Raw genomic sequence first — 56,899 nt, 5'->3', positions numbered from 1 at the left:
CCACATGCCGCCGACCGACAAACCGACGAGGTTTACCTGAGCAATGTCCAACTGATCCAGCAGGGCCAGGTGCTGGCGCGCCAGGTCGTCCAGCGAAGCGGTGTTCGCAGGCAATGCGCCGGACTCGCCGTGGCCCCATAACTCGGGGACGATCACCCGGTACTGTTGCGAAAGGGCTTCGATCTGCGGCGCCCACATCTGGCTGTCCCACAGGTAGCTGGAACCGAGGAGAACGGCCGGGCCGGTGCCCTGGTCGAGGTAGTGCAGCGGTTGTCCATCGATAAGCGCGACAGGCATGCAGGAGCCCTTTTCGTTAACGGAGAGAGGGAGCCTTTTTTACGCTATTCGGCGGGAGGGGGATAGGTACAGAGTGATGGCATGTGGCGAGCGGGTTGACCGCCCACCACAATGGCAGGGGATCAGTCGTAGATAGCTTTCTTCTTCCAGTCTGCATCTGCATCCACCACTTTCAAGCCTTCGGTCAATTCATTGACCTCGTCTTCGGCCGGCTGGATGTTGGTCAGCACCATGGAGTTGGCACGCGCCAGTTGTTTTTCGAGCAATTGCAGCTGCTGGCTATACACCACCGGCTCCGGCTGTTTGCGCAGGTACTGCACGCCGCGCTCGAACGCCAGGCGTGCCTGGCCCGGCTGGCCTTGTTGCAGCGCGTGCTGGCCGAGGTTGTTGAAGAACTCGATGTGCAGCAGCACCAGGATGTGGCGGATTTCCTTGATCCAGTGCTTGGCTTCATTGGTCGGCAGGAAACCGTCCTGGGCCGCACGGGTCACTTGGCCATGCAACGCTTCCAGAAGGAACCGCACGTCCTTGGCCTTGGCTTCGGTCTGGATCGGGCCGGGCGGGTTGTTCACCGGAATTGATTCGCCCTGCGCCACGAGCGCGTTGAGCTCAACAATACGTGCCTTGAGCGACGCATTGGACTTGTCCAGGTTCAACAGGCGCTGATTGACGTTGAGCTCCAGGCGGGTCAGCAGCAACTTGAGTCGCGGCGTCATCAACTGGCCTGGGAAGGTCTCGGTGATTTCGCCGCAGCGACGCAGCCGGTCATTGAGTTCGATCCGGGTCCGGTTTTTTTCCAGCTTATTGTTTTCCACCACGTGGTTCATGTAGCCAATGGCGATCAGTATTACGATCCCGGCTATTACCAGCAGGGTGATCATGAGTGGTGTCACCGGTGTGACCTCTTTATGGGGTTTGCGTTGAAGTGTAGTGACTGGGGCACTGGCCGGATAGGACTGAGCGACCAGTAGCGCCAGTTGTTTCTTCTATATAGGTAGGCAGTCCCTGCGTAGATGCACATTGCCATCATTTGCCACTGCGAACTATAGCGCCTTGTGGAACGCCAGAATATAGGCGTCAAAGCCTGGACGGCGAGAAACCCTTGCAAGTCCCGTAAACCACGGCGAAGTCATTGATTTAAATAAATTTATCCTTGGGGGTTGACGACCTCCCAATCCATCCATAGAATGCGCGCCACTTACAGCGTAAAGCACACAGCGAAACGCGGTAGGGAGTGAATGTTGTACGTGTGTCCCCTTCGTCTAGTGGCCTAGGACACCGCCCTTTCACGGCGGTAACAGGGGTTCGAGTCCCCTAGGGGACGCCATATGCGGGAATAGCTCAGTTGGTAGAGCACGACCTTGCCAAGGTCGGGGTCGCGAGTTCGAGTCTCGTTTCCCGCTCCAATTTTTAAGCAGTGTTGCTCTCGGGCGGCACTGAGTGAAACCAGGACCAAGTCTTCGGACGAGGCCTCTGGGCACTGAAGCACACACCATGTGTTTCAGTAGCGTGTCCCCTTCGTCTAGTGGCCTAGGACACCGCCCTTTCACGGCGGTAACAGGGGTTCGAGTCCCCTAGGGGACGCCATTTGCGGGAATAGCTCAGTTGGTAGAGCACGACCTTGCCAAGGTCGGGGTCGCGAGTTCGAGTCTCGTTTCCCGCTCCATATTCAACAAAAACGCCGATCAGCAATGATCGGCGTTTTTGTTTGTGCGGTTTTTGTGGGCCGTGGCGCAACGCCTCTACCCACGTTGCGCCTGGACCGCTAGAAGTTATCCATCGCGTTGCACATCGACAGTCTTCCCGACGGCGTCGGTTCAATCGGGTTCCACCGTTCAGCGCCCTTCGGCAGTTCCGCCAGCTCGAACGCACAACTGCGGGACGAGGACACGCGCACCATGTAGTCCATGCCGGGCTGGGGGATAAAAGTCATGGTGTTGAAACATTGCCTGCCACCTTGCGGCAGCCCAAGGTAGTGAAAGGCAATGGGCGTGTTCGCCGGAATCACCAGTTCGGACGACACCGCACCGTCCCACGTATAAATCGGCCCTGGCATACCCAGGGTTGCGCCATTGCGGTCGGCGAAACCGGATTTGGCGGACACCATCACCCCCGCGCCCGGGACATTCCAGTCCAGGCAATCACGCCCTGGCACCGCGCGCACCATGCCGTCGCTGATAATGCGCAAGCGCGCCGTCTCGGCGGACTGCGGCGCCGTATAGGCAGTGTTGAGGGAGCGCACGTTATACACCTGGCCACAGCCAGTGAGCAGTACCAGAAACAGGGCAGGAATTACTCGTAAAGTACTCATGGCTGGCGGCAGTTCTGGCTGACCGACAGATGCGGCGCGGGCTCATGGCTGACCATCTGCAAGCCGTCGGCGCCCTGGAAGATAAAATAGGTGCTGCGACAATCCCTGAACGTCTGCGAGTAACCCTCAGCCCGCAATCCCTGCCCGTCGATCTTCCTGGTCACCGTATTGTCGCGGCTGACCACGGCAAGTACATGCTCATAGCTGTCGCCCATCTTCACCCCCGGTACACCGGTGGAGGTCATGGAATTGGCACAACCTGTGAGCCCGATGACAGCCCAAAGCAGCGCGGCTCCGTACAGTCCATTGCGTGTGTTGTTCATCCCTGCTCTCCATCCCTGAGTATTGATCGGCGACTACGCAGGGTTGGTCAACGCAAAGGCGAAAAAGTGCAGCGTGGATATCTGGCAATGTGACATTGCCCGCAAAGTCATACCGTTTGCGGGCAACGGTTCAAGGCTTGCCCGGGTGTGGCTGTGGGTACTCGCTCGTCACTTCCAGCGCTTTGGCATAGGGCCCATCCCACAGTTGCTCGTGCAAATCTCCCACGCGCTTGGCCATCGCCTCACTGCGCATCACCACTTCCAGATTGCGCGAGTTATCCAGGTAGCCGCCCAGCCAGTTACTCGTCCCCACCCACGCCACTTGCCCGTCAATCTCCAGGGTCTTGCTGTGAATCACCCGCGCATAAGGAATAAATCCTTGCCTGGCCTCGGGCAGCGTGACGATCTTGACCTCGACATTCGGCAGTACGGCCAGGCTTTTCAGGTACGGCAATTCCAGCGCTTCGGTGTTCCAGTTGGACACCATCAACTTGATCGACACCCCACGCGCGGCCGCCGCACGCACTGCGTTGTCGATTACTGCGTAATAAGGCCGGGTTCTGTCAGGTCCATAGGACAGCGGCGCGTAGTCCAGCAGTTGTACGCGCACTTCCTTTTTCGCCTCGCCCAGCAGGCGTGGCAGTTCCAATTGTGAATCACCCACACCCGGCGGGTTGTAGCGTTGGGGGCTGGCTACCAGGTAGTTGCCGGTGCGCGGCGGTGTAGCGCCTGTGGCGGGCAGGGCGACAGGCTTGTTGCCGGCCAACGCTGCCTGGGCCTGCCAGTCTTGTTCAAAAATGGCCTGGGTCTGGGCGACGACGGTTGCATCACTGATCAACAGCCCGGTTTCGTGGATATGCTCCAGCGAACGCCAGTCGAAGTTCTGGCTGCCGATAAACGCCTGCTTGCCGTCCACCACCATGTATTTGGCGTGGATGATCCCGCCACTCAGCTTGCCGTACGGCAGGATGCGAAAGGTCAGGTTGGGGATCGCCCGCAGCCGGTCCAGCGTGGAAGCTTCCGACAGCCGCACGCCTTTTTCTTCCAGCAGGAAGCGAATTTTCACCCCACGTTTGCCGGCGGCTTCCAGGTGTTCAATCACCTTGTCCATCACCGAGCCAGGATGGTCGGCCGCGTAGAACTGGCCGATGTCGATGCGGCTTTTCGCGCCGTCGAACAGCTGGATCCACACGGGGCCGGGCTGGCGCAAATCGGCGGTGCCAAGTTGGGTGTCCACTGGCACGGTGTGTACCAACTCAAACCCCGGAATTGAAAAGTCCGCCTGGGCAAGCGGACTGAGGAGCAGGCCTGCAAGGCCGGCGATACGTAATTTCAGCGATATGGACATAGGCGTCTCATCGGGCAGAAAAAGGGCGGGCGCATGATGCGCCCGCCCCGGGAAGGTCACGCAGTGCGGCTTTGCAGCGGTGTCGGTACCAGGTGCGGCACTTCACCCTGCACGCGGGCACCGGTTGCGGCGCGGATCAGCAGGATCTTCAGTTGGTCGTTGATGCGCTCCAGGCTGTCCTGGAAGAAGTTGTGGAACACCACGCAGAACAGCGCGATGGCGATACCCAAACCCGTGGCGAACAAGGCCGTACCGATGCCACCGGAAATCTGCCCCGGGTCGGACACGCCCGCGGTTGCCAGGGCCTTGAAGGTGTCGATGATGCCGAGGATGGTGCCCAGCAAGCCCAGCAATGGGGCGGCCGTAGTGATGGTTTCGATGATCCACAGGCTGCGGGACAGCGGCGCACGGGTCTTGAGGTACTGGGTTTCGATTTCGTCGTCCAGGTCCTTGCGCGAACCATGGGAAGCCTTCTGCGCCAGGATCGGCAACACCATGCCAAGCGGCAGGCTGTCACGGCGGGTCAGGCTTTGCGGCAGGTCGCGCTCGCTGTGCACGTGGGCGCCGAGCACTTCAGTCAGTGCGCGGGCCTGGCGACGCACGTAGGCGAAGTAAATGCCGCGTTCGATGGTGATGAAGATCGCAATCGCCAGCGCGGCGTACATCACATAAAAGGTAATTTGGTGAAGCAGGTCCATGTCCATGATCGTAAGCCTCGCAGTTAGAAATTCGCTTCCAGGGAAACCGTGACGGTACGGTCCAGGCCAACGATGTAAGCCGGGTCGCCGTCGCGGAAACCGCTGTAGCTCGCCGAGTTGGTCTTGGTGGTGTACACGCCGTCCAGGTACTTCTTGTCAAACAGGTTGTCGACGTTCAGGCGCAGGGTTGCGTCCTTGACCACCTTCTTGTCCACCGGCAGGTAGATACCGGCGCCGAGGTTGAAAATGGTGCGCGCCGAGATGGCCTCATCGTTGGTCAGGTCGCCATAGAGTTTGCTGGTGAACTTGCCGCCGAAGGTGCCGTAGAAGCGTCCGTCGTCATACCCGATGTTGGCTGCCAGCATGTTCTTCGGCACGTTGGCGAACTGCTTGCCGCTGGTGGGCAATACGATCGGCTTGCCGGCGCTGTACACCGTCAGGTCGTCCTGCTGTTCGGAACTGGTGTAGGTGTAGGAGGTGTAGTAGTTGAAGTTGTGCGCCAGCTTGCCGCTCCACTCCAGCTCCAGGCCTTTGTTGATGACGGTGCCGGCGTTGATGTCGGCCGAATCACCGTTGCTGTCCAGAGAGGTGAGCTGGCGATTTTTGAACTGCATGTAGAACAGGGTGGCGGCGAGGGTGCTGTCTTCGCCGGTGTAGCGCCAACCCAGTTCCTGGTTCCAGCTGAGTTCCGGCTTGGAGTCGAGGGAGCCGACGCCTTTGTCGTACAGCACGTAGTTTTGCGGTATGCGCATGTTGCGCGACAGGCTGTAGAACAACTGGTCACGCTCGTCGATCTGGTATTTCAGGCCGGCGTTGGGCAGCAATTTGTTGTAGGTCTGGCTGGCCTTGCCCGGTTGCTCGGTGAGGCTGCCGTGGTTGGTGCCCTCACGCTCGACATTCATGAAGGCCAGGCCGCCTATCAGCGTCCAGTCCGAGTTGATATACCAGGTGTCCTGGGCCCAGACTTTTTGCGCCGGGGTCACGGTGTATCGGTCGCGGCCCTGTACCGTGTTGCCGTTGGCGTCGACCACGGAATTGCCGTCCGGCCAGGTGTCGCTTGGCTTGCCGGTGTTCTTGAGGGCAATGAACGGTTGGGTCTGGCTTTGGCGGGCGCGTTCGTACCAGTAGCCGAACTGCAGGCTGTGGTCGCCCAGGTCCCAGTTCAGCTTGGTGGTGATGCCTGGGCGCCAGGTCTGGGTGCGCGAAGGGCGGTAGTAGACGCCGGTGGTGGAGGAGCCGTCGGCGTTGTATTGGGCCTGCGTCGGCAGGTTGCCAAGGTCGAAAACGCCGCCCTTGTTCGAACCGCTGTTCAGCGCGTACGCGGAGGAGCCCACGCCGCTGCCGTTGCCGTAGTAGTAATACGGGATCACCGAGAGGGACAGGTTGTCGCTCAACTTGTACTGGGTGTTGAGCACGGCTGTGAAGGTCTGGAACGGGTTCTGCGCCAGGTCGTAGTAGCTGCTGACCTTGCCATTGGCGCCCACGGCCGGTGTTGCCGGGTATGGGTCGTACTTACGGCCGTATTGCTGGAATTGCGACTTGGTCAGTTGGCTATAACTGTTGTTGTCCTGCTCGTGGTATTTGAGGATCAGGTTGGCGGTGTTACCGTTGCCGGCGTCGAAGAAGCTGTTCCACTCCACCTTGTCCGCCCGCACGGCACCCGAGCCGCGCCACATCTGGCCTTCGGTGTGGGAGGCCGACAGCCAGTTGCTCAAGCCGTTGACTTCGCCGGTGTTCAGGCGTGCGAAGGTCTTGAAGGTGCCGTTGCTGCCCGCTACCTGTTTGACGAAGGCACCGGTTTCCTTGGTGGGGCGAATGGTCACGATACCAATATTGCCGCCGCTGGAACCGATGTGCGGGCCGTCGGCTTCCGACGAGCCTTGGGTGACGAAAATCTGGTCGATGTTTTCCGGGTCGCCCAACAGGTTGGAATACAGCGCGTAGTTGCCGGAGTCGTTGATCGGCATGCCGTCCACCGACATGCCCACCTGGTCGGAGTTCATGCCGCGCATGGTGAAGCGGAAACCCGAGAGGCCGGTGTTGTCTTCGCTGGAGATGTTCAGCCCCGGGGTGTACTTGAGCTTGTCGATCGCGTTGCCGGTGGCCGTCTGTTTATCCAGCGCTTCCTTGGTGATGGTCGAGCGGCCCTTGGCGCTCTCTTCCTGCACCATGTAACCGCCACCTGCCGTGGCCTTCCCCTGTACCCCAATGGTGCCGACGTCACTGTCGTTCGTGTCGGCCATGACCATCCCATGGCCCATACTCGCGGCAACAAGTGCCAGATGAATGCGCGTGAACCTCATCAGTGTCGTCCCGGTGTTAGGTGCTTATTGCACGCTGTAGTTGAAGGTGGCGGTGAAGCGCTGCTCGTTACGTCCGCCGAAGGCTTGTTCGGGGAACGGTTTCACCTGCTTGATACGGCGCAGGCTGTTGGTGGCGGCCCGGTTGAGCAGCATGCTCGGCCCCGGGGTCTGGATCCCGGAGTCGAGGACGCGGCCTTGGCGGTCCACCATTAACCAGACCACCACCTCGCCACTGGGACGTTCGAGAGACGCCTGGCGCCCGGTGGGGTATTGCTTGTACGTGTCCAACTCGTTGCGCAAACCCTTGAGGTAGCCGCCTTCCAGGGCCTGGCCGTCGACTTTCGGCGGCGCGGGCGGGGCGGCGGGTGCCGGCGTGGGTGCGGCAACGGCCTGCATCGGCTTGGCGGCGACCGGGGCTGGCGCAGGCGTTGGCGTTGGCTTAGTGGCCACCGGCTTGGGCACGGGTTTTGGCTTGGGCTCAGGTTTTGGCAATGGCTTGGGCACGGGCTTGGGTGGAGGCGGTGGTGGGGCCGGCTCGGCCTCTTCGTCCTCGATCACCGGCGGTGGCGGCTCTTGCTCCACCGCCGGTTCTGGCACCACTTCCGGCTCGGGCTCGACCAACGCGAGTTCAACCGCCGACTCGTCGTACGTAGGCTGGATCTTCAAGGGTTGGGACTGGATACCCAGTGCAATCAGCACCAGGGCGATCAGGGCCGGGACACTGCCCAGCAGCCGACGCGCACGAAACAAGGCATACATGATCAGGACTTTTTCGTGGCGATGGAGACGGAGGTAAAGCCACCCATGCGCAGGGTGTCCATCACCTCGACCAGGCGCGATACTTCCACGCCTTTGTCGCTGTTGACGATGATCGTCGACTTGGTGTCGGGCTTCTCGGCGGCCTTGAGTGCAGGCACCAACGCGTCGACGGCCAGGTCCTTGCCATCGAGTTGCAACTGGCCTTCCAGGCCCAGGGTCAGGATGAATTTATTCTGCGGCTTGAGCTGCTGTGAACTGCTGGCGCTCGGCAGTTGAGTCTTCATGCCCAGGGCCGGAATCACGTTCAAACTCACCAGTACAAAAAACACCAACAGGAACATCATCACGTCGATCATCGGGATCAGTTCGATGTGTGCCTTGCGCTTTTTGGGTTCATCCCAAGTTCTCATTCCGCTACCCCGCAGTTGATTAGGGGCGACACGCTAGCAACCAAAAATGACCGAATGGTTAACTTTAATTTAAGGTTTTAAGGCTCTAGGACGGGTCTTACAGACGACTGCCCGGTCTCTTTTGCTACGTAATGAAACTGACACGGTGTGCGTACATTCTTGGAGAATTTATTTCGCGAGTCTCCCCGCATGAGCACTGCACTGCCGAATTTATCTACCCCGCGCTTGCTGTTGAGGGCGCTGCAAAAGGATCAGGCCGAGACGCTTTGCACGCTCGCCAACGGGCCGCTGATTGCCGATAACACCGCAGCGATTCCGTCGCCTTACACGTTGGAAACGGCACTGACGTTTATTGAGGGCTTGGAAGAAAAATACCGCACTGGTCTGTTGAACCTCGGCATGCATCTGCGTGACACGGATGAGCTGATCGGCATTGTCAGCCTCAGAGTTTCTTCGGCCCATCACTACGGGCATCTGGGCGGTTGGGTGGCGGCGCACTGTCGCAATCTGGGGTATGCAGCCGAAGCGGCCACCGCAGTGATGGACTTTGGTTTTGCACAACTGGAACTGCATCGTGTCGGTAGTCAGTGCTTCAGCCGCAACAAGGAGTCGGCGCGGGTCATGCAGAAAATCGGCCTGCGTTACGAAGGCTGCATGCGCGGCGCGTTTCTGAAGAACGGGGTGCATGAAGACATGCTGGTGTTCGGGCAGGTGCGGGAAGACTGGAAGGAGCGCGGTTGATGAGCGTGAATCACGACCGCCGTCGAATACTGAGCGGGTTGGCGGTTGCCACCGCGTTTTCGATCCTGAGCCCGTTCGCCCGCAGTGCCGGTGTCGACTATCCCTTTACCCTGGGCGTGGCTTCAGGTGACCCCTTGCCGGATGGGTTCGTGATCTGGACGCGCCTTGCGCCGTTGTTCAATGCCGCCGACGGTAGCGGCGGCTTGAGCCGGGCGGTGCCGGTACGTTGGAAGGTGGCCAGCGATGCGGCGATGACACGCGTGGTACGCCAGGGCGAGGTAATCGCCAACGAGCGTTTTGCCCATTCAGTGCATGTGGAAGTCGCCGGGCTGGAAGCGGGTCGACCGTACTGGTATCAGTTTGAAGGGCTTGGTGCACAAAGCCCGGTGGGGCAGTCGCGCACCGCACCGGCGGCACATGCCATGGCGTCAGCCAGGCTGGGGTTTGTCTCCTGTTCCCATTGGGAGCAAGGCTACTTCAGCGCCTACCGCCATTTGGCCGCAGAGCAACCGGATATGGTGTTTTTCCTCGGCGATTACATTTATGAATATTCCTACGCCGAGGGCTCGAGCAAGATTATTCGCCCCCACGGCAGTGGCGAGGCCTCGGACCTTGCCGGGTATCGCAACCGCTATGCCCTGTACAAGACCGATCCGGATTTGCAGGCGTTACACGCGGCCGCGCCCAGTGTGGCGACTTGGGATGATCATGAAGTGCAAAACGACTACGCCAACCAGTGGTCCCAGGATGCCCATGTTCCGGTAGCGGCGTTTCTCAAGCGTCGCGCGGCGGCGTACCAGGCGTTTTATGAGCATATGCCGTTACGGGCCAGTAGCTTGCCCCGTGGGCCCGACATGCGTATCTATCGGCAGCTGGACTACGGCCGGTTGGCGCGTTTTCACGTGTTGGACGGTCGACAGTATCGCTCCGAGCAGCCGTGTATTACGGCCAACGGCAGTCATAAGGGACATGTTGCCGATGACAGCTGCGTTGATCTGCGCAATCCCCAGCGCACCATGCTTGGCTGGGAGCAGGAAGCGTGGCTGGACAAGAGCTTTGCGCACTCTACGGCACAGTGGAACGTGATCGCCCAGGATTTGCTGGTGGCGCCGCTTACCCAGCGCAACCCGCAAAGTCAGGCGTTGGGTCGTTGGACCGATGGTTGGGACGGCTACATGGCGACGCGTGAGCGGGTACTGGCGTCTATCGAGCGCAGGCGCTTGAGCAACCCGGTGTTCTGGGGCGGTGATATTCATTCGTTCTGGACCACCGACCTGCATGCCGACGCCAATGACCCGCAGTCCAGGGTGATTGCTACCGAGTTTGTCGGCACCTCGGTGACCTCCGACGGGCCACCGTTTGACGCCTTCAACTCGATACTGCCGCTCAACCCCCATGTGAAGTTTTTCGACAGCCGCCAGCGCGGCTATGTCTCAGTGGCGCTTGAGGAGAAGAGCATGCTGACAAACTTCAGGGTGATTTCCGATCCACGGGACCCGAATGCCAGCGTCTCGACCCTCAAGTCGTTTGTGGTGGAGCCGGGCAGGGCGGGGGCGATTGCGGTTTAGTCAGTCCAGGCTGTAGCGCACCGACAAGGCGCCTTTTTTCTCTGAGAGGGCCAGGATCTTCACTTGGCCCACCTCTGCCAACGCCTGCACATGCGTCCCGCCGCAGGCATACGCCGGCAGGTCGCCAAAGCCTACTTCCCGCGTGCCGTCCTGCAGTGCCATATGGCGTGGCAGATTGGCCGCGATCCATTGGTCGACTTGCTGCTGAATCGCCTCGGCATCCATGGTTTGGGCCGAAGTACCGCGAATAAAGGTGATCTTGCCTTCGCCCGGCCAGTGATGGGCTTTGATCGGCATCCAGCCCAGGGTTTCGCCGGCATTGCCGATCAGGTGTCCGGCCGAATGCAGGCGCGTGTGCAGGCTGCGGCGCTCGTCATCGACGCGTGCCTGTATCGCGCCGGGCGCCACGGGGTGGTCGACGTAATGCACGACGTGATCGCCTTCCTGTACCACCTTCAGCACGTGGCTTTCGCCCAGCCAGCCGGTGTCGGATGGCTGGCCGCCGCCTTGGGGATGGAAGATGGTTGACTGCAGGATCACTGCAAATTGGTTCTCATGAGGCGTGCATCCCAGCACTTCAAGTTCGGCATTCAGGTGGTCATGGGTAAAAAACAGGCGCTGGGTCATCATTTACATCCGCATCAGGGTTTCTATCGGGCAGTATAAGAAGTGCGCCAATGGGTGATAATCCATTCAAATCTCAATGGACTTGTGCGTCATGAGCATCAATCTTCCTTTGCCGTTGCTGGGCGAAATGGCGATTTTCGTCAAGGTGGTGGAAACCGGCAGCTTCTCTGAAGCCGCACGGCAGCTGGGCGCATCGCCGTCATCCGTGAGCCGCAGCATCTCGCGCCTTGAAAAAGCCCTGGCCACTCGCCTGCTGCAACGCACCACGCGCAAGCTGCGCCTGAGCGAAGGCGGCGAAGAGGTGTTCAAGCGTTGCCAGGAAATGGTCAGCGCGGCGCGTTCGGTGATGGAAATCAGCGGGCAGTACACCCACGAGGCCGAAGGGCTGGTGCGGGTCAGCGTGCCCAAGGCAGTGGGGCGTTTTGTGGTGCATCCGCATATGCCGGAGTTTCTGCGGCGTTACCCCAAGGTCGATGTGCAGTTGATCCTGGAGGACCGGCACGTGGACCTGATTGATGACAATGTCGACCTGAGCATCCGCATCACCGACAGCCCGCCGCCGGGGTTGGTGGGGCGCCAATTGTTGCCCATCGAACACTTGATCTGCGCCACGCCGCAATACCTGGCGCAGCACGGTACACCGCAGCACCCCCATGATTTGCTGGAGCACAGTTGCATCTACCTGGGCGAGACGCCGGGGGATGCGCGCTGGAAGTTTCGCCAGGGCAGCAAGGCGGTGACGGTCGGCGTGCGTGGACGGTACGCGGCCAATCACACCGGGGTGCGGCTGGATGCGGTGTTGCAGCATGTGGGGGTTGGCAGCTTGCCGTATTTCACGGCGCGCCATGCGCTGGAAGCGGGGGAGGTGGTGCAGGTGTTGCCGGGGTGGGATTTTATTGCGTCGTACCACGGGGATGCGTGGTTGCTGCATTCACCCACCCGGTATCTGCCGCCGAAGCTGCGGGTGTTTATTGATTACCTGGTGGAGTGCATGGCTAAAGAGCCGACGCTGCATAAACGATAGGTGCCGAGGAGGCTTTTTGTGATGAGGCGGTTTTTGTGGTGAGCGGGCTTGCCCCGCGCTGGGCTGCGAAGCGGCCCTAAAGCCTGCCGCCTCGATCTGTCTGAAAGAATGATGTGATCTTGATGGGGGGGCTGCTTCGCAGCCCAGCGCGGGGCAAGCCCGCTCACCACAGTAAGTCCCTCAGCACATTACAGATCAGTGCTTTGGCTGGTCGTTGGACATGGCCAGCAACTGCTTTTCCTGGTTCCAGTCGAACGGTTCGTCGTTCTGTTCAGCTTCGAAGCGACGTTCTTCCAAGGCCTGATACAGGTCCAGTTCGTCATCGGGCATGAAATGCAGGCAGTCGCCACCGAAGAACCACAGCAGGTCGCGCGGTACCAGGTGAGCAATCTGCGGGTAGCGCAGGATGACCTGGCTCATCATGTCCTGGCCCAGGTACTGGCTTTCGATCGGGTCGATCGGCAGCAGGGCGCGCAGTTCATCGAAGCGCTCCAGGAACAGAAGGTGGCTTTCCTCGGGAACCTGTTCGGCTTCGCCGACGGCTACCAGGATGCTGCGCAGGTGGTCGAGCAAGACGAGATGATCGGCAACGACATTGGACACGAGATAAGTCCTCAAGAGCAAAACGGGCGCGAGAGTATATAGCTCAAGCGCCCGTTTTTATATGACCGCTGGGATCAGCGGACTTTCCCCTCGGCCTGGCTCAGTTCTTCCTTGCTGAAATCATCCACGTCGATCACCTTGCGCCGCGCCGCTTCGGCGTCACGCAGGGTCTGCGCCTCGGCCGGTTGCAGCACCCCGGCATGCAGCGCGGCGTCGATGGCGTGTTCGCCTGCGGTAGGTTTGACCTGGCCGCTCTTGAGGCCTTCGTGGAGTTTTTTCTGCAACGGATGGCTGGCGGCCAACAGATCGTAGGCATGTTGCAGCGCGCCCACCGGGTCATCGGCCGATTGCGGGCGGTAGCAGCCAGCCAGCACTGCTTCCAGGGCCAGATCACCCTTGGCACGACCGAGTACGGCCGCGACTTCAGCATCCAGCTGATCGGACGGGCCCTTATGGCGACGGCCGAAGGGGAACACGATCACTCGCAACAAGCAGCCCAGCACCTTGCTCGGGAAGTTGGTCAGCAGTTCATCCAGTGCACGCTCGGAATGGCCGAGGCTTTCTTCCATGGCCCAGGCGAACAGCGGTTCCAGATGGTCGGGCGAATCCAGGTCGTGATAACGCTTGAGCGCTGCCGATGCCAGGTACATGTGGCTCAACACATCACCGAGGCGCGCCGACAGGCGTTCGCGACGCTTCAACTCGCCGCCCAGCAGCATCATGCTCAGGTCTGCCAGCATCGCAAATGCCGCGGCCTGACGGTTGAGTGCGCGGAAATAGCCCTGGCTCAAGCGGTTACCCGGAGCCTTTTCGAAATGACCAAAACCGAGGTTCAACACCAGGGTGCTGGCGGCATTGCTCACGGCAAAACCGATGTGTTGCAACAGCAGGCCGTCGAATTCCTTCAGCGCCTGGTCGTGGTCTTCACGGCCAGCCAGGGCCATCTCCTTGAGTACAAACGGATGGCAGCGAATCGCACCCTGGCCGAAGATCATCAGGTTGCGCGAGAGGATATTCGCGCCTTCCACGGTGATGAAGATAGGCGCGCCTTGCCAGCTACGGCCCAAATAGTTGTTGGGGCCCATGATGATGCCCTTGCCGCCGTGCACGTCCATGGCATGGCTGATGCACTCGCGGCCGCGTTCGGTCAGGTGGTACTTGAGGATCGCCGACAGCACCGAAGGCTTTTCCCCCAGGTCGACGGCGTTGGCGGTGAGCATCCGCGCGCTGTCCATCAGCCACGCGTTGCCGCCGATGCGCGCCAGGGCTTCCTGGATACCTTCAAACGCCGCCAGCGGTACGTTGAACTGCTCGCGCACCTGGGCATATTGGCCAGTTACCAGGCTGGTGAACTTGGCCGCACCGGTGCCGACCGCTGGCAGGGAAATCGAACGGCCTACCGACAGGCAGTTCATCAGCATCATCCAGCCTTTGCCGAGCATTTCCGGGCCACCGATCAGGAACTCCAGGGGAATGAACACGTCCTTGCCGGAGTTGGGCCCGTTCATGAACGCGGCGCCCAGTGGCAGGTGACGACGGCCAATGTCAACGCCCGGGGTGTCGGTGGGAATAAGCGCGAGGCTGATGCCCAGGTCTTCCACGTCACCCAGCAGGTGGTCCGGGTCATGGGCCTTGAAGGCCAGGCCGAGCAAGGTCGCCACGGGGCCGAGGGTGATGTAGCGCTTTTCCCAGTTCAGGCGCAGGCCCAGAGTTTCCTTGCCTTCCCATTCGCCTTTGCAGATCACCCCGGTGTCGGGCATGGAACCGGCATCGGAGCCGGCCAGCGGGCCGGTCAGGGCAAAACACGGGATGTCGTCGCCACGGGCCAGGCGTGGCAGGTAATGGTTGCGTTGTTCGTCGGTGCCGTAGTGCAGCAGCAATTCGGCGGGGCCCAATGAGTTGGGCACCATGACCGTGGAGGCGAGGTCGCCGCTGCGGGTTGCCAGTTTCATCGCGACCTGGGAGTGGGCGTAGGCGGAGAAACCCTTGCCGCCGAATTCCTTGGGTATGATCAGGGCAAAAAAGCCATGCTGCTTGATGTGTTCCCAGGCGGCAGGCGGCAGGTCCATGGCTTGGCCGATTTCCCAGTCGGTGACCATGGCGCACAGTTCTTCGGTGGGGCCGTCGATGAAGGCTTGTTCTTCTTCGGTCAGTTGCGCCTTGGGGTAGGCCAGCAACTTGTCCCAATCGGGGCGGCCGCTGAACAGCTCGCCGTCCCACCACACGGTGCCGGCATCGATGGCGTCGCGCTCGGTCTCGGACATCGGCGGCAGGACTTTCTGGAACCAGTTGAACAGCGGCGCGGTGAAGTACTTGCGGCGCAGGTCCGGCAGCAGCAGCGGGGCGGCCACCACGGCGACCAGCACCCAGAAGATCAGCAGTAACCAGCCGGGTGCGTGGCTGAAGGCACCCATCGCCAGCAGGTACACGGCGACCACGCCGATGGCGGGCAAGGGCGCGATGCGCCGGTGGGCCAGGTAGGCAATGCCCACCACCAGAACCAGTATCCACAACAACAGCATATTCAATCCTCCGTGAAACCAGGTGCGAAATCACCTCTGAGCTTAGTCGGCATCCGAAAAAGCGCGGTGACGAGGGTGTTACGTGGTGTGCCGGTGAACATCACCGCAAAGCGCCGACATTTGGCCGAATCGTCGTTATCGCCGGTAGCAGGCCTGTGGTTAGATTCAAGGCTTGCTACCTGAGATCTGCCTCATGAATGCGTACTTGAATCCCGGCCGCTTCATCGATAGTGACCACCCTGCGGTGGTGGAGTTCGCCGAAAAACATCGCGGTTCGAGTGCCGCCCCCCGTGACCAGGCAGTCAGTCTTTACTACGCCGTGCGCGAGGCGGTGCGCTACAACCCCTATACGTTCAGCCGCGACCCGCAAACCCTCAACGCCAGCTTCGCCCTGGCCGCTGGCGAGAGTTATTGCGTGCCCAAGGCGACGTTGTTGGCGGCGTGCGCAAGGCACTGTGGCATCCCGGCACGCATCGGCCTGGCCGACGTGCGCAACCACCTGTCGACGCCACGTTTGATCGAGCTGCTCAGAAGCGACGTATTCGCCATGCATGGCTACACCGAGTTGTATCTGGATGGGCGCTGGGTCAAAGCCACGCCGGCGTTCAACCAGCAACTATGCGAACTGTTCGACGTGCCGCCGCTGGATTTCGACGGCATCCACGACAGCGTTTTCCATGCCTTCAACCGCAAGGGCCAGCGCTCCATGGAGTACGTGGTCGACCATGGGCAATTTGCTGAAGTGCCCGAGGAATTCTTCTTCGCCCACATTCAGAAATGTTACCCGCACCTGTTTGGCGAGCAGATGCCGATCCTGTTGGGCGACATGCAGAGTGATTTAAGCCGGACGTGATCCGGCGTATGCTGCCCCGGCATTCATCCAACCATCTTTTTCAAAATCGGGGCGGTCATGCTGAAAATCTGGGGTCGTAAAAATTCGTCAAATGTCAGGAAGGCACTGTGGTGCGCCGAGGAGCTCGGCCTGGACTATGAGGCAATTGATGCGGGCGGGGCTTTTGGTGTGGTCGACACGCCGCAGTACCGCGCGCTGAACCCCAATGGCCGGGTGCCGATGATTGAAGACGGCGACTTTGTGCTGTGGGAATCCAACACCATCGTGCGTTACCTGGCCGCCAAGCATGCGCCGGATTCGAGCTGGTACCCAAGTGACCTGCAAGCCCGGGCCAACGCCGAAAAGTGGATGGACTGGACCACCTCGACCCTGGCCGAACCGTTCAAGACTGTATTCTGGGGCGTGCTTCGCACCCCGGCCGAAAAGCAGAACTGGGACGCTATCAACGCCGGGCGCCAAGCCTGCATCGACGTCTTGCAGACCGCGGATCAGGCCTTGGCCACCCAACCCTACCTGTCCGGCAGCGAGATCGGCATGGGTGATATCCCCTTGGGCAGCTTCATTTACGCCTGGTTCGAAATGCCCATCGAACGCCCGTCGATGCCGAACCTGGAGGCCTGGTACCAGCGCCTGCGCGAGCGCCCGGCCTATCAGAAATCGGTCATGACCGCGTTGACCTGATACCCACTATTAATACAGGTGACTGTACTTGTGCGGCGCGGACAAGCACCATGCTTGTCACGCGCAGCCGTTGTATTCCGTGCGGTCTGCCCTCATGTAACAATTCTATTCCTCTTCTTTGGTGCGTAATCCGATATGAGTTCCGCTCTGTCCATCCGGCAGCTAACCAAAACCTACGGCAACGGTTTCCAGGCCCTGAGTGGTATCGATCTGGACGTTGCCGAAGGTGATTTCTTCGCCTTGCTCGGCCCCAATGGCGCTGGCAAATCCACCACCATCGGGATTCTCTCGACCCTGGTCAACAAGACCAGCGGCACCGTGAATATCTTTGGCCACGACCTGGACAAATCCCCGGCGGCGCTCAAGCGCAGCATTGGCGTGGTGCCCCAGGAGTTCAACTTCAACCAGTTTGAAAAGACCTTCGACATCGTCGTGACCCAGGCCGGTTACTACGGCATCCCGCCGAAGATCGCCAAGGAGCGTGCCGAGCAGTACCTCACGCAACTGGGCCTGTGGGACAAGCGCGACGTGCCCTCACGCTCCCTGTCCGGCGGCATGAAGCGCCGCCTGATGATCGCCCGCGCCCTGGTTCACGAACCGCGCCTGCTGATCCTCGATGAACCGACAGCGGGCGTGGACATCGAGCTGCGTCGCTCGATGTGGACGTTCCTCACTGAGCTGAACCAGAAGGGCATCACGATCATCCTTACCACGCACTACCTGGAAGAGGCTGAACAACTGTGCCGCAACATCGGCATCATCGATCACGGCACCATCGTCGAAAACACCAGCATGCGCTCGCTGTTGAGCCAGTTGCACGTCGAGACCTTCCTGCTCGACCTGAAAAACGACATGACGGTGGCGCCCCAGTTGATTGGCTACCCGAACCGCCTGGTAGACAGCCACACCCTGGAAGTCCAGGTGGACAAAGCCGTGGGCATCACTGCGTTGTTCGGCCAACTGGCCACGCAGAACATCGAAGTGTTGAGCCTGCGTAATAAAACCAATCGCCTTGAGGAGTTGTTCGTGTCCCTGGTGGAGAAAAATCTGGCGAAGGTGGCGGTATGAGTTCGGAACTGCAACCCAACCTGGTCGCGCTGCAGACCATCGTCTACCGCGAAGTGAAGCGCTTTACCCGGATCTGGCCGCAAACCTTGCTGCCGCCTGCGATCACCATGGTTTTGTACTTTGTGATTTTCGGCAACCTGATCGGTCGGCAGATTGGTGACATGGGTGGTTTCACCTATATGGAATACATCGTGCCGGGGCTGATCATGATGTCGGTGATCACCAACTCCTATGGCAACGTGGTGTCGAGTTTCTTTGGCAGCAAGTTCCAGCGGTCCATCGAGGAATTGATGGTGTCGCCGGTGTCGCCGCATACGATCCTGATCGGCTACACGCTGGGCGGCGTGCTGCGTGGGTTGATGGTCGGGGTGATCGTGACGTTGCTGTCGCTGTTCTTTACCCATTTGCAGGTGCATCACCTTGGGATAACCCTGCTGGTGGTGGTGCTGACGGCGACGATCTTTTCGTTGCTGGGGTTCATTAACGCGGTGTTTGCGCGAAACTTTGATGACATCTCGATTATTCCGACGTTTGTGCTGACGCCGTTGACGTACCTGGGGGGGGTGTTTTATTCGATCACCTTGCTGCCGCCGTTTTGGCAGACGGTTTCGCTGGCTAACCCGGTGTTGCATATGGTTAACGCGTTCCGCTACGGGATTCTTGGGGTTTCGGATATCAAGATCAGCGTGGCGATCACGTTTATGCTGGTGGCGACTGTGGTGCTGTATGTCGGTTGTGCGCGGTTGCTGGTGAGTGGGCGTGGGATGCGTACCTAAGCGTTGAGATGTGATGAAAGACGGCCTCCAGATGAGGTCGTTTTTTTTGGCGATTGGTTTGAGTACATATCCGTTTCTTCGGTAACGGCTGATATGGGTTCCGCTCTTACAGCGGGTCACTTTTGAAAAGCGCAAAAGTAACCAAAACGCTCTGCCCCGCCTGTCGGCACCTCGCTTAGGCTCGGTGTGCCCTCACTCCGGCATTGCTCCGCGGGCCGCCGCGACGGCCCGTCCCTGGCCCGTCGCGGCTAAACCGGCGTCCTGCCGGTTTACCCGCTCCTCAATCCCTGCGTTCGGCCTCGGGCTGAATGGGGCAGTCAGATCAAGATCAAGAGCAAGAGCACGGCGGCCTGAAAGCCGACCTGAGTGTTAAAAGCCAAGGCAAAAGCTGTAGGAGCTGGCTTGCCGGCGATGCAGGCGACTCGGTCTTTCAGATACACAGAGGCGATGCCATCGCAGGCAAGCCAGCTCCTACATTTGAACCGTGCCCGCTTTAGCTTTTGATCTGGCTTTTAACACTCAAGCCGGCCTGTAGGCCGCTGTGTTCTTGATCTGCTTGTGATCTTGATCTTAGGCGCCCCGTCAACCACGCTGGCCGAACGCAGGCTTTGGAGCGTGGGTAACCCGGCAGGACGCCGGGTTAGCCGTCCTGGGCCAAGGATGGCCCATGACGGCGGCCCACGCTCCAAAGCCGGAGTGAGGGCACACCGAGCCTAAGCGAGGTGCCGAGTGGTGGGGCAAGAGCCCTTTTGGTTACTTTTGGGGCTCTTTTCCAAAAGTGACCCGCCGTAAGGGCGGAACCCATCTAAGCCATCACCCAAATAACGGATATACACCCAACCCCCAACCCCCATCCCCCACTCACCCCCGCAACGCCAACTCAATCAACTCATGCAGCTCTTCAACCTGCAGCGGCGCGGTAGAAAAAAGACTGCGAAACACAGTAGGCGCGACGATCAGGTTAATCAGCCGATCCACACTAGGGCCAGTTTCCGCATCACCGGGGTAGCGATCCAGAATCGTCTCCAATTGCCCGGTAAGGATCCCCACGCAATACCCCGGCGCCTGGCTGCATTGCACGTCGCGCATCATCTCGCGGCCAAGGTCCGAACTCATCTCATCGCGGTATTGCTCGCCCCAGGCGCGCAGGTCGCCGCGCAGGCTGCCGGTATTGGCCGGCTCACTGTCCGGGCGCAGGCGGGCCATGGCGACATCAGCCAGCAGCGCGGCCAGATCACCCCAGCGGCGGTAGATAGTCGAGGGCGTAACACCGGCGCGTGTGGCTATCTGCGGCACCGTCACGCTGGCCCGGTCCTGCTCTTCGAGCAATTGGCGCACAGCCGAATGCACTGATTGCTGAACCCGGGCACTTCGGCCCCCCGGGCGGAGGCCTTCTTTTATCGCCATGCGTAAAACCTTAACACAAAGAATTTGCTTTAAGCGCCATCCAGTAGCACACTCCGCAAAAGCAAAATATTAGCTTTAGTGGAGCGTGCCCATGTCCAGCGTTACTTCCCATCGTTCCAGCCTGGTGTTCCTGGCGATCACCTTGCTGACGTTCCTCGCCGCCTCCAGCGCGCCGACGCCGTTGTACCACCTCTATCAGGAAGGCCTGCACTTTTCGGCCGCGATGTTGACCCTGGTGTTCGGCATCTACGCCTTGAGCTTGCTGGCTGCCTTGATGACCGTGGGTTCGTTGTCGGACCACCTGGGGCGCAAGCCGGTGATTTTTGCCGCGCTGCTCCTCGATATGCTGGCGATGCTGCTGTTTATCAATGCCGACAGCGTCGGCTGGTTGATTGCAGCGCGCACTGTACAAGGCTTTGCTACCGGCATGGCCACCGCCGTACTGGGCGCCGCGCTGCTCGACACCGACCGCCGGCAAGGCCCGTTGATCAATAGCGTAGCGCCTTTGCTCGGGATGGCCTGTGGCGCCATGGGGTGCAGCCTGCTGGTGGAGTTCGCGCCGATGCCGACCACACTGATCTACTGGACCTTACTCGGCTTGATGATTGCGCAGGCACTCTACGTCTGGCGCCTGCCGGAAACAGTGAGCCGGATTCCGGGCGCGCTGGCCTCGTTATGGCCCACCTTGCATGTACCGCCCCAGGCGCGTCGCGCGTTGTGGATCTCGTTGCCGGTGGATGTGGCCGTGTGGGCGATGGGCGGTTTCTATTTGTCCCTGGCACCCTCGCTGGTTCGGGCGGCGACCGGGTCTACCTCGAACCTGATCGGCGGCGGGCTGGTGGCAGTGTTGACCCTGAGCGGTGCCGTGATGATTTTCAGCCTGCGTAACCGTCCGGCAGACAAGGTCCTGCGTTTGGGCGCCATGCTGTTGGCGGTGGGTGTTGCGCTGATCCTGACCGCTGTCCACAGCGCCAGCCTGCCGCTGTTCTTCATCGCTACACTGATCGCCGGCGGCGGCTTTGGTTCGGGGTTCCTCGGCGCACTGCGCAGCGTCTTGCCGCTGGCCCTGCCCCATGAACGGGCCGGTTTGATGTCGGCGTTCTATGTACTGAGTTACCTGGCGTTCTGCGTACCGTCGCTTTTGGCCGGTAACCTGACACGCACCTTCGGCTTGATTGCCACCACAGACGGTTATGGCGCTGTGTTGATCGTGCTGGCGCTCAGTGCCCTGGTGGCTTTACTGCTTCAGGATTCGGCCAAGAGCAGGGCGACGGCGGGCAGTTGATTCGGTAATAATCCGCCATCCGTACGCCTTGGGATTCACGCATGAAGATCATCCGCAGCAAGGACTTCACCGGCAGCCGCGCCTGGGAAGCGTTGGACATTGCCAACATGAACGGCATCACCACCCGGTTGCACTGGACCGACCAGCCGTATCGCTGGCACGTGAATGACGGGGAAGAGGTGTTCGTGGTGCTTGATGGCCAGGTGCAGATGCACTATCGCGAAAACGGCATCGAGCAGGTGGCCGAGATGAGCGTCGGAGATATCTTCTACGCCAGCGTCGGCACCGAGCACGTTGCCCACCCACAAGGGCCGGCGCGGATCCTGGTGATTGAATCCGAGGGCAGTGTCTAACTGTATATCTGCAAAGTAGATAACAGTTAGAGATATTACCCGTTATATAGATATTCGATTCGGTTCTACCATGGCCTCAACCTCATGCGAGGAAGAGGATTTCACCATGACTTGCCCTAATACCCTTCAAAGCCGTTTGAAACCGTTCAGTCACCTGACCCGTCCCCGGGAAGTGATTCGCCAGTTCACCCCCAACTGGTTTGCCGCCACCATGGGCACCGGGGTTCTGGCGTTGGCGCTGGCGCAATTGCCGGTCAACGTGCCGGGGCTGCACGCCGTCGCCGAAGGGCTTTGGCTGTTTACCATTGGCCTGTTCGTGCTGTTCAGCGTGCTGTACGCGGCGCGTTGGGTGATGTTTTTCCACGAAGCCCGGCGTATTTTCGGGCATTCCACGGTGTCGATGTTCTTCGGCACCATCCCCATGGGCCTGGCAACCATCATCAATGGCTTCCTGCTGTTCGGCCTGCCGCGCTGGGGCAATGGCGTGGTGCAACTGGCCGAGGTGCTGTGGTGGTTGGACGTGGCCATGGCCCTGGCCTGCGGGGTGTTGATCCCGTTCATGATGTTCACTCGCCAGGAACACAGCATCGACCAGATGACCGCCGTGTGGCTGTTGCCGGTGGTGGCCGCCGAAGTTGCCGCCGCCAGCGGTGGCCTGTTGGCGCCGCACCTGGCCGACGCCCATTCGCAACTGGTGATGCTGGTGACCAGCTACGTGCTGTGGGCGTTCTCGCTGCCGGTGGCCTTCAGCATCCTGACTATCCTGATGCTGCGCATGGCCCTGCATAAACTGCCTCATGCCAACATGGCCGCGTCGAGCTGGCTGGCCCTTGGCCCCATCGGTACCGGCGCCCTGGGCATGCTGGTGCTGGGCGGTGATGCACCGGCCATCTTTGCGGCCAACGGCTTGCCCGGCGTTGGCGAGATGGCCAACGGCATCGGCCTGGTGGCTGGCATCACGCTGTGGGGTTTTGGTTTGTGGTGGATGTTGATTGCGGTGCTGATCACCGTGCGCTACCTGCGGGCCGGCATTCCCTTCAACCTCGGCTGGTGGGGCTTTACCTTTCCACTGGGCGTGTACTCGCTGGCCACGCTGAAACTGGCGAGCACCTTGCACCTTGGCTTTTTCAGCATCGTCGGCTGTGTGCTGGTGGCGGCGTTGGCGTTGATGTGGCTGATCGTGGCCAAGCGCACCGTGCAGGGCGCTTATAAAGGTGAGCTTTTTGTTTCGCCGTGCATTGCAGGACTAGCGAATAAGTAGTCGGGATTAGGTAAAGTCGTGGCCTGACTATCTATAACAGCCTAAAGGCGATAACAGTCGCAGGCCACGCAGGAACACGGACGATGAGCCACCCCTCGCAATTTACTTTGCTGCGCAAACGGCGTTTCCTGCCGTTCTTCATTACCCAGTCCCTTGGGGCGTTCAACGACAATATCTTCAAGCAGTCGTTGATCCTGGCGATTCTCTACAAACTGACCATCGAGGGCGACCGCTCGATCTGGGTCAACCTCTGCGCCTTGCTGTTCATCCTGCCGTTCTTCCTGTTCTCGGCGCTGGCTGGGCAATTTGGCGAGAAATTCAACAAGGATGCGCTGATCCGGGTGATCAAGATCGGCGAGATCGTGATCATGTCGGTGGGCGCCATCGGTTTCATGTTCAACCACCTGGAATTGATGCTGCTGGCACTGTTTGCCATGGGCACGCACTCGGCCCTGTTCGGGCCGGTGAAGTACTCGATCATGCCCCAGGCGTTGCACGAAGATGAGCTGGTGGGCGGCAACGGCCTGGTGGAAATGGGCACGTTCCTCGCCATCCTGGCCGGCACCATCGGCGCCGGGATCATGATGTCTTCCACCCATTACGCACCGGTGGTCTCGACGGCCATCGTCGGCATCGCGGTGCTGGGTTACCTGGCCAGCCGCAGCATTCCGCGGGCGGCGGCTTCCAGCCCGGAGATGCGCCTGGACTGGAACATCTTCAGCCAGTCCTGGGCCACCCTCAAGCTGGGCCTGGGGCAGACGCCGGCGGTGTCGCGCTCGATTGTCGGCAACTCGTGGTTCTGGTTTGTCGGCGCGATCTACCTGACGCAAATCCCGGCCTACGCCAAGGAGTGGATGTACGGCGATGAGACCGTGGTCACGCTGATCCTCACGGTGTTCTCGGTCGGCATCGCGCTGGGTTCGATGCTCTGCGAGAAGCTCTCCGGGCGCAAAGTCGAGATCGGCCTGGTGCCGTTCGGCTCGTTTGGCTTGACCGTGTTCGGCCTGCTGCTGTGGTGGCATTCCGGCGGGTTCCCGCAGAACGTCCAGGCCAATGACTGGATCGCGGTGCTGCGCTACGGCAAGGCATGGTGGGTATTGTTCGATATCCTTGGCCTGGGCGTATTCGGCGGCTTCTATATCGTGCCGCTGTATGCGCTGATCCAGTCGCGCACCGCCGAAAACGAGCGGGCGCGGGTGATCGCGGCCAACAACATCCTCAACGCGTTGTTCATGGTGGTCTCGGCGATCGTCTCGATCGTACTGTTGAGTGTGGCCAAGCTGTCGATCCCCGAGTTGTTCCTGGTGGTGTCGTTGCTGAACATCGCGGTCAACACCTACATCTTCAAGATCGTGCCCGAGTTCACCATGCGTTTCATGATCTGGCTGCTCGGCCATTCCATGTACCGTGTCCAGCATAAAAACCTCGACCTGATCCCGGATGAAGGCGCGGCGTTGCTGGTGTGCAACCACGTGTCGTTTGTCGATGCGCTGTTGATTGCCGGTTCGGTGCGTCGGCCGATTCGCTTTGTCATGTACTACAAGATCTACAAGTTGCCGGTGTTGAACTTTATCTTCCGTACGGCCGGGGCGGTTCCGATTGCCGGGCGGCACGAGGACATCCAGATCTACGAAAAGGCGTTCCAGCGGATTGCCCACTACCTGAAAGACGGCGAGCTGGTGTGCATCTTCCCGGAAGGCAAATTAACCTCCGATGGCGAGATGAACGAGTTCCGGAGCGGCGTGACGCGGGTTCTTGAAGAGACGCCAGTGCCGGTGATTCCGATGGCGTTGCAGGGGTTGTGGGGGAGTTTCTTCAGTCGCGATCCGAACAAGGGTTTCTTTCACCGGATCTGGTCGCGGGTGACCCTGGTGGCCGGCGCGCCGGTGGCTGTGGAGGCAGCGACGCCTCAGGCGCTACATGGTTTGGTTGGCACGTTGAGAGGCGAGCTCAAGTAGTCAAGTTCTGGTGCTCGGGACCTTCTGCCCTGAAGGGCCTGAGCAGAGACTGATCTTGATGTGGGAAAACGCTTGCAGTTTGTTGTTTCGGGTAAAAAATCACTCATCCTGCGGAACCATGTCGTTCTAATTGCCACGCAGTCATCGTAGTTATCTAACGCTAAGGATGATTTTCGATGAATGTGCAAGTGAGTACTAACCCTCCTGCTTTACAACCGCCTTTACAAACTCTTTCTACAGCACCCTCCGATAAGTTACAGGGTAAACAGGGGGAGCCTTCTGCGCCGATAAAGATCACCCCGAATATGCCGTTCAATGAAGGTGGGGTTGAGATAGATTTAAGTGTTCGCGGCGGCCGGGGGTTTTATGCCCCGCCAAAAGACCAGGCGTTAACGATTAAAACCGGTGACAGCGCGGACAAAGTTCATATTGAAAAGTCGGCTGATGGAGGATTGACCGCCGAGGTTAATGGCAAGACCTACGACATTCCTTTCGATACCAAGAGTAAAGGTCAGCAGCGTCTTGATATTCACACGAGCGGAGGTGATGACAACATATCTATTGCTCCTGACGTCAATATGCTTACAACCATTTATGCCGGAGAAGGTAATGACACGATCAAGGCTGGTGGTGGCTGGACCCTGGCCTTTGGAGGCAAGGGGAACGACTCCATTACATTGGGGGCGGGTATAGGGTATGCCGAGGGCAACGACGGGAATGACTCTATTACTGCTGGTACAGGCTACAGCGTAATGTACGGAGGTAATGGTAACGATAAATTACGTGGTGGCAGCGGTGGCAGTTACATGGATGGTGGTTCTGGTGATGATCAGCTGCATGGAGGCAGTGGTCGTAACGTCCTTGGTGGAGGGAAGGGCAACGACATATTGAATGGTGGCAGCGGCCAGAATGCGATCTATACCGGCAGTGGGCAGGATGCTGTAAATTCCACATCTGACAAGGATGTTGTTTATGGAAAGAAAGATGACAGTATCAAGCGCTCTAAGGGGTCGAAGTTTGTGGAGGTTGTGCCCAGCGAAAGTGGTAGCAAAGGTTTTAATGTGAGAGGGACGGAAGAGTTTAAGCAGCATTTTGAAGATGACTTGGAATTTTTACGTGGTTCGCCGGTAGGTAAAAAAATGCTTGAGGCATTGGATAAAACAGCCACTCCAATTAGTGTCGAGGAGAAAGGTCCTGGTACGAATAGTGCCTACGTTTTTGGCAAAAATTTTGCAGAAATAAGACCTGCGCCAGACGCAGAACATGGCTACATAGTTAATGGCAAGCCAGGTAAGCCTGCCGATGAGGCAACAATTGGCTACAATCGTACATTTGTAGAAGGTGATGAAAAGCGACCACCTGTGATTCCGTTGTTTCATGAAATGGGGCATGCGTACAACGGGGTTACTGGAACCAACTTGCCAGGCGATACGTTGGTCGAGGCCAGCGGTCGGAGGGAGGAGAACAGGGAACTGCAGGTTGTAGGTTTACCCACCAATGCCGAGCCTTTTGATTTCGACAATGATCCGTCAACACCACCTACTGCCATGAACCCAACAGAGTTTACCGAGAACGGCCTTCACGCAGAAATGGGTAGTAATAAACGTGAAGTTTATAATCGCGGATAACGGCATATGGCGAAAATAAACAGTTTTGCATGAGTTGAGCGACGGGTGGGCTATGAGCTCCACCCTGTCACTGCTTGCTATGAAAGGTATTCAGGCGCTGATCTTCAGCCCAATCAGCCCGCAAATGATCAACGCCACACTGGCCAGTCGAAACAGCGCCATGGACTCTCCGAACAGGATAATCCCGGCAATTACTGTGCCCACTGCACCGACACCGGTCCAGATGGCGTAGGCGGTACCCAGTGGCAGTTCCTTCATGGCCAGCCCCAGCAACCCGAGGCTGATTGCCATGGCGGCAATCGTCAGGGCCGTGGGCAGTGGCTTGCTGAAACCATCGGTGTACTTCAGTCCGACGGCCCAGCCAACTTCAAACAGTCCGGCAAAAAACAGAATGATCCAGGACATGATGACCTTCCTTTATAGAAGTGGGGTCGTCCCCGGATTAAGCGCTTGGTCGCGTCGCAGGGTCGTCCCCGCGTAGCCCGCTAGAGTGCCGAATATTGATCAGGCGATCAAGTTTCGGACTTGCCCGCCAACAATTCGCGGTCTTCCTTTTCGCTCATCCGCCGGAAGTACGTGGCCAGGAGTGCCCCGGAAATATTGTGCCAGACGCTGAACAGCGCGCTGGGCACTGCGGCCAGCGGCGAGAAGTGTGCACTCGCCAGGGCGGCGCCCAACCCGGAGTTCTGCATGCCCACTTCCAGCGCCAGCGATTTGCGTTGCGCCAACGGCAGCCCGAACACACGGCCGGTGAAGTAACCCAGCAGGAAGCCAAAGGTGTTATGCAGAATCACCACCGCCATGATCAGCAGGCCCGACTCGGCGATCTTCGCCTGGCTGGCCGCCACCACAGCGGCGACGATCGCCACGATGCTGACCACCGACACCAGCGGCAACACCTCCACCGCATGCCGTACCCGGGCACCCAGCAAGCGCTGCGCCACCACGCCAAGCACGATCGGCAGCAGCACCACTTGCAGGATCGACCAGAACAACTCCATGAACGACACCGGCAACCAGGCCGAGGCCAGCAGCCAGATGAGCGCGGGTGTCAGCAGCGGGGCGAGGAGGGTGGTGACGGCGGCGATTGCCACCGACAGGGCCAGGTCGCCACGGGCCAGCCAGGTCATGACATTGGAGGACGTGCCACTCGGGCAGCAGCCGACGAGGATCACGCCGACGGCAATTTCCGGCGGTAGGTGAAAGACCTGGCACAGCAGCCAGGCCACGCCGGGCATGATCACGAAATGCGCGACCACACCCAATGCCACGCGCCACGGGTGGCGCGCGACTTCAGCGAAATCTTCAAGTTTAAGGGTCAGCCCCATGCCGAACATCACCAGGCCCAACAGCGGCACGATGGCGCCTTTGAGGCCGATAAACCAGGCGGGTTGCAGGAACGCAACCACGGCAAAAATCAGCACCCAGTAAGCGAAGGTGTTGCCGACGAAACGGCTCAAGGCGGCGAGTGCGCGCATGGGGTTGGTCCTTGTTATTAGAATGCTGGAAGTGCTTACCCGGTCAACTGTGGGAGCTGGCTTGCCTGCGATAGCATCACCCGGGTGTAACTGATAAACCGAGGTGCCCGCATCGCAGGCAAGCCAGCTCCCACATTGACTGTGCCCACTTAAGGCTTTAGATACCTTGTGGGGTCTCTTCGCCACCCAGGGATTCCACCAGCGCCGGCAGGAAGTCGCCAAACGTCAGCATCATCAGGGTAAAGCTGGCGTCCTGTTGGCCCAGCGCTTCTTCACCGCCGTCCTGTTCAGCCTGGTCCTGCAGCAGGTCTTCGAACTTCAGGCGCTTGACGGTCATTTTGTCGTCCAGCATGAAGGACAGTTTGTCCTGCCAGGCCAGGGACAATTGGGTCACGACTTTGCCGGTTGTCAGGTGCAGCTGGATTTCTTCGCCGGTCAGGTCCTGGCGCTTGCAACGCACGATGCCGCCGTCTTCGTGGGTGTCGCGCAGTTCGCATTCGTCGAGGACGAAGAAGTCATCGGCCGGTTTCTGGGTGGTGACCCAGTCGGTCATGATGGCGGTCGGCGCGGTTTTCACGGTCAGCGGACGTACCGGCAGGGTACCGATCACTTCACGCAGGGTGGACAGCAGGTCTTCGGCGCGTTTCGGGCTGGCCGAGTTCACCAGGATCAGGCCTTGTTTTGGCGCGATGGCGGCGAAGGTCGACGAGCGACGGATAAACGCACGCGGCAGGAAGGCCTGGATGATTTCATCCTTGATCTGGTCGCGTTCCTTTTTGTAGACCTTGCGCATTTGCTCGGCTTCGATCTCTTCGACCTTTTCCTTTACTGCGTCACGCACCACGCTACCCGGCAGGATGCGTTCTTCCTTGCGCGCCGCGATCAGCAGGAAGTCACCGCTGACGTGCACCAGGGGCGCGTCTTCGCCTTTACCGAAAGGGGCGACGAAACCGTAAGTGGTCAACTCCTGGCTTGCACAAGGGCGCGCCAGTTTGGTGGCCAGTGCAGTTTCCAACGCCTCGGCATCAACAGGCAGATCTTGGGTCAGGCGATAGATAAGCAGGTTTTTGAACCACATGGGGTGAGTCTCTCCTTATATACAAAGGGGGGCATTATTCTCCTCATGGCGCCATAGGCCAACCCTCGCTAAGCCATTGGAAGGCCTGAAAAAAATTATTTAAGAAAGTGCTTGCCAGACTATGGGTCGCTCCGTAGAATGCGCGCCACACCGAAAGTGAAGGGTGATTAGCTCAGCTGGGAGAGCGTCTGCCTTACAAGCAGAATGTCGGCGGTTCGATCCCGTCATCACCCACCATTCGCTTTTTAGTGTTACGCGCAGCGGTAGTTCAGTCGGTTAGAATACCGGCCTGTCACGCCGGGGGTCGCGGGTTCGAGTCCCGTCCGCTGCGCCATATTCGGTTACCTGGAACGCTGAACGCCAGGTACCACAGGAAGCCCGCTCACTGAGCGGGCTTTTTGCTGTCTGGGGTTTGTTAAAGCCGCCGGTCTGAAAAACGCCCCCGATCATGTGCAGTGATCGGGGGCGTTTTGCATTCAGAAGTCCCAGCGGGTGCTGAACATTACGTTGCGGGGGTCACCGTAGTACGACGAGTTGTAAAAGCCGATGTTGGTGTAATACGACTTGTCGAATACGTTGTTCACGTTGACGGTCGCCGACACGCTGTCGGTGATCTGGTAACGGGCCATCAGGTCCACCAGCCAATAGGGGTCCTGGGCGAACTTTTCCTGGGCGCCGTCTTTGGCCCAGTTGGTCAGCACCTGCCAACCTTGACCCTGCCAACGCGCGCCGCCGCCGAGGGTGAGTTTGTCGAGGCTGCCGGTCAGCTTGTAACTGGTATAGAGATTGACCTGATCTTGCGGCTCCCAGGTCGACACCTTCTTGCCGCTTTCATCACGGGCGATCTTGTGGGTATAACCAGCCTGCAACTGCCAGCCGGGCGCCAGTTCGCCGGATATTTCTGCCTCGTAACCCTTGGTTTTCGAGGTGATCGGCTTGTAGGCGAAGTCGCGGTCGGGGTTGGTTGGGTTGGCGTTGTAGGCGGTGTCCTCCTCTGGGCGGTTTTCTTCGTGAACCTCGAAGTAAGCGATGCTGGAGTTCAAGCGCCCTTCCAAGAATTCACCCTTGAGCCCCACTTCATAGTTTTTGCCTTCATCCGGCTCCAGCAGTTTGTTGTTGCGGTCGCGGTTGAACGACTGCGGCAGGAAGATCTCCGTGTAGCTGGCGTAGGCCGACACGTTGTCGTTGAGGTCGTACACCAGGCCTGCATAAGGCAAAACCTTGCCACTTTTTTTCGTATCGCTGGTGCCAGTGACCTGGAAGTCTGCAACGCGCGTGCCCAGCAGCAGTGAAAGATCGTCCGTAAGGCTGAAGCGAGCGGTCATGTAGCTGCCGGTCTGGCGGGTGATTTCATCGTTTTTGTTGGTGACTTCCCCCCAGTCCGGCTTCGGGATATCGCCGTTCCAGTTGTAATAGTCAAAATTGTTGTTGGGCAGGCTGGCGCTGGTGTAGTCCTTGCCTTTCCAGTGAGAGCGGGAGACCGAGGTACCGACCACCAACTGGTGCTCGCGGCCAAACAGGTCGAAGGGGCCGGAGGTATAAAGGTCGGCGCTGTCGCTGACGGTTTCCCCGGTGTATTTTCGCGCCAGCACTGAGGGCAAGCCGGGGCTTACAAAACCCAGGGGCGCGTTGTAGCCGTTGATTTGATGGTTGTACTGGCCTTTGGCGACCCAGCCATTTTCAAAACTGTGTTCAAGGGTGGCGAAGGCAGTGCGGGTGTACTGCTCCCAACTGCTCCATCGGGGCCCGTTGTTGAACGAGCGCTTGGAGCCGATGCGGTTGCCGGCTTCGTCATACAGCGAGGCGCTGCCAGTCCAGCTTGAACCCTTTGGGTCATTGTCCTGATAGTCCGCGCCCACGGTCAGCAGTGTGTCGGGTGACAGGTCCGCCTCCAGGATGCCGTAATAGACGCTGGTGTTGCGCTGGTAATGGTCCATGAACGAGTGTTTGTCTTGATAGGCCGCTACAGCTCGGCCGCGAATATTCCCGGTCTCGGTCAAGGGGCCGCTAACGTCGACTTCCGATCGGTAGTTGTCCCAGGAGCCAGCGCCAAGGTCGATATGGCCCTTGAATTCCTGGGTGGGTTTCTTGCGGATCATATTGATAGTGCCACCAGGGCCACCCGCACCCGTGAGCAGGCCGGTGGCGCCCTTGAGGATTTCTACCCGGTCATAGATCACCATGTCGGTGAGGGTGTGGCCCGAGGAGTACTGCGGGTCTTGCAGGATAGGAATGCCGTCGTACTGGAAGTTGCGAATCGCGAAGCCTCGTGAGTAATAGCTGGTGCGGTCGCTGTCGTAGGTCGCCACCGTGATGCCCGGGGTATGGCGCATCACATCGTCGATGGAGTTGAGGCCAAAGTCATCCATGGCCTGGCGTGTGACCACCGAGATCGACTGCGGCGTCTCCCGAGGGGTCAGCACCAGGCGGGTAGCCGTGGCGATGGTGCCGGGGGTGTAGGAGCCGGAGCCTTCGGTGATGGTGCCGAGCTGGTTGGCGCTGATTTGTGTTGCGCCCAGCTCCACAGCGCCGGTGGGCGTCGGGTTGGCTTCCAGGGCGTAGACCTGATCCCCTTTGACTACCCGATAACCACTGCCACGCAGCAGCCTCTCAAACCCGGCCTCTACGCTATAAGTGCCCTTGAGCCCCGGGCCCGCCAGCCCCTCCAGGTTGTGGGACTGGAAAACGATGGCCACGCCTGCTTGCTGGGCAAACCGGTTGAGTGTGGCGCCCAGCGGTCCGGCTGGTATGTCATAGGCGTGTGCCACGACGTTTACCGTGTCGGCCTGGGCCAGGTGGATGTCCGGCAGCGTCGTTGCGAGCAGCGTGAGGGTCAGTGGCGCGCAGCTCAACAGGCGCCGACGTGGGTGAGAGGGGAGGGGCATGGTGAGGGCAGTCCTTTGATTATCGATATACCTTCCTTGACGGGTAGCCCGGAAAAAAGCGGAAGCAATGCGAATAATTATTTTTTGCTGTCAGTCTCCGGGCTGACGATCATCAGCCATGGGGTGAATCTTTTCAGGCTGATCGGCAGGGTTTGAGCCAGCATCTGCAAGGTGCGGTCAGTGTCGTCCAGAGGCAGTACCGCCGAGACCTTGAGCTTGGCCAGCGCGGTGCGATCAAACTGCAAGCGGCCCGAACGGTGGCGGGCGATCTCATCCAGCACTTCTGGCAACGGCCGGTTATCCACCACCAGTTGATGGCGATGCCAGGCTTCATTGACGCTCGCCGGGTCGATGCTGCCAGACAAGCGCACCGCGTCCGCGCTGACCCGCGCCTGTGAGCCGGCGTCCACTTCCAGCGTCTGCCGGCCGTTCGCGCTTTTTGCAGCAACGCGGGATTCGAGCATGCTCAACACGGTGACATCACCCTCGCGCTTCACCACAAACCGCGTGCCCAGTGCGCGCAGGGTGCCCTGTGCGGTCTGTACCACAAACGGTCGCTCGCCATCGTGGGCCACTTCCACCAGGATCTCGCCTTGCAGCAGTTCAATGCGCCGCTGCCGGCTATCGAAATGCAGATTCGCCGCGCTGATACCGTTCAACGTCAGTGTGGAACCGTCTACCAGGCGCAGGGTTTTCCATTCGCCGGGGCCGTTGTGTACATCGGCCATCCACTGTTGTGGGTAAGGGCTGTAGAGCAGCGCCGTAGCGGGAAGGGCCAGGGTGCAGGCCAGTACCAACGCCCTGAGATGGTTTTTGCGAGCTTTGCCATTCCGTGCAAACGCCGCACTCAAGGCTGCCCGCGCCGGTGCTTTTTGCCCGCGCAGGGCGAGCATCCGTGCGACCACGCCCTCCATTCGCGCCGCTGAAGCAGCATGTAGCGGGCCTTGTTGCTTCCAGCGTTCGAACGCCTGGCGCTGGGCTTCGGTCAATTGCCCCTCGTGCAGGCGAATCATCCATTCGGCGGCTTGTTCGTCGATCTGTTGGCGGGAGTCAGGCATGTGCAGTTCAGATGTCTACGCTGTGGCTGCAATGCAGCAGGGCCTGGATCAAATACTTGCGCACTGTACGTTCAGACAGTTTCAGTTGGCGGGCAATTTGTTGCTGGGTCAGGTCTTCGAGGTAATACAGCACAAACGCCTGGCGCACGTTGTCATGCAGGCCTTCAAGAATGAAAGCGATGTGCTCAAGGGCCTCCAGAGTCGTGTGGATCTGTTCCGGCGACTGAAAACCTTCCAGGGTTTGCACCGTCAGCATCAATTCCTGAAGGTAGGCGTGCTCAATCTGCTTGCGCCGTGCCTGGTCGATAATCAACCGCCGGGCGGTGGTGCTTAAATAGGCCCGGGGCTCGCGAATGCCGGTCACTGACTCGCGTGCGTGCAGAATTCGCGCGAAGGTATCCTGCGCCACGTCGGCGGCGTTATGGGTACAGCCCAGTTTTCGGCGCAACCAAGTGAACAGCCAGCCGTGGTGCTCGCTGTACAGCTCGGTAATCTCCCGTTGGAACGGCGGTTCACCCACAGACATAAGGCCCGGCCCAGGTGTTATTGAGAATAATTGTTAATTGTGGGGCCAAGGCTTGGGCAAACGCAATAGACTCTCGTTTGCGCCCGAAAATCCCGGTTTTGCGGGGTGCGCCGAGTGGAAAGCAAAATATTTTAAATAAATTGCATTTAAATCATGACATTACGGAAAATTGCTATAGAATGCGGCCCACACCGAAAGTGAAGGGTGATTAGCTCAGCTGGGAGAGCGTCTGCCTTACAAGCAGAATGTCGGCGGTTCGATCCCGTCATCACCCACCATTCGCTTTTTAGTGTTACGCGCAGCGGTAGTTCAGTCGGTTAGAATACCGGCCTGTCACGCCGGGGGTCGCGGGTTCGAGTCCCGTCCGCTGCGCCATATTCGGTTACCTGGAACGCTGAACGCCAGGTACCACAGGAAGCCCGCTCATTGAGCGGGCTTTTTTGTGCCTGCGATTCAGGTCAGTGCCTGGATACCGGCCTCTTCCTGACTCAGTTCAGGGGCGCGTCGCGCCAGGAACATAAAGACCACCATGGCCGTCAGCAGGGTGAAACCGGCCAGCAGTTGCAGCAAGGTATTGAACCCTGCCGTGTAGGCCGCGCGCAGTTCGGCCAGTGGAAGTTTCGTGCTGGCCTGCACGACATCACCCATCACCAGCGCTTGTGCAATCACTGAAACATCCCCGGTTGCGCTGCCCGGCAAGTGGTGTGCAACCAATGCGCCCAACACCGCCATGGTGATCGCCAGCGCCACGCCTTCACTGGCAACGCGCGTCGTATTGAAAATCCCCGCGGCCATTCCCGCGCGTTCTTTCGGTACCACGCTGATCGCCAATCCATCCATCAAACCCCACGGCAACCCCGTGCCTATCCCGATGACCAGCATCGCGGCAACGGTATGCGCAGGCCGGTCGGCCAGGCTTAACCCCCACAGGCCCACCGCCGCTATCAGTAAGCCAATCGCACACAGCACGCCCGCCGACGCCCAGCGAGTCAGCGAAGCCGCAATCATCGGCACCATCAGCATCGGCGCCGACAGTGCCAGCATCATCAGGCCTGCATCCAGCGCACTGGCACCTTCCACGCCGATAAACCGCAGGGGCAGCAACACGATCAGCACGATGTAGCAGTAACAGGTGCCGATCGGCAGGAGTTGCACGCCGATAAAACGCGGGAAGCGAAACAGCCGTAGCTCCAGCATCGGCTGGCTTGAGCGGTTTTCCACGAAAATAAATATCAGCAAAAACACCGCCGCCGCAGCCAGAAGAGCATCAACCAGCGGCGACGCCCAGCCGTGCTCCGGGGCGAGGATCACCGCCGTGGTCAGGGCCACCAGCATCGCCGAAAACGTCAGCACGCCGGCGGTGTCCAACCGCAGCGCCTGCGGGTCGCGGCTTTCACGCATTTTGGGCGCGGCAAACAATAACGAAATACCGGCCAATAGCGCGGTGCCGAGGAAAATCGCCCGCCAGCCCCAGTGCTCAATCAGTAACCCCGACAGCAATGGCCCAAACGCCAGGCCTGCACCAAATGTGGTGCCCAGCAGGCTGAAGGCGCGGGTGCGGGCGTGGCCATCGAATTCCTGGGCCAGCGCTGCGCAGCCACTGGCCAACGCTGTGGCCGCCGCGACGCCCTGCACGCCACGCAACACATCCAGCCAGAAAATCCCCGGTGCCACTGCCAGCAGCACGGAGACCACGGTAAACAGCGCCATGCCCCACAGGAACAAGCGCTTTCTCCCATACAGGTCGGCGAGCGTGCCGGCCGCCATCAACAGGCTGCCGAAACTCAGCATGAACGCATTGGTGATCCACGCCAGTTGGCTTGGCTGGGCGGCAAACGCCTGGCCGATATAGGGCGTGGCGACGGCGCCGCCGGTAAAGCTCATGGGCAATACCAGGGCCGCCAGGCAAATGGCGGCGAGGATGGAGTATCGGCCATGGGCGGGCACGAATGCATGTGTGGTGTTCATGGGGCATTCCCGCAGGTCTGAAGATTTTAAGACTCTAATCAGGATGCAATCTTGGATAAACGGGCTTACATTCCGTTCATAACGGACTTGATGGATGCAATGACGTGACGGACAACCTGAGCGGTGTGATCGCCTTCGTAAAAACGGCAGAGGCCCTGAGCTTCACCGGCGCTGCGCGGGCGATGGGGATTTCCGCCTCGGCGGTGGGCAAGAATGTCGCCAGGCTTGAAGCGTCGCTGAATGTGCGGCTGTTGCACCGCAGCACGCGCAAGGTCAGCCTCACCGCCGAAGGCCAACTGTTCTACGAGCGCTGTCGGAAAATTCTCGACGATCTGCAAGACGCCCGCGCCATGCTTTCGCATGCGATGCAAGCGCCCCGGGGCAAGCTGCGGGTCAGCCTGCCCACCATCGGCTATCGGTTCCTCTTTCCGCACATGATGGCGTTCCGCAAAGCCTACCCCGAGATCGAACTGGAGCTGGATTTCAATGATCATCTGGTGGACGTGATCGAAGAGGGCTTCGACGTGGTCATCCGCAGCGGCGGCCTGGCGGATTCGACCTTGATGGCGCGCAAGCTGGGGCCGTTCCGGTTTGTGCTGTGCGCATCGCCCGAGTACCTGCGGGATAATGGTCGGCCAGAATCGCTGGGTGATCTGGAGCATCACCCGTGTTTGCGTTATCGCTTCGCCACCACCGGAAAAATCATGGACTGGACCTTAACCGCCAACCCGGCCATCACCCAATTGCGCCTGCCTACCGCGCTGACCTTGAACAATATGGAAGCCATGCTCCGGGCCGCGATGGACGGCCATGGCATTGCCTACGTGCCGGACTTCCTGGCCCGCGAAGCCCTTGCCCAAGGCCAACTGGAAACCCTGCTCGACGACCACACCGATGACCAGGGCCAGTTTTGGGCACTGTGGCCTTCCAGCCGTCATCTTTCACCGAAGATCCGCGTATTTGTCGACTTCGCCGCGGCGCATCTGTTTACAGCCCCACCAACCGGTAGCCCACCTGCAACTCGGTAATGAAGTACTGCGGCTGGGCCGGGGCTGCCTCCAGCTTCTGCCGCAGGTGCGCCATATGCACCCGCAAATAATGAGCGCGGTCCACGTAATCCAGGCCCCACACTTCGAGCAATAACTGGCGATGGGTGAGCACCCGGCTCTGCCCGCGAATCATCGCGCACAGCAGGCGATACTCGATGGGCGTCAGGTGCACCGGCAGGCCCAGGCGCCACACTTCATGGGTGGCCAGGTCCACTTCAATTTCGCCAAACGCCACCTTGCTGGTGGCCGCCACCGTGCCGGTTTGCCCATGGCGGCGCAGTTGGGCCCGGATGCGCGCCAGCAACTCGGGCACGCCAAAAGGTTTGGTCAGGTAGTCATCGGCGCCGGCATCCAGGGCGGCGACTTTTTCCTCTTCGCGGTCCCGCGCCGACAACACCAAAATCGGCACCGCCAGCCAGCCCCGCAGCTCGCTGATCAACTGTTTGCCGTCACCGTCCGGCAGGCCCAGGTCGACGATCACCAGGTCCGGCTGGCGGCTGGAGGCGTGGATCAACGCGCGCTTGACGCTGTCGGCCTCGAACACCTGGAAGCCCTCATCCTGCAGGGCGATGCCGACAAAGCGGCGGATATTGGCCTCGTCTTCAACAATCAGAATGCGTGCAGTGCTCATAGGGCGTCCATAGAGGGCGGGGTGCCCGCCGGTAAAGTGATGACAAAATGCATGCCGCGCTCGCGGCCGGGTTTGGCTTCGATGCGCCCGCCGTGGGCTTCCACGATGCGCTTGGCCAGGGCCAGCCCCAGGCCGATCCCGGCCACCGAGGACTCCTGCTGGCCACGGGCAAACGGTTCGAACAGATTGGCCGGCGCGCTGCCCGGGCCGGTGTCGCTGACTTCCAACAGGATGCTGTCCGAAACGGAATGGGCGGCCACGGTAATGACAGTGCCGGGCGGGGTGTACTTGGCGGCGTTGTCCAGCAGGTTGACCAGCACCCGTTCGATCAATAGCGCGTCGACTTCCACCAGCGGCAATCGCGGGTCCAGCGTGGTGTGCACGACATGCCGGGCCAGCGGTTCGCGCAATTGGCGCAGGGCGCTGCCGACGATTTCTTCCAGCAAGTGCCACTGCCGGTTGAGCCGCACGCCGCGCTCTTGCAGGCGGGCCATGTCCAGCAGGTTTTCGATCAGGCGCTGCATTGACGTCGCCTGCTCATGAATGCCGTGCAGCAAGTCCGTTAGCGGCCCGGGCGGCGCATGGGGCAGGGCGGTGTCGGCGGCGCCTATCAGCGTAGTCAGCGGTGTGCGCAAGTCGTGGGAAATCGCCGCGAGCAAGGTGTTGCGCATCTTCTCGCCTTCCATCTGCACCAGGGTGCTTTGCGCCACTTCGACGAAGTGCACGCGCTCCAGGGCGATGGCCAACTGGCTCATGCAGGCCTCCAGCAGGCGGCGTTCTTCGGGCTCATTGAGGCGTTCGCTTTGCGCCAGTTCCAGCACCAGCACGCCGCGCACGCGCATCGGCGCTTTCAGCGGCAGGTAGCAACCTTTGGCGGCAGACAACGTGTCGGTACCCTGGCCGGCAGACTGGCCGTGGTCGTAGGTCCATTGGGCGATGCTGTCGTCGATCGGCAGCCCGCCCGCGCCCACGCTGTGCACGCCGTCGGCGGCGTCCGGCAAGGCCAGGCCGACCCGTGCTTCGAACACGCCGCTGAAGGTACGCAATGCCACTTCGCTGATCTGCTCCACGGTCAGCGCCGCCGACAGGTCGCGGGCCAGGCGTGCCAGGGAGGTGGCGCGGCGTTCACGGGCGGCGGCAGTGCGCGCTTCGTGACGCAGGCGGGCGGTGAGTTGCCCGGTGATCAGGGCGATGCCGAGCATCAGCGCGAAGGTGAAGAAATACTGCGTGTCGTTGACGGTAAATGAGTAGCGCGGCTGTACGAAAAAGAAGTCGAAACACAGCACCGCCAGCATCGCCGCCCATACGCCGGGGCCGCGTCCAAAGCGCAGGGCCACCAGCACCACCGTGAGCAGGAACAGCATCACCACGTTGGCCAGGTCGAACACCTGAAGCAGCAGCGCGGCGATGGCGCTGGCGGTGAAGCAGGCGAGGGTGGCCCAGAGGTAGGCCGGCGCTCTGCCGGGTGCCAGCGTCGGCTTTTCAATGGCAGCAACCGTGCCCGGCAGCACGCCATGGGCGATCACGATCTGGTCGATCTGCGGATGGTGTCGGCTGATCCGGTCGCCCACCGACTGATGCCAGAACCGCCACGCCCGGCGCGGATGATGGCCGAGTACCAGGCGATTGGCGTTGTGTTCGCGGGCGCAGGCAGCCAGTGCTTCGGCAACGTCCATGCCCGGCAACGTTGCAGTGTCGGCGCCAAACTCGCTGGCCAGGGCCAGGGTTTTCATTGCCGTAAGATAACGCCTGGCGCCGCGACCCTGGGCGGACGCGACGTGCACCACGATCCAGTCCGCCTCGAGCTTTTGCGCCAGGCGCGCCGCTTCGCGCACCAGGCGCTCATCACCGGCGTCACCGGCCACGCCTACCAGCAACCGTTCGCGGGCGGGCCACAGGGTCTTGATCGACTGTTCGCGGCGGTACACCCGCATCTGCGTGTCGACCCGGTCGGCCGTGCGCCGCAGGGCCAGTTCGCGCAGGGCCAATAAATTGCCCTTGCGGAAAAAGTGCCGCGACGCGCGTTCCGCCTGCGGGCCGAGGTACACCTTGCCGTCCCTCAAGCGTTGCAGCAGATCATCTGGTGGCAGATCGACCACCACCACTTCGTGGGCGTTGTCGAACACATGGTCAGGTACGGTTTCCCGCACCCGAATGCCAATGATCCCACTCACCAGATCGTTAAGGCTTTCCAGGTGCTGGACGTTGAGGGTGGTCCACACATCGATGCCGGCGCTGAGTAGTTCTTCCACGTCTTGCCAGCGTTTCGGGTGGCGCGAGCCGGGCACGTTGCTGTGGGCCAGTTCATCCACCAGCAGCACGGCGGGATGGCGGAGCAGGGCGGCGTCGAGGTCGAATTCGGTGAGGGTGAAATCGTGATGCAGGCGTTGGGCGCGGGGCAATTGTTCGAGGCCGTTGAGCAGATCGGCAGTTTCCTGGCGGCCGTGGGTTTCCACCACACCGGCGAGTACGTCGCGGCCCAGGCTGACTTCCCGTTGCGCTGCGCCGAGCATCGCGCAGGTCTTGCCCACCCCGGCGTTGGAGCCGAAGTAGATACGCAATTTGCCGCGCAAGGCGGCCTGTTCTTCCTGCTGAACCCGGGCGAGCAGGGCATCGGGGTCGGGGCGTTCTTCGTTTAATGCGGGCATGTCATTCCTGGTAAATGCGGTTCAATTGTGGGAGCTGGCTTGCTGGGGTGAGCGGGCTCACCCCAGCAAGCCAGCTCCCACATTGGGTTGTCGGTGCTACACCAGGCCCAGCCCGGTCAGCACCATGTCAATCAGCTTGATCCCGGCAAACGGCACCAGCACCCCGCCCAGGCCGTAGATCAGCAAGTTGCGATTGAGCAACGCCGCCGCACCAATCGCCCGATAGGTCACGCCGCGTAGCGCCAGCGGAATCAACGCCACAATGATCAACGCGTTGAAAATCACCGCGCTGAGAATCGCCGAGTTGGGGCTGGTCAGGTGCATCACGTTCAACGCGCCGAGCTGCGGATAGGTCGCGACAAATGCCGCCGGGATGATCGCGAAATACTTCGCCACGTCATTCGCCACGCTGAAGGTGGTGAGCGCACCGCGAGTCATCAGCATTTGTTTGCCGACCTCGACCACTTCGATCAGCTTGGTCGGGTTGCTGTCGAGGTCGACCATGTTGCCGGCCTCTTTCGCTGCCTGGGTGCCGCTGTTCATCGCCACGGCTACATCGGCCTGGGCCAGCGCGGGGGCATCGTTGGTGCCGTCGCCGGTCATGGCCACGAGCTTGCCCTGGGCCTGGTAGTCGCGGATCAGTTGCAGCTTGTCTTCCGGGCGGGCCTCGGCGAGGAAGTCATCCACGCCGGCTTCTACCGCAATCGCGGCGGCGGTCAGGCGGTTGTCGCCGGTGATCATCACGGTCTTGATGCCCATGCGCCGCAGTTCGGCAAAGCGCTCCTTGATGCCGCCCTTGACCACGTCCTTGAGCTCGACCACACCCAGTGCTTTTGCCCCGTCCGAGACTACCAGCGGGGTGCTGCCGCGCCGCGATACTTCATCGACCTTGGCCTGCAACGCCGCCGGAAAACTCCCACCCAACGCTTCGATATGGCTGCGGATGGCATCCGCGGCGCCCTTGCGAATGCCCCGGCCCTCGGGCAGGTCGACGCCGCTCATGCGAGTCTGCGCGGTGAAGTGCACAAAGCTTGCGCCCAGGGCATTGATGTCCCGCGCGCGAAGGTCGAATTTCTGCTTGGCCAGCACCACAATGCTGCGCCCTTCGGGCGTTTCATCGGCCAGCGATGCCAGCTGCGCAGCGTCGGCCAACTCGGCTTCCTTGATGCCCGGCGCCGGCAGGAAACTGCTGGCCTGGCGATTGCCCAGGGTGATGGTGCCGGTCTTGTCCAGCAACAACACGTCGATATCGCCTGCAGCCTCCACCGCACGGCCGGAGGTGGCGATCACATTGGCCGACATCATCCGGCTCATGCCCGCCACGCCGATAGCCGAGAGCAGGCCGCCGATGGTGGTGGGGATCAGGCACACCAGCAGCGCCACCAGCACCGTGGCGCTGACCACGCTGCCGCTGCCGCTCATGGCCACGGCGAAGATCGAGTACGGGCTCAGCGTGGCGATCACCAGCAGGAACAACAGGGTCAGGCCCACCAGCAAAATCGTCAGGGCGACTTCGTTAGGGGTCTTCTGGCGCTTGGCGGATTCGACCATCGAGATCATGCGGTCGAGGAACGACTCACCGGGGTTGACGCTGATGCGCACCACCAGCCAGTCCGAGAGCACGCGCGTGCCGCCGGTGACCGAGGAAAAGTCGCCGCCGGCTTCGCGAATAACCGGCGCCGATTCGCCGGTAATTGCGCTTTCATCCACCGAGGCCACGCCTTCGATCACCACGCCGTCCAGCGGCACCAGGTCGCCGGCCTCAATCAGTACCACATTGTCCTTGCGCAGCAGGCTGGCTTCCAGCGGCAGCCAGGCGCTGCCGTGCCGAGGCTGTTGCAACAGCTTGGCCAGGGTGGTGCGCTTCATGCCTCGCAGGCTCGCAGCCTGGGCGCGGCTGCGACCCTCGGCCAGGGCTTCGGCGAAGTTGGCGAACAGCACGGTGAACCACAGCCACAAGCTGATGCTGAGGATAAACCCGCTGGGGGCTTCACCCTTGCCGCCGAGGGACTGGAACCACAGCAGTGTGGTGAGGATGCTGCCCAGGTACACCACGAACATCACCGGGTTTTTCCACTGCGCCTGGGGCAGCAGTTTCTTGAACGCATCCGCGCAGGCGGTAAGCACGATGGTGCGATCAAACAGAGGTAAACGAGCATTCTTGATCATGGGGGAATCTCTTACTCACTGGCCGCAATAGGGGACTGACGCAGCGGCAGGCGGGCGTCCAGCGCAAGGTTGAGTTGCAGCACATTGACTCGCGGTTCGCCGAGCAAACCGAAGGTGCGGGCAGCGGTGTTTTCGTTCACCCACTGCAGCAGGTCGGCTTCGGGCATTTGCCGCAGGCGGGCAACCCGGGCCAGTTGGATGCGCGCGTTGGCCACCGAGATATGCGGGTCCAGGCCGGAGGCGGAAGCGGTGACAGCGTCCACCGGCACCTGGGCGTCGGCGGCGAGGCCGTTGTCCTGGCGATACGCTTTAACCCGGGTTGCGACCTGGTCCAGCAGTTTCTGGCTGGTGGGCCCCAGGTTGCTGGCGCCGCTTGCGCCTGCGTTGTAGGGCTGCGAGATGCTTTTGCTCGGGTCTTGCGGGTCGGCGCCGAGGGTCATGCTCGGGCGGCCGTGGAAGTACCCGGGCTGGGTGAAATCCTGGCCGATCAACGCCGAGCCGATCACCCGCCCGTCGCGTTCAATCAGCGAACCCTGGGCCTGAAACGGGAACAGCAACTGCGCGGCGAAGGTGGTAAAGATCGGGTAGGCGAGGCCGGTCAGCGCCATGAAAAACACCGCCGAAACCAGCACCGGGCGCAACAGCCCTTTGAATATCGATTGAGTCGTCATCAACGTGTCCTTAGTTGTACGTCTGGCCGGACAGCAACTGCAGTTGCTCCACCAGCGGGCCGAGCGCAAGCGCCGGCAGGAAAGTCAGGCCACCCACCACCAACACCACGAACACCACCAGCACCATGAACAGCGGGGTTGCGGTGGGGATGGTGCCGGCGCCGGCAGGCACGGTCTTTTTCATCGCCAGGGAACCGGCTACGGCGAGCATCGGCAGCATGGTGAAGAAGCGCCCGACCAACATCGCGAGGCCAATGGTGGTGTTGAAAAACGGCGTGTTGGCGTTCAGCCCGGCGAACGCCGAACCGTTGTTGGCGGTGCCCGAGGTGTAGGCGTACAGCACCTCGCTGAAGCCGTGGGGGCCGAGGTTATTCAGGCTGGCCATGGTGTCGGGCCACAGGGCGGCGAGGGCGGTGAAACCGAGGATGCTGATGGGATGCGCGAGCACCGAGAGCATCACCAGTTTCATCTCCCGGGCCTCGATTTTCTTGCCGAGGAACTCCGGGCTGCGGCCGATCATCATGCCCACCAGAAACACCGTCAGCAGCGCGTACTGGATCAGGTTGATAAAGCCCACGCCGTCGCCGCCGAACACACAGTTGAGCATCATCTGCGCCAGGGGCACGAAGCCGCCCATGGGGGTCAACGAGTCGTGCATCGCATTGACCGAACCGGTAGTGGCCGCGGTGGTGGTGGCGATAAACAGGCTGCTGTCGGCAATCCCGAAACGCAGCTCCTTGCCTTCCATATTGCCGCCGCTCTGCTCGATGGACAGCGTCTGGTTGGCGCCGGCCTGGGTCAGCAGCGGGTTGCCGTTTTGCTCGGCGCCATACACCAGCGCGAGGAAACCGATGAACATCACCAGGAAGGTGCCGAAAAACACCCAGCCCTGACGGCGTTGCAGCAGCATGCTGCCGAAGGTGTAGGTCAGCGCAGACGGGATCAGCAACATGCTGAGGATGTGCAGGGCATTGGTCAGCGGTGTGGGGTTTTCGAACGGGTGCGCGGCGTTCATGCTGAAGAACCCGCCGCCATTGGTGCCGATATGCTTGATCGATTCAAAGCTCGCCACGGCGCCGACAATCAACTGTTGCTGCGCGCCTTCAAGCGTTGTCGCCAGGGCTTGCGAGGCGAAGGTCTGCGGCATGCCTTGCCACACGTAAACCAGGGCCATGCCCACGCACAGTGGCAGCATCACGCGGTACAGGGTGCGGGTGAAGTCGACCCAGAAATTACCGATATCCGCCGAGCTTGAGCGGCTCAAGCCCCGGATAAAACCGGCAGCCGCGACCACGCCCGAGGTGGCACCGACAAACATCAGGAAGGTGATCACCGCCATCTGGCTGAAGTTCGACAGACTGGTCTCGCCCGAGTACGCCTGCCAGTTGGTGTTGGTAATAAAGGAGGCGGCGGTGTTGAACGCCAGGTCGGGGGTTTGCGCGGCGAGCCCCAGCGGGTTGATCGGCATGACGGCCTGCAATCGCAGGATGAGGTAGCCGAGCAGCATCATTGCCGCGTTGGATAGCAGCAGGGCTGAACCGTAGCGGGCCCAGCCCATGGGTTCCTGCGGGTCGATGCCCAGCAGGCGATAGGTATAGCGTTCTGGCAGGGCGTGGTGGGGTCCGGTAAACACCCGGGTCAGCCACTTGCCCATCAGCACGGCGAGCCCGGTCATCAACCCCAGGACCAGCGCAAATTCCAGCAAAGTGCTTAGCATGTCGAGGCTCCGTTCAAATCTTGCCCATGGCGACAATGGCCATGGCTGTCGCGGCGAAAAACACCAGGGAGAGGCCGATAAAAATTACGTCGTACATGGCGGCTCCCTAGAATTTTTCGGCGCGAATGAGGGCGTAGCCCAGATAAGCGAACAGCCCGACGGCGCATAAGCCGCTGGCGATATAAATGAACTTGAGTGTGAGCACGGTGGAACTCCCCTGATTGATAAGCCGCGATTGCGGACGCGGGGAGGTTAAGAGGTTGGGCATCAAGTTCGGGCACTGATTGCGGGCGTGGGTATTGAGACGGTGTATAGATAGTTTTGTGGTGGGCGAACGAAAACAAGGGATAGCCCGGGGGTGGGGTATCCCTTGAAAGTCTGGGGTTCTGCTGCTTTTGATGATCAGCTTATTTAGCTTTCTTTTTCTTTGATTCGCGGGTGGCGAGTTGTTCGAAGCAAAAGGCGGCGGCGCCGAACAGGGCGATCATTGAGAGGACGATCATGCCTAAAGTTGAACTTTCCACGATGATTTCCTACGGGGGTTATTGGGTAGGTGTTCACGGTAGTAGAGGGGGGATTGGTTGCTCAATAGAGACGACGTAAACGTTATGGCTTGGGGGGGATCTATACGGGTTCTTTACGTGGCTGGGGGGTGTATATCCGTTTTTTAGGTAACGGCTGATATGGGTTCCGCTCTTACAGCGGGTCACTTTTGAAAAGCGCAAAAGTAACCAAAACGCTCTGCCCCGCCTGTCGGCACCTCGCTTAGGCTCGGTGTGCCCTCACTCCGGCATTGCTCCGCGGGCCGCCGCGACGGCCCGTCCCTGGCCCGTCGCGGCTAAACCGGCGTCCTGCCGGTTTACCCGCTCCTCAATCCCTGCGTTCGGCCTCGGGCTGAATGGGGCAGTCAGATCAAGATCAAGAGCAAGATCAAGTGCACGGCGGCCTGAAAGCCGACCTGAGTGTTAAAAGCCAGATCAAAATCTGTAGGAGCTGGCTTGCCGGCGATGCAGGCGACTCGGTTTTTCAGATGCGCCGCGGCGATGCCATCGCAGGCAAGCCAGCTCCTACATTGGAACCGTGCCCGCTTTAGCTTTTGATCTGGCTTTTAACACTCAAGCCGGCCTGTAGGCCGCTGTGTTCTTGATCTGCTTGTGATCTTGATCTTAGGCGCCCCGTCAACCACGCTGGCCGAACGCAGGTATTACGGAGCGGGTAAACCGGCAGGACGCCGGTTTAGCCGCGACGGGGCAGGGACGCCCCGTCGCGGCGGCCCGCGTAGTAGTACCGGAGTGAGGGCACACCGAGCCTAAGCGAGGTGCCGAGTGGTGGGGCAAGAGCCTTTTGGTTACTTTTGGGCTCCTTTCAAAAGTGACCCGCCGTAAGGGCGGAACCCATCTAAGCCATCACCCAAACAACGGATATGCCCCCACCACCAGGGCCCTACAAATTCCGGCTATGCCGGTAATCACTGACCGCCTCATACACCGCCTTGCGCAAGCGATTAATCCCCCCAATCGGCCGATGCGCCTCCACCCCGAACCACGGGTTAAACGACTGATTATCACAAGCCAGATTCAACGCCGGCGTATCAAAATCCTGCGCCGCAATCACCACCCTGGCCACGGTCTCAAACGGCGCATCACTCTCTTTCCATTCAACGCTGGTGTCCTCGATCGGCATAAACTTCTGCGGATTCTGCCGCTGAACCTGCAACACAAAACACGCCGGCACCCGGTCAGTCGACAGTTGCTGATTCAACGCACTGCGCAAAAAATTCGGCAGGTCGTGGTTCTGCTTGGGCAGCACATACTCTGGGCAACTCTGTGGGTCGGGCACTACACGAAACTTGGCGTTAGCCGCCCCAAACTTATACGGCGACACCGAAAAGTAAGTCGTCTGCGCGGGGCTCACCGGCGGCGGCGCCAACGTCGCCAACGCGATAAACAGGTGCCGCACCTGCCAACTGCGCGGATCCATTCCGGGGAAAAACGCCATGACCTGCTTGCCATCCGCCTGGGCCGAAACGTTCTGCGCATACTCCGCCACGTCACTGACAAAAAAGTTCGGATGGCTGAACATCACAAAATCCTGCTCCCCCCGCGTCTGCTGGTCCGCCAGCAACTGCTTGCCCGGCACGTCCAGCAACTTGATCGCCATGCCCCGGGCATCCCGGATACTGTCGAACTGCGGATACGCATTGCCATTGGACAGCCGCATCATCGCCTGCCAGGTCTTGCCCGGCTCGGTGAACACGCCCTGGCGCAGGGCCGGCTCGAGGTCCGGCAGCACGCTGACTTCGGCCTTCACACAACCATGAGCCTTGGCGTGCGCGTCCCGCAGGTAGCGGGTGCCTTCTCGGTGTTGATCAACGATGCGCACTGCGGTCTGGATGATGCCCTGGGTCATGGCCGCTTCCCCAGGAGGGATCTGTTCATCCGGCGAAACCGGGCCGCTGTGCTGCCAAGCGAACCACAAGGTCGACAGCAACCATCCCAGCAGCCCCAGGCCCACCAGCCACAACACGGTCTTGCCGAGAAACGCGCCGAGGCGCAGCCAAAGTCGAGCGAGCATTTAAAAATCCTTTTCTGCGAAGTCGGTAGGTCAGGGCAGTTGTTGTTCCAGCGGGCCGCCCAGCACTTTCAAATATTCCAGCAGCGCCCAGCGTTCCTGGGGCAGCAAGCCTCGGCCAATCACCCCGTTGCCACGCTGGCCAGCACGGAATTCGTGGCCGCTGTTGTGGTTGCCGGTGATGCGCGTATCGAACAGGAAGGCGTTGGGGAACGCTGCGGTTTGATAGCCCAGGTGGCGCGGGTCGTATTCGAAGGTGCCTTTATAGAAGGTCGGGCTGCGTTCGTCCTGGGGCGAGAGTAGTTGGTAGATCGTCGGCACCGAACCGTTGTGCAGGAATGGCGGTGTCGCCCACACCCCGGCCAGTGGCCGTGCCTTGTAGGCGCGTAATTCGCGTACGCCAATGGGCAGGCCGAAGCCGTCCAGGTGCAGACGTTCGGCGGGGGTTACGCCGGCGGCACGGTAGGCGTGCTCTTCGACAAAGGCGGTGATGTAGGCCAGGCCTTTGGCTGAAGAAATACTGCGCAGGTCCAGCGGTTCGGTGGGTGTGGGATGCAGTTGGACGTTCATTTTTGCCAGCTCCACCGGGTCCCATTGCAGGGCGCTCAGGTCGAAGCGGTGGTCCGCGATATTGTTGGCGGCAGTGGGGTCGGTGCCGATCACCTCAACCGGGAGCATTTTCAGTTGCCGCACCGGGCGGCCGTCGACCTGGGACACCGCCGGCACGTGGCAACCGGCGCAGTTTTCGTTGAACAGTGCGCGGCCTTGGGCCGCGAGTGGTTTGTCGATGGTGCCGAACAGGTCTTCAGGCCAGGTGGGCGGCTTGAGCCGTTGCAGGGTTTCTTCAAGGGTGCTCAGGTCACGCACCCGCACGCTGGAGGAATAGCGCGCATCGCCCTGAAGTGGTTGGCCGGCGCTGTCGAAGAAGCCCAGGGTGGCGCCGACGCCCAACGCTTCGCCAATGTTGCGGGCCATGGGTTGCTGGGCCGAGCCGTTCCACTGCACCCAGTCGAAGGTCCAGATGTCCCACAGGTGTGGGTAGTCCACCGGGGCATTGGCGACGCGGTAGTTGGCGGGCGAAATGGCGTCGCCGAAGCTGGCGTTGGCGATGCGGCCAAAGGCGTCGGTGCGGCCCGGGCCTTCTTCGGTGGGGTAGAGCCCGCGGTGGGTGTCGTTCCAGGCGACTTTCAGGAAGTTGTTCAGGGACTTTTTGAAGTCCTGGCGCAGTTGCGCGGCGTTCTGGTCGTCGTAGTCATGTCCGAGGACGGTGCGGGCAAAGCGCTCGAATTTCCACGGGTTGTAGTAAGTGGAGACGAGGCTGGCGACCAGTGCCTGGCCGAAGCTGCCGCCGCGCAGGGTTGGTACGCTGGACGGCAATACATGCTGCGCCGGGCCTCCGTCGATACGCAGGCCCTGGCCTTTGAAGTTCAATTGGCCGGTGTGGCACGCGGCGCAGGTGATGTCGAGGAACTCGTCGTTGCTGCCAGGGTTTTTATGCCGGGCGAAACCCACCGGCAGGTTGCCGGGGTTTTGCGCGGTGGATACCTGTTTGGGGTCTACCAGGAAACCGAAGCGTGCCAGGTACTCGGGCGTGGCGAAACGCTGCTCGGAAAAGGGCAGTTCCAATGCGGTGAACCAGTCATAGTGCAGGCCTTTGACCTGGGTGCCCTGGGGCGTGAAGTAATACGTCTGGCGATCTGCGGCGCTCCATTGATCCTGGTAGTGCACCCGTTCCACCGGCACGTAAACCGCCAGCTTCGGGTTGGCCACGTAATAGAGCACCACCGCCAGGACAAGGCCCAGCAAAACTAAAGTCATCAGCAAAACACGGAAAAAAATGCGCAAGCTAACTATCCTTGTCGAGTTGTAGCGTTCTTATGCCATCAGGCCAGCAGTGCGGCAAGTGGCCATGAGCCTCGTTCCAGTGCTCCCGCCTTCCGTTGCGGGACCCTGGATTGAATGAAAATGCTTTTAAACACGTGAACTTATCAGAAGTTTCCTGCTCACATGCCGGTAGCCATTGGTCGTGGCCGCCTGATAAGCTCGCGACTTTACTCGAATGCCCTTTTGGCACACGAACAAGGAAATAGCATGAAACAGCATCGGTTGGCGGCGGCGGTGGCCCTGGTTAGCCTGGTACTTGCGGGTTGTGATTCGCAAACCAGCGTAGAGCTGAAAACCCCGGCGCAAAAAGCTTCCTACGGTATCGGCCTGAACATGGGCAAAAGCCTTGCTCAAGAAGGCATGGATGACCTGGACTCCAAAGCGGTAGCCCAAGGCATCGAAGATGCTGTCGGCAAGAAAGAACAGAAGCTGAAAGACGACGAGCTGGTCGAAGCCTTCGCCGCACTGCAAAAACGTGCTGAAGAGCGTATGACCAAGATGAGCGAAGAGTCGGCAACTGCCGGCAAGAAATTCCTCGAAGAAAACGCCAAGAAAGACGGCGTTGTCACCACCGCTTCCGGTCTGCAGTACAAGATCGTGAAGAAAGCGGACGGTGCTCAACCCAAGCCTACCGACGTAGTGACTGTTCACTACACCGGCAAGCTCACCAACGGCACCACCTTTGACAGCTCCGTGGATCGCGGCAGTCCGATTGACCTGCCGGTCAGCGGCGTGATTCCAGGTTGGGTCGAAGGCCTGCAACTGATGCACGTTGGCGAGAAGGTAGAGTTGTACATCCCGTCTGACCTGGCCTACGGTGCCCAGAGCCCGAGCCCGGCGATTCCAGCCAACTCCGTGCTGGTATTCGACCTGGAACTGCTGGCCATCAAGGATCCGTCCAAAGCTGAAGCGCCTGACGCACCCGCAGCACCAGCTGCCAAGAAGTAATCAACACCTGAACACACAACGCCCCGTCTCGACGGGGCGTTGTTGTTTCTGGCCTGTGCATAACTTTTCCATTTGAATCCAGGCCAAATTCAACCGAACCCACGCGGTCTAGAGCAGTCTGATAAAAGACCCGAGTACGGGTAGACGCAGATCAACTCCAAGTCAATGAATTCTTGGGTTTTTTTTATGTGCGCAAAAAACGCCCGATCTGACTGTAGGCCTTGTATTACGCGGCTTTCAGGCTGGAAAACAGGCTCTGTTCACAAGGTTATCCACAATTTGTGTGGATAACCTTTTCTGTCGCCTGGAACTGGAGTGACGATGAAAGCACCGTTCAATTTCACCCGTTTCCTGCCAATGGCCGCTCGCCTGCTGGGACGTGGGCGTCTGCCCACACTGCTATTCGCGGTAGCCGCCAAAGGGTCGAGCCAGGGCAACCGGTTGGGCAAGCTCAAGGACGACCTCAAGCTGCTCCAGGCCCTGTGCCTGGCCTACTGGCGCGGTGAGTACCGGGCCATCAGCCCCAAGGCACTGATTTCGGTGGTGGCGGGTTTGATGTACTTCCTGAGTCCGATTGATGCGATCCCGGACTTTATCCCGGTGTTCGGCATGCTCGACGACATAGCCGTGCTGGCATGGGTCATGAAGACCCTGGACGGCGAGTTGAGTGCGTTTCGCGCGTGGCGTGAGCGTCAGCGCCCCGAGAAGCTCGCCGTGGTTGAGCGCCTGCCAGCGACGCCGCAGTTGCTTGAGCAGGAAAATCCGAAAAAAAGCTGAACCTTGCGAATATCCCCATGCGCTCTTTGTGGCTGTTAGGATTACACTCCTAAGGAAAGTACTTACGATGTAAGTGTTGTGATCCTACGGGGCAGTCATGGATATTCAGATAATTAGAAAGGATGGCGAACCCGAATATGCGGTTCTGCCATGGGCGCAGTACCAGGCGCTGTTAAAAGCCGCCGGTCAGCAACAGCCAACACCTCCTGCTTCATCCACTAGCCAAACCGCTGCCGAACCGGACCTGCGCCCCCTGGAGCAACTGCGCAGCCTGCGCGAGGCCAAGGGCCTGGCCATTGAGACGCTGGCGCGCACAGTGGGCATCAGCCCCTCTTACCTGGGCCTGATCGAAAGCGGTGAACGTCAGCCGGACGCGGCCATCCGTCGTAGCTTGGCTTGGGAACTGGGCGTTGCAGGTTGGAGGGACGAAACGTGAGCGTACGCATCAGCCGTCAGCATTGGGATGGGTTAATCAACGAACTGGACCAGGCGCGCCGACAGCGCCACCTCCTGACCTATCGCGCCTTGCTGGAGCGCCTGCAGTTTCCCACGCCGGCCATGCAAACCCTGACCGCCGCTTTGGAACACCTGGCGGCGCTGGATGCCAAGGCTGACCAGCCGCTGCGCAGTTCACTGGTGATCAGCCAGGGCGCCAGCCGCCTGCCACGTACCGGGTTCTTTGAGTGTGTAGAGCGTCTTGGACGCTTCTGCGGGCCATCCGACGGCGTGGCTGCGGCTTCCTGGCACGCCTCGGAAGTGGTGCGGGTGTTTGAATACGATTATCCCGAGTCTGCCGAAGCCTAGCGCCGGGTGCTACAGGGGTTGTGGCTCTTCCAGTTGCAGACTGTCGATCACATGAATGCTGTAGCCCGCCACGTTCTTCGCGTGGTGCTTGGCTTGTGATGCCAGTTCCGCCAACTGGCTGGCATCGAGTTGTCCACAGGCCTGTGGATATAAATGCACCACGCCGATGGACAGCGACAACAGCGCAAACTCCTGGCGCACACCCTGGCGGTTCAGCGCGACAAAACAACCCGCTTCCAAGTGCTCGCTGCGATAAAAACGCCGGCACTGGGTGTGGAAATCGTCCAGCAACTGGTTGAGCCGCTTGCGCCAATCCTGTGGCCCCAGTACCAGTAAAAAATCATCACCGCCGATGTGCCCGACAAAATCGCGGCTGGGGTCTACCCGGTCGTTCAGGCACTGCGCCAGGCACAGCAGCACTTCATCGCCCCGGCCATAACCGTAGATATCGTTGAACGGCTTGAAGCTGTCGATATCCACGTAGCAGATCACCGACTCCCGCTGTTGCTGCAACAGCCGTGTCAGGCACTGCTGGATCGGTACGTTGCCCGGCAACAAGGTCAGCGGGTTGGCATAACGCGCCTGCTGGATTTTCAGCTCGGTAATCAGCTTGAGCACATCAATCACCCGGCCCAGCCCCAAATAATCGCCATTGAGGGTGATGATGAAATCCTCCTCGATCCGCTGGCGCGCGCGGCTGGTGAGCAGGCGGCTGACTTGCTGCAGGGACTGGCTTAATTCCACGGCGAGGAAGTCATCGTTCATCAAGCGGCTGATGGGCTTGCGGGCAAACAGGTCGGTGGCGAATGGCTTCAGCAGCGCGTCCGACAGCGAATGCCGGTGCACGATGCCAATCGGCTGGCCACGTTCGTCCAGTACCGCCAGGGAGTTGAGGTTGGCCTGGCGGCGGAAGGCTTCCAGCACCTGCGCCGTGGCGGTGTGCTGGCCCACGGCAGGGTGTTCATTGAGCAGGGCGCTGAGGTCGCTGCCTTCATCGTTCAGCGCCACGTTGGCGTTGTCCGGCTTGGGCAGCATCAACCGCGCTTCCTGCGGCGGGTGTTCCTGGGGGCGGCAGAGCAGGTAGCCCTGCACAAGGTCTACGCCCATCTCTGTGAGCACCGCCAACTCTTCCGGTAACTCGATGCCTTCGGCGATGACCTGGGCGCGGGACGCCTTGGCGATTTGCAGGATAGAGCCGACAAACTCGCGCTTGAGGGCGTCCTGGTGAATGCCGTCGATAAAATGTCGATCGATCTTCACGTAGTCCGGGCGCAATTCCGACCACAGCCGCAGGCTGGAATAGCCGGCGCCCAGGTCGTCCAGGGCAATCGAAAACCCCATGGCGCGGTAATGATGCAGCGCGGTTTGCAACAGTTGAAAATCGTCGGTCGGAGTTTGCTCGGTCAGTTCGATCACCACCTGGCTGGGCGGAATGCCGAAGTCGCTGAGCAGTTGCAGGGTACGGCCGGGCTGGTGGGCGGTTTCCAGCAGGGATTCGGGTGAGACGTTGAGGAACAGTTTGCCCGGTAGTTTCTGGTCGCTGAAGCGCCGGCAGGCACTTTCCCGGCAGACCATCTCCAGCTCACTGAGGCGCCCGGCGTGACGGGCCACGGAGAACAGTGCGACAGGGGAGTGCAGCGGGCTGTTGGACGGGCCGCGGCTGAGGGCTTCGTAGCCGACGACGCGCCGTTCGGACAGGGAAATGATCGGTTGGAACAGACTGTGCAAACTGCCTTGAGCCAGGATTGAGCCCAATGCATACAGCTGTTCGGTCATGGTCATGATTTTCTCGGGTCGAAAAAAAAGGACCTGCTTTGGCAGGTCCTTCATTTCACGACAGAATGATGTCTATTTGATGACACTCCGGAGAGCGTTCACATTAAATTGCCATCATTTACTGCTTGGCCACCGTCTTACTGATTTTCAAGTAATCCAGCAGGATGCGTCCTGTCTCACTCAGGTAAGCATCATCTTCCGGCTTGGTTTTATCCGGCTCGGCAGCGATCGCGTCTTCGTCTTCTTTCTTCAGTTCCTTGAGTGGAGCTTCGCCTTTGGCCTTACGGCGAGCGTTCTCCAGCACCAGTTGCTGATTCTCGATGTCGGTGTGCTGCGCACGACGGTCGGCTTCATTCAGGCTGACGGTTTTCTCTTCCATCAACTTCTTGGCCAAGGCCAGTTTGTCGCGGATAAAGATGAACTCGGCATCCTTGGCGGAGCGGGTTTCGTGATCAGTTTTCAACTGGGCCACGTACGGTTTGAACGGGTCCACTGCTGGCTTGATCGCAGGACGGATGGTGTCCCACGGCATGGCCTCGGGCAGGGCGCTCTCGCCGATTTCCTTGGTGTCGATGATCGACGGGAAATCGATATCCGGCAGTACACCTTGATGCTGGGTGCTCTGCCCGGAAACCCGGTAGAACTTGGCCAGGGTCAGTTTCAGCTCGCCATGGTTCAGCGGCTGGATGGTCTGCACGGTGCCTTTACCGAAGGTCTGGCCGCCGATGATCAACGCGCGGTGGTAGTCCTGCATCGCGCCGGCGAAAATCTCCGAAGCGGACGCCGAGAGGCGGTTGACCAGCAACGCCATCGGCCCTTTGTAGAAGGCACCCGGGTTCTCGTCTTCCAGCACGTCAACACGGCCGTCAGCATTACGCACCAGCACGGTCGGACCCTTGTCGATAAACAGACTGGTCAGCTCGGTGGCTTCCTGCAGGGAACCGCCGCCGTTGTTGCGCAGGTCGATGACCACGCCGTCGACTTTGTCTTTCTGCAGTTCCGTCAGGATTTTCTTAACGTCACGTGTGGTGCTCTTGTAGTCCGGATCACCGGCGCGGAACGCCTTGAAGTCCAGATAGAACGCCGGGATTACAATCACGCCCAGCTTGTAGTCCTTGCCATCCTGCTTGAGATTGAGGATTTGCTTTTGGACGGCCTGGTCTTCGAGTTTCACCGCTTCACGGGTGATGGACACGATCTTGCTGGTCTGGTCGTTCGGGGCGTTGGTGTGCGGAATCACTTCCAGGCGCACCACGCTGCCTTTCGGCCCACGGATCAGCTTGACCACTTCGTCCAGGCGCCAGCCGACCACGTCGACCATCTCTTTGTCGGCCTGGGCCACACCGATGATCTTGTCGGCCGGAGCGACCTGCTTGGTCTTGTCCGCCGGACCTGCCGGCACCAGACGCACGATTTTCACCTGGTCGTTATCGCTTTGCAGAACGGCACCGATGCCCTCCAGCGACAGACTCATGTTGATATCGAAATTTTCCGCGTTATCTGGAGACAGATAATTGGTGTGCGGGTCGTAGGACATTGCGAAGGTGTTGATGTAGGCCTGGAAGATATCTTCGGCACGGGTCTGGTCCAGACGTGCCAGCTGATTCTTGTAGCGCTTGGTCAACAGCTCTTGAATGGCCTTCGGCTCTTTGCCGGCGATCTTCAAGCGCAGGACTTCATCCTTGACGCGCTTGCGCCACAGGTCGTCCAGCTCGGCTTCGGTGGTCAGCCAAGGAGCGTCCTTGCGGTCAACCAGCAAGGTCTCTTTCTTGGTGAAGTCGAACTTGTCGACGCCCTTGTCCAGCTCACCGATGGCGAAGTCCAGACGCGCTTTGACGCGGTCCAGGTAGCGCTTGTAGATGGTGAAGCCGGGCTGCAGGTCACCGCTCTTGAGGAAGTCGTCGAACTGCGTCTTCCACTTGTCGAACTCGGTGATGTCGCTGGCCAGGAAATAGCTGCGCGAGGGATCCAACAGCTTGAGGTAGCTGTCGTAGATGATCACCGAGCGAGCGTCGTCCAGCGGCGGCTTGCTGTAGTGATGGCGCTTGAGCAACTCAACGACGTTAAGGCTGGCAATCACCTCATCGCGATCAGGCTGAAGGTTGTCCCAGCTGTTGGCTGCGAACGTATTGCTCGATAGCGGCAAAAGGCCGATACCAATAAAAAGAGCGAGGGCGGTGCTGGGGAACAAATGCTTCATGCTGATTCGACGCGGGGGCAATTGATAACGCATATTAGGCCGTCTTTGAAGTCGCCGGTTCCATATGGGCCGGTCGCATAATGCAAAAAGCCCGGCGCTACAGCAACGGGCTCAGTCCAGACTCACTATGGAGGCACTGTGAAAGCATTGCAAGGCGTTGAAGGTCATGTGGAGTGGCAAGAAGAGCCGAGTCCTACATGCGATGTAGGCCAAGTACGCATCCGCGTGGCGGCTGCGGGCCTGAATCGGGCCGATTTATTACAGCGTTCGGGGCTCTATCCGCCGCCTCCCGGTGCCAGCCAGGTGCTGGGCCTGGAGTGTTCCGGGGTGATCAGCGAGGTCGGCGCTGGTTCGTCGTGGCAAGTGGGTGATCGGGTTTGCGCCTTGCTGGCTGGCGGCGGGATGGCTGAAGAAGTGGTGGTGGATGCGCGTCACGTGCTGCCGGTGCCGGAGGGCGTGTCCCTGGTGGAAGCGGCGGCGTTGCCTGAGGTGTACAGCACGGCGTGGCTGAATTTGTTCCAGTTGGCGGGCCTCAAGCCCGGCGAGAAAGTGTTGCTGCATGCCGGCGCCAGTGGCGTGGGCTCGGCGGCGATTCAGCTGTGCAAGGCATTTGGCAGCCCGTGCTGGGTCAGTGTCGGCTCGGCAGATCGCCTGGCGTATTGTGAAGCGCTGGGTGCCCAGGGGGGTGTGGTACGTACTGACGGCATCGAGGGGCTGAGTGATTTCGGACCGTTCGATGTGATTCTTGACCCGGTGGGCGGCGATTACGCGGCGCTGAACCTCAAGCTGGCGGCTCGTGATGGTCGTTGGGTGTTGATTGGGTTGATGGGCGGGCGTGAGGCGCAGATCGACCTGGCGCAGGTATTGGCCAAGCGTGTGCAAGTGTTGGGTTCGACGTTGCGTAGCCGGGATGATCAGTTCAAGGCTGATCTGTTCAGTGATTTGAGCCAGCACGTATGGCCGCTGTTCGCCGAGGGCCGTTTGAGCCCGCAACTGGCCAAGACGTTTCCGATCAAGGACGCTGAGGCTGCGTTTGCGGAACTCGCGACCAATCAGATTTGCGGGAAACTGGTGTTGGTGATCGACGAAAGTCTGGCCTGATTTCAAATGTGCCATGTGGGTTGGGGCAGGTTCTTGTTTGGGTGTGTATATCCGTTGTTTGGGTGATGGCTGATATGGGTTCCGCCCTTACGGCGGGTCACTTTTGAAAGGAGCCCAAAAGTAACCAAAAGGCTCTTGCCCCACCACTCGGCACCT

The 56,899-nt window shown here is 60.3% G+C and carries 48 protein-coding genes and 8 tRNA genes (1 of these 56 cut by a window edge); 26 read left to right on the top strand and 30 right to left on the bottom strand.

The window, feature by feature from the left end; translation table 11 throughout:
* Both ACZRN6_RS32060 and ACZRN6_RS32055 read right to left on the bottom strand, forming a co-directional pair.
* Nucleotides 1-297: the beginning of an alpha/beta fold hydrolase gene (locus ACZRN6_RS32060; RefSeq protein WP_464009716.1), read on the bottom strand. The gene continues 516 nt to the left of window position 1, outside the view; the window shows 297 of its 813 coding nt (coding positions 1-297); the start codon lies at nt 295-297; its stop codon lies off the left edge, out of view.
* Between the two features lie 122 nt (nt 298-419).
* Nucleotides 420-1,178: a hypothetical protein gene (locus tag ACZRN6_RS32055; RefSeq protein ID WP_322146407.1), complete on the bottom strand. Its 759-nt coding sequence runs from the start codon at nt 1,176-1,178 to the stop codon at nt 420-422.
* A 370-nt stretch (nt 1,179-1,548) separates the two neighbouring features.
* Between ACZRN6_RS32055 and ACZRN6_RS32050 the strand changes: the two genes are divergently transcribed.
* The 4 genes from ACZRN6_RS32050 (at nt 1,549) to ACZRN6_RS32035 (ending at nt 1,963) form a co-directional block, all read left to right on the top strand.
* A tRNA-Glu gene (locus ACZRN6_RS32050) sits at nt 1,549-1,624 on the top strand.
* A gap of 3 nt (nt 1,625-1,627) precedes the next feature.
* Nucleotides 1,628-1,703 (top strand) — tRNA-Gly (locus tag ACZRN6_RS32045).
* A gap of 105 nt (nt 1,704-1,808) precedes the next feature.
* Nucleotides 1,809-1,884, top strand: a tRNA-Glu gene (locus ACZRN6_RS32040).
* Between the two features lie 3 nt (nt 1,885-1,887).
* A tRNA-Gly gene (locus tag ACZRN6_RS32035) sits at nt 1,888-1,963 on the top strand.
* Nucleotides 1,964-2,062: 99 nt separating this feature from the next.
* On the opposite strand, the gene ACZRN6_RS32030 is transcribed toward ACZRN6_RS32035, so the two are convergent.
* From ACZRN6_RS32030 to ACZRN6_RS32000, 7 genes are all read right to left on the bottom strand, one after another.
* Complete coding sequence (locus tag ACZRN6_RS32030; protein ID WP_322146405.1) at nt 2,063-2,608, bottom strand: hypothetical protein; 546 nt, start codon at nt 2,606-2,608, stop codon at nt 2,063-2,065.
* Nucleotides 2,605-2,931 carry a hypothetical protein gene (locus tag ACZRN6_RS32025; RefSeq protein WP_464009715.1) on the bottom strand — a complete coding sequence of 109 codons (327 nt, stop codon included), beginning with the start codon at nt 2,929-2,931 and terminating at the stop codon, nt 2,605-2,607. The genes ACZRN6_RS32030 and ACZRN6_RS32025 overlap by 4 nt, the downstream gene beginning before the upstream one ends.
* 130 nt (nt 2,932-3,061) lie before the next feature.
* Nucleotides 3,062-4,279: a phospholipase D-like domain-containing protein gene (locus ACZRN6_RS32020; protein WP_464009714.1), complete on the bottom strand. Its 1,218-nt coding sequence runs from the start codon at nt 4,277-4,279 to the stop codon at nt 3,062-3,064.
* A gap of 56 nt (nt 4,280-4,335) precedes the next feature.
* Nucleotides 4,336-4,983 (bottom strand): MotA/TolQ/ExbB proton channel family protein, encoded by a 648-nt coding sequence (locus tag ACZRN6_RS32015; RefSeq protein ID WP_322146399.1) that lies wholly within the window; start codon nt 4,981-4,983, stop codon nt 4,336-4,338.
* A gap of 17 nt (nt 4,984-5,000) precedes the next feature.
* Nucleotides 5,001-7,280, bottom strand: a complete 2,280-nt coding sequence (locus tag ACZRN6_RS32010; RefSeq protein WP_464009713.1) for a TonB-dependent receptor — start codon at nt 7,278-7,280, stop codon at nt 5,001-5,003.
* A 24-nt stretch (nt 7,281-7,304) separates the two neighbouring features.
* On the bottom strand, nt 7,305-8,039 hold the full coding sequence (locus ACZRN6_RS32005) for an energy transducer TonB family protein (protein ID WP_464009712.1): 735 nt from the start codon (nt 8,037-8,039) through the stop codon (nt 7,305-7,307).
* Between the two features lie 2 nt (nt 8,040-8,041).
* Complete coding sequence (locus ACZRN6_RS32000; RefSeq protein WP_322146393.1) at nt 8,042-8,449, bottom strand: ExbD/TolR family protein; 408 nt, start codon at nt 8,447-8,449, stop codon at nt 8,042-8,044.
* A 189-nt stretch (nt 8,450-8,638) separates the two neighbouring features.
* On the opposite strand from ACZRN6_RS32000, the gene ACZRN6_RS31995 reads away from it, so the two are divergent.
* Both ACZRN6_RS31995 and ACZRN6_RS31990 read left to right on the top strand, forming a co-directional pair.
* Entirely contained in the window at nt 8,639-9,190 is a 552-nt protein-coding gene (locus ACZRN6_RS31995) for a GNAT family N-acetyltransferase (RefSeq protein ID WP_322146391.1), read from the top strand.
* The gene (locus ACZRN6_RS31990) at nt 9,190-10,758 is read left to right on the top strand and encodes an alkaline phosphatase D family protein (protein WP_464009711.1); all 1,569 of its coding nucleotides are present in this window, start codon (nt 9,190-9,192) and stop codon (nt 10,756-10,758) included. Before ACZRN6_RS31995 ends, ACZRN6_RS31990 begins: the two co-directional genes overlap by 1 nt.
* Here the strand turns inward: ACZRN6_RS31990 and ACZRN6_RS31985 are convergent, their stop codons facing one another.
* On the bottom strand, nt 10,759-11,385 hold the full coding sequence (locus ACZRN6_RS31985; RefSeq protein ID WP_464009710.1) for an alanyl-tRNA editing protein: 627 nt from the start codon (nt 11,383-11,385) through the stop codon (nt 10,759-10,761).
* 91 nt (nt 11,386-11,476) lie between these two features.
* On the opposite strand from ACZRN6_RS31985, the gene ACZRN6_RS31980 reads away from it, so the two are divergent.
* Nucleotides 11,477-12,409, top strand: a complete 933-nt coding sequence (locus ACZRN6_RS31980) for a LysR family transcriptional regulator (RefSeq protein ID WP_322146385.1) — start codon at nt 11,477-11,479, stop codon at nt 12,407-12,409.
* Between the two features lie 195 nt (nt 12,410-12,604).
* Here ACZRN6_RS31980 and ACZRN6_RS31975 read toward each other — a convergent pair whose 3' ends face one another.
* Nucleotides 12,605-13,012: a PA2817 family protein gene (locus ACZRN6_RS31975; RefSeq protein WP_003217220.1), complete on the bottom strand. Its 408-nt coding sequence runs from the start codon at nt 13,010-13,012 to the stop codon at nt 12,605-12,607.
* A gap of 74 nt (nt 13,013-13,086) precedes the next feature.
* Nucleotides 13,087-15,534 carry an acyl-CoA dehydrogenase gene (locus tag ACZRN6_RS31970; RefSeq protein ID WP_464009709.1) on the bottom strand — a complete coding sequence of 816 codons (2,448 nt, stop codon included), beginning with the start codon at nt 15,532-15,534 and terminating at the stop codon, nt 13,087-13,089.
* A 193-nt stretch (nt 15,535-15,727) separates the two neighbouring features.
* Here ACZRN6_RS31970 and ACZRN6_RS31965 point away from each other — a divergent pair, with 193 nt between their 5' ends.
* From ACZRN6_RS31965 to ACZRN6_RS31950, 4 genes are all read left to right on the top strand, one after another.
* A complete protein-coding gene (locus ACZRN6_RS31965) occupies nt 15,728-16,387 on the top strand; it encodes a transglutaminase-like domain-containing protein (RefSeq protein WP_322146381.1) in 660 nt (219 codons plus the stop codon).
* Nucleotides 16,388-16,444: 57 nt separating this feature from the next.
* Nucleotides 16,445-17,068: a glutathione S-transferase family protein gene (locus tag ACZRN6_RS31960; protein ID WP_464009708.1), complete on the top strand. Its 624-nt coding sequence runs from the start codon at nt 16,445-16,447 to the stop codon at nt 17,066-17,068.
* Between the two features lie 135 nt (nt 17,069-17,203).
* On the top strand, nt 17,204-18,136 hold the full coding sequence (locus ACZRN6_RS31955; RefSeq protein WP_076015272.1) for an ABC transporter ATP-binding protein: 933 nt from the start codon (nt 17,204-17,206) through the stop codon (nt 18,134-18,136).
* Nucleotides 18,133-18,912, top strand: coding sequence for an ABC transporter permease (locus ACZRN6_RS31950; RefSeq protein ID WP_003217229.1), 780 nt, complete (start codon nt 18,133-18,135; stop codon nt 18,910-18,912). Before ACZRN6_RS31955 ends, ACZRN6_RS31950 begins: the two co-directional genes overlap by 4 nt.
* An 861-nt stretch (nt 18,913-19,773) precedes the next feature.
* On the opposite strand, the gene ACZRN6_RS31945 is transcribed toward ACZRN6_RS31950, so the two are convergent.
* Entirely contained in the window at nt 19,774-20,319 is a 546-nt protein-coding gene (locus ACZRN6_RS31945; RefSeq protein ID WP_464009707.1) for a TetR/AcrR family transcriptional regulator, read from the bottom strand.
* A gap of 91 nt (nt 20,320-20,410) precedes the next feature.
* Between ACZRN6_RS31945 and ACZRN6_RS31940 the strand changes: the two genes are divergently transcribed.
* From ACZRN6_RS31940 to ACZRN6_RS31920, 5 genes are all read left to right on the top strand, one after another.
* The gene (locus ACZRN6_RS31940; RefSeq protein WP_464009706.1) at nt 20,411-21,604 is read left to right on the top strand and encodes an MFS transporter; all 1,194 of its coding nucleotides are present in this window, start codon (nt 20,411-20,413) and stop codon (nt 21,602-21,604) included.
* A gap of 41 nt (nt 21,605-21,645) precedes the next feature.
* Nucleotides 21,646-21,957 (top strand): cupin domain-containing protein, encoded by a 312-nt coding sequence (locus ACZRN6_RS31935; protein ID WP_322146371.1) that lies wholly within the window; start codon nt 21,646-21,648, stop codon nt 21,955-21,957.
* A gap of 106 nt (nt 21,958-22,063) precedes the next feature.
* Nucleotides 22,064-23,218, top strand: a complete 1,155-nt coding sequence (locus tag ACZRN6_RS31930; protein ID WP_464009705.1) for a TDT family transporter — start codon at nt 22,064-22,066, stop codon at nt 23,216-23,218.
* 83 nt (nt 23,219-23,301) lie between these two features.
* The gene (locus ACZRN6_RS31925; RefSeq protein WP_464009704.1) at nt 23,302-25,176 is read left to right on the top strand and encodes an MFS transporter; all 1,875 of its coding nucleotides are present in this window, start codon (nt 23,302-23,304) and stop codon (nt 25,174-25,176) included.
* Nucleotides 25,177-25,352: 176 nt separating this feature from the next.
* Nucleotides 25,353-26,804: a M91 family zinc metallopeptidase gene (locus ACZRN6_RS31920; RefSeq protein ID WP_464009703.1), complete on the top strand. Its 1,452-nt coding sequence runs from the start codon at nt 25,353-25,355 to the stop codon at nt 26,802-26,804.
* Nucleotides 26,805-26,894: 90 nt separating this feature from the next.
* Here the strand turns inward: ACZRN6_RS31920 and sugE are convergent, their stop codons facing one another.
* The 3 genes from sugE to rdgC form a co-directional block, all read right to left on the bottom strand.
* On the bottom strand, nt 26,895-27,209 hold the full coding sequence (gene sugE, locus ACZRN6_RS31915; protein WP_010166396.1) for a quaternary ammonium compound efflux SMR transporter SugE: 315 nt from the start codon (nt 27,207-27,209) through the stop codon (nt 26,895-26,897).
* Between the two features lie 107 nt (nt 27,210-27,316).
* On the bottom strand, nt 27,317-28,282 hold the full coding sequence (locus ACZRN6_RS31910) for a bile acid:sodium symporter family protein (RefSeq protein WP_226478176.1): 966 nt from the start codon (nt 28,280-28,282) through the stop codon (nt 27,317-27,319).
* A gap of 157 nt (nt 28,283-28,439) precedes the next feature.
* Nucleotides 28,440-29,360 (bottom strand): recombination-associated protein RdgC, encoded by a 921-nt coding sequence (gene rdgC / locus ACZRN6_RS31905; RefSeq protein ID WP_464009702.1) that lies wholly within the window; start codon nt 29,358-29,360, stop codon nt 28,440-28,442.
* Between the two features lie 161 nt (nt 29,361-29,521).
* Here rdgC and ACZRN6_RS31900 point away from each other — a divergent pair.
* Both ACZRN6_RS31900 and ACZRN6_RS31895 read left to right on the top strand, forming a co-directional pair.
* Nucleotides 29,522-29,597 (top strand) — tRNA-Val (locus tag ACZRN6_RS31900).
* Between the two features lie 20 nt (nt 29,598-29,617).
* Nucleotides 29,618-29,694: transfer RNA gene (locus ACZRN6_RS31895), tRNA-Asp, on the top strand.
* Between the two features lie 142 nt (nt 29,695-29,836).
* Here the strand turns inward: ACZRN6_RS31895 and ACZRN6_RS31890 are convergent.
* The 3 genes from ACZRN6_RS31890 to ACZRN6_RS31880 form a co-directional block, all read right to left on the bottom strand.
* Nucleotides 29,837-32,245 carry a TonB-dependent siderophore receptor gene (locus ACZRN6_RS31890; protein ID WP_464009701.1) on the bottom strand — a complete coding sequence of 803 codons (2,409 nt, stop codon included), beginning with the start codon at nt 32,243-32,245 and terminating at the stop codon, nt 29,837-29,839.
* 77 nt (nt 32,246-32,322) lie between these two features.
* On the bottom strand, nt 32,323-33,303 hold the full coding sequence (locus ACZRN6_RS31885) for a FecR family protein (RefSeq protein WP_464009700.1): 981 nt from the start codon (nt 33,301-33,303) through the stop codon (nt 32,323-32,325).
* A 7-nt stretch (nt 33,304-33,310) separates the two neighbouring features.
* Nucleotides 33,311-33,829 (bottom strand): sigma-70 family RNA polymerase sigma factor, encoded by a 519-nt coding sequence (locus ACZRN6_RS31880; protein ID WP_464009699.1) that lies wholly within the window; start codon nt 33,827-33,829, stop codon nt 33,311-33,313.
* A 202-nt stretch (nt 33,830-34,031) separates the two neighbouring features.
* Here ACZRN6_RS31880 and ACZRN6_RS31875 point away from each other — a divergent pair.
* Together ACZRN6_RS31875 and ACZRN6_RS31870 are read left to right on the top strand one after the other, a co-directional pair.
* Nucleotides 34,032-34,107, top strand: a tRNA-Val gene (locus ACZRN6_RS31875).
* 20 nt (nt 34,108-34,127) lie between these two features.
* Nucleotides 34,128-34,204, top strand: a tRNA-Asp gene (locus ACZRN6_RS31870).
* A 78-nt stretch (nt 34,205-34,282) separates the two neighbouring features.
* On the opposite strand, the gene ACZRN6_RS31865 is transcribed toward ACZRN6_RS31870, so the two are convergent.
* A complete protein-coding gene (locus ACZRN6_RS31865; protein ID WP_464009698.1) occupies nt 34,283-35,797 on the bottom strand; it encodes an MFS transporter in 1,515 nt (504 codons plus the stop codon).
* A gap of 104 nt (nt 35,798-35,901) precedes the next feature.
* On the opposite strand from ACZRN6_RS31865, the gene ACZRN6_RS31860 reads away from it, so the two are divergent.
* Nucleotides 35,902-36,825 (top strand): LysR family transcriptional regulator, encoded by a 924-nt coding sequence (locus tag ACZRN6_RS31860; protein ID WP_464009697.1) that lies wholly within the window; start codon nt 35,902-35,904, stop codon nt 36,823-36,825.
* Here the strand turns inward: ACZRN6_RS31860 and ACZRN6_RS31855 are convergent.
* The 8 genes from ACZRN6_RS31855 to ACZRN6_RS31820 form a co-directional block, all read right to left on the bottom strand.
* A complete protein-coding gene (locus ACZRN6_RS31855; protein ID WP_464009696.1) occupies nt 36,785-37,477 on the bottom strand; it encodes a response regulator in 693 nt (230 codons plus the stop codon). The genes ACZRN6_RS31860 and ACZRN6_RS31855 overlap by 41 nt on opposite strands.
* A complete protein-coding gene (locus ACZRN6_RS31850; RefSeq protein ID WP_464009695.1) occupies nt 37,474-40,125 on the bottom strand; it encodes a DUF4118 domain-containing protein in 2,652 nt (883 codons plus the stop codon). The genes ACZRN6_RS31855 and ACZRN6_RS31850 overlap by 4 nt, the downstream gene beginning before the upstream one ends.
* A 96-nt stretch (nt 40,126-40,221) precedes the next feature.
* Nucleotides 40,222-42,294 (bottom strand): potassium-transporting ATPase subunit KdpB, encoded by a 2,073-nt coding sequence (gene kdpB, locus ACZRN6_RS31845; protein ID WP_322146346.1) that lies wholly within the window; start codon nt 42,292-42,294, stop codon nt 40,222-40,224.
* 11 nt (nt 42,295-42,305) lie between these two features.
* The gene (gene kdpC / locus ACZRN6_RS31840) at nt 42,306-42,965 is read right to left on the bottom strand and encodes a K(+)-transporting ATPase subunit C (RefSeq protein WP_464009694.1); all 660 of its coding nucleotides are present in this window, start codon (nt 42,963-42,965) and stop codon (nt 42,306-42,308) included.
* Nucleotides 42,966-42,975: 10 nt separating this feature from the next.
* The gene (gene kdpA / locus ACZRN6_RS31835) at nt 42,976-44,682 is read right to left on the bottom strand and encodes a potassium-transporting ATPase subunit KdpA (protein ID WP_464009693.1); all 1,707 of its coding nucleotides are present in this window, start codon (nt 44,680-44,682) and stop codon (nt 42,976-42,978) included.
* A 106-nt stretch (nt 44,683-44,788) separates the two neighbouring features.
* Nucleotides 44,789-44,887 (bottom strand): K(+)-transporting ATPase subunit F, encoded by a 99-nt coding sequence (gene kdpF, locus ACZRN6_RS31830; RefSeq protein ID WP_003219423.1) that lies wholly within the window; start codon nt 44,885-44,887, stop codon nt 44,789-44,791.
* Nucleotides 44,888-46,125: 1,238 nt separating this feature from the next.
* Nucleotides 46,126-47,256 carry a catalase family protein gene (locus ACZRN6_RS31825; protein ID WP_322146342.1) on the bottom strand — a complete coding sequence of 377 codons (1,131 nt, stop codon included), beginning with the start codon at nt 47,254-47,256 and terminating at the stop codon, nt 46,126-46,128.
* Between the two features lie 30 nt (nt 47,257-47,286).
* Nucleotides 47,287-49,098 (bottom strand): di-heme-cytochrome C peroxidase, encoded by a 1,812-nt coding sequence (locus ACZRN6_RS31820; protein WP_464009692.1) that lies wholly within the window; start codon nt 49,096-49,098, stop codon nt 47,287-47,289.
* Nucleotides 49,099-49,344: 246 nt separating this feature from the next.
* Here ACZRN6_RS31820 and ACZRN6_RS31815 point away from each other — a divergent pair, with 246 nt between their 5' ends.
* The 4 genes from ACZRN6_RS31815 (at nt 49,345) to ACZRN6_RS31800 (ending at nt 51,666) form a co-directional block, all read left to right on the top strand.
* Nucleotides 49,345-50,085, top strand: a complete 741-nt coding sequence (locus ACZRN6_RS31815) for an FKBP-type peptidyl-prolyl cis-trans isomerase (protein WP_322146340.1) — start codon at nt 49,345-49,347, stop codon at nt 50,083-50,085.
* Nucleotides 50,086-50,406: 321 nt separating this feature from the next.
* Nucleotides 50,407-50,862, top strand: a complete 456-nt coding sequence (locus ACZRN6_RS31810) for a YkvA family protein (RefSeq protein WP_322146339.1) — start codon at nt 50,407-50,409, stop codon at nt 50,860-50,862.
* A 97-nt stretch (nt 50,863-50,959) separates the two neighbouring features.
* Nucleotides 50,960-51,298: a helix-turn-helix domain-containing protein gene (locus ACZRN6_RS31805; protein ID WP_464009691.1), complete on the top strand. Its 339-nt coding sequence runs from the start codon at nt 50,960-50,962 to the stop codon at nt 51,296-51,298.
* Nucleotides 51,295-51,666: a hypothetical protein gene (locus ACZRN6_RS31800; protein WP_010166435.1), complete on the top strand. Its 372-nt coding sequence runs from the start codon at nt 51,295-51,297 to the stop codon at nt 51,664-51,666. Before ACZRN6_RS31805 ends, ACZRN6_RS31800 begins: the two co-directional genes overlap by 4 nt.
* Before the next feature lie 9 nt (nt 51,667-51,675).
* Here the strand turns inward: ACZRN6_RS31800 and ACZRN6_RS31795 are convergent, their stop codons facing one another.
* Both ACZRN6_RS31795 and ACZRN6_RS31790 read right to left on the bottom strand, forming a co-directional pair.
* Entirely contained in the window at nt 51,676-53,448 is a 1,773-nt protein-coding gene (locus tag ACZRN6_RS31795) for a bifunctional diguanylate cyclase/phosphodiesterase (RefSeq protein ID WP_322146337.1), read from the bottom strand.
* A 112-nt stretch (nt 53,449-53,560) separates the two neighbouring features.
* Nucleotides 53,561-55,642 (bottom strand): carboxy terminal-processing peptidase, encoded by a 2,082-nt coding sequence (locus tag ACZRN6_RS31790; protein WP_322146336.1) that lies wholly within the window; start codon nt 55,640-55,642, stop codon nt 53,561-53,563.
* Between the two features lie 138 nt (nt 55,643-55,780).
* On the opposite strand from ACZRN6_RS31790, the gene ACZRN6_RS31785 reads away from it, so the two are divergent.
* On the top strand, nt 55,781-56,743 hold the full coding sequence (locus ACZRN6_RS31785) for a zinc-binding dehydrogenase (protein ID WP_464009690.1): 963 nt from the start codon (nt 55,781-55,783) through the stop codon (nt 56,741-56,743).
* Nucleotides 56,744-56,899 lie beyond the last annotated feature (156 nt).

This window comes from Pseudomonas sp. A125, assembly GCF_055409485.1.
Note: the sequence above shows the minus strand (reverse complement) of the source record. Positions and strands in the feature narration are given on the sequence as shown.

Coding starts and splice junctions, on each gene's coding strand:
- ACZRN6_RS31955 (WP_076015272.1), top strand. CDS start 17,204: ATGAGTTCCGCTCTGTCCATCCGGCAGCTAACCAAAACCTACGGCAAC.
- ACZRN6_RS31850 (WP_464009695.1), bottom strand. CDS start 40,125: ATGCCCGCATTAAACGAAGAACGCCCCGACCCCGATGCCCTGCTCGCC.
- ACZRN6_RS32005 (WP_464009712.1), bottom strand. CDS start 8,039: ATGTATGCCTTGTTTCGTGCGCGTCGGCTGCTGGGCAGTGTCCCGGCC.
- ACZRN6_RS31925 (WP_464009704.1), top strand. CDS start 23,302: ATGAGCCACCCCTCGCAATTTACTTTGCTGCGCAAACGGCGTTTCCTG.
- rdgC (WP_464009702.1), bottom strand. CDS start 29,360: ATGTGGTTCAAAAACCTGCTTATCTATCGCCTGACCCAAGATCTGCCT.
- ACZRN6_RS31980 (WP_322146385.1), top strand. CDS start 11,477: ATGAGCATCAATCTTCCTTTGCCGTTGCTGGGCGAAATGGCGATTTTC.
- ACZRN6_RS31815 (WP_322146340.1), top strand. CDS start 49,345: ATGAAACAGCATCGGTTGGCGGCGGCGGTGGCCCTGGTTAGCCTGGTA.
- kdpB (WP_322146346.1), bottom strand. CDS start 42,294: ATGATCAAGAATGCTCGTTTACCTCTGTTTGATCGCACCATCGTGCTT.
- ACZRN6_RS31920 (WP_464009703.1), top strand. CDS start 25,353: ATGAATGTGCAAGTGAGTACTAACCCTCCTGCTTTACAACCGCCTTTA.
- ACZRN6_RS31930 (WP_464009705.1), top strand. CDS start 22,064: ATGACTTGCCCTAATACCCTTCAAAGCCGTTTGAAACCGTTCAGTCAC.
- kdpC (WP_464009694.1), bottom strand. CDS start 42,965: ATGACGACTCAATCGATATTCAAAGGGCTGTTGCGCCCGGTGCTGGTT.
- ACZRN6_RS31950 (WP_003217229.1), top strand. CDS start 18,133: ATGAGTTCGGAACTGCAACCCAACCTGGTCGCGCTGCAGACCATCGTC.
- ACZRN6_RS31945 (WP_464009707.1), bottom strand. CDS start 20,319: ATGGCGATAAAAGAAGGCCTCCGCCCGGGGGGCCGAAGTGCCCGGGTT.
- ACZRN6_RS31910 (WP_226478176.1), bottom strand. CDS start 28,282: ATGCGCGCACTCGCCGCCTTGAGCCGTTTCGTCGGCAACACCTTCGCT.
- ACZRN6_RS31985 (WP_464009710.1), bottom strand. CDS start 11,385: ATGACCCAGCGCCTGTTTTTTACCCATGACCACCTGAATGCCGAACTT.
- sugE (WP_010166396.1), bottom strand. CDS start 27,209: ATGTCCTGGATCATTCTGTTTTTTGCCGGACTGTTTGAAGTTGGCTGG.
- ACZRN6_RS31805 (WP_464009691.1), top strand. CDS start 50,960: ATGGATATTCAGATAATTAGAAAGGATGGCGAACCCGAATATGCGGTT.
- ACZRN6_RS31890 (WP_464009701.1), bottom strand. CDS start 32,245: ATGCCCCTCCCCTCTCACCCACGTCGGCGCCTGTTGAGCTGCGCGCCA.
- ACZRN6_RS31825 (WP_322146342.1), bottom strand. CDS start 47,256: ATGCTCGCTCGACTTTGGCTGCGCCTCGGCGCGTTTCTCGGCAAGACC.
- ACZRN6_RS31885 (WP_464009700.1), bottom strand. CDS start 33,303: ATGCCTGACTCCCGCCAACAGATCGACGAACAAGCCGCCGAATGGATG.
- ACZRN6_RS31810 (WP_322146339.1), top strand. CDS start 50,407: ATGAAAGCACCGTTCAATTTCACCCGTTTCCTGCCAATGGCCGCTCGC.
- ACZRN6_RS31865 (WP_464009698.1), bottom strand. CDS start 35,797: ATGAACACCACACATGCATTCGTGCCCGCCCATGGCCGATACTCCATC.
- ACZRN6_RS32030 (WP_322146405.1), bottom strand. CDS start 2,608: ATGAGTACTTTACGAGTAATTCCTGCCCTGTTTCTGGTACTGCTCACT.
- ACZRN6_RS31965 (WP_322146381.1), top strand. CDS start 15,728: ATGAATGCGTACTTGAATCCCGGCCGCTTCATCGATAGTGACCACCCT.
- ACZRN6_RS31935 (WP_322146371.1), top strand. CDS start 21,646: ATGAAGATCATCCGCAGCAAGGACTTCACCGGCAGCCGCGCCTGGGAA.
- ACZRN6_RS31790 (WP_322146336.1), bottom strand. CDS start 55,642: ATGAAGCATTTGTTCCCCAGCACCGCCCTCGCTCTTTTTATTGGTATC.
- ACZRN6_RS32010 (WP_464009713.1), bottom strand. CDS start 7,280: ATGAGGTTCACGCGCATTCATCTGGCACTTGTTGCCGCGAGTATGGGC.
- ACZRN6_RS32025 (WP_464009715.1), bottom strand. CDS start 2,931: ATGAACAACACACGCAATGGACTGTACGGAGCCGCGCTGCTTTGGGCT.
- ACZRN6_RS31960 (WP_464009708.1), top strand. CDS start 16,445: ATGCTGAAAATCTGGGGTCGTAAAAATTCGTCAAATGTCAGGAAGGCA.
- ACZRN6_RS31880 (WP_464009699.1), bottom strand. CDS start 33,829: ATGTCTGTGGGTGAACCGCCGTTCCAACGGGAGATTACCGAGCTGTAC.
- ACZRN6_RS32055 (WP_322146407.1), bottom strand. CDS start 1,178: ATGATCACCCTGCTGGTAATAGCCGGGATCGTAATACTGATCGCCATT.
- ACZRN6_RS32020 (WP_464009714.1), bottom strand. CDS start 4,279: ATGTCCATATCGCTGAAATTACGTATCGCCGGCCTTGCAGGCCTGCTC.
- ACZRN6_RS31795 (WP_322146337.1), bottom strand. CDS start 53,448: ATGACCATGACCGAACAGCTGTATGCATTGGGCTCAATCCTGGCTCAA.
- kdpA (WP_464009693.1), bottom strand. CDS start 44,682: ATGCTAAGCACTTTGCTGGAATTTGCGCTGGTCCTGGGGTTGATGACC.
- ACZRN6_RS32015 (WP_322146399.1), bottom strand. CDS start 4,983: ATGGACATGGACCTGCTTCACCAAATTACCTTTTATGTGATGTACGCC.
- ACZRN6_RS32000 (WP_322146393.1), bottom strand. CDS start 8,449: ATGAGAACTTGGGATGAACCCAAAAAGCGCAAGGCACACATCGAACTG.
- ACZRN6_RS31970 (WP_464009709.1), bottom strand. CDS start 15,534: ATGCTGTTGTTGTGGATACTGGTTCTGGTGGTGGGCATTGCCTACCTG.
- ACZRN6_RS31990 (WP_464009711.1), top strand. CDS start 9,190: ATGAGCGTGAATCACGACCGCCGTCGAATACTGAGCGGGTTGGCGGTT.
- ACZRN6_RS31995 (WP_322146391.1), top strand. CDS start 8,639: ATGAGCACTGCACTGCCGAATTTATCTACCCCGCGCTTGCTGTTGAGG.
- ACZRN6_RS31855 (WP_464009696.1), bottom strand. CDS start 37,477: ATGAGCACTGCACGCATTCTGATTGTTGAAGACGAGGCCAATATCCGC.
- ACZRN6_RS31940 (WP_464009706.1), top strand. CDS start 20,411: ATGTCCAGCGTTACTTCCCATCGTTCCAGCCTGGTGTTCCTGGCGATC.